39 protein-coding genes and 1 tRNA gene (2 of these 40 running past the window's edge) are annotated in these 57,671 nt (G+C 67.5%); 17 read left to right on the forward strand and 23 right to left on the reverse strand.

Annotated features, from left to right (window positions below; genetic code table 11):
* From ACTJIL_RS12040 to ACTJIL_RS12065, 6 genes are all read right to left on the reverse strand, one after another.
* On the reverse strand, positions 1–317 hold the start of the coding sequence (locus tag ACTJIL_RS12040; RefSeq protein ID WP_440755742.1) for a LytR/AlgR family response regulator transcription factor. Its footprint begins 421 nt before the window's first position; the window shows 317 of its 738 coding nt (coding positions 1–317); it begins with the start codon at positions 315–317; its stop codon lies beyond the left edge, outside the window.
* 176 nt (positions 318–493) lie between these two features.
* Complete coding sequence (locus tag ACTJIL_RS12045) at positions 494–1,162, reverse strand: alpha/beta hydrolase (RefSeq protein ID WP_440755914.1); 669 nt, start codon at positions 1,160–1,162, stop codon at positions 494–496.
* Positions 1,163–1,354: 192 nt separating this feature from the next.
* Positions 1,355–3,223 (reverse strand): glucans biosynthesis glucosyltransferase MdoH, encoded by a 1,869-nt coding sequence (gene mdoH / locus ACTJIL_RS12050; protein ID WP_440755915.1) that lies wholly within the window; start codon positions 3,221–3,223, stop codon positions 1,355–1,357.
* Between the two features lie 17 nt (positions 3,224–3,240).
* Positions 3,241–4,770, reverse strand: a complete 1,530-nt coding sequence (locus tag ACTJIL_RS12055) for a glucan biosynthesis protein (protein WP_440755743.1) — start codon at positions 4,768–4,770, stop codon at positions 3,241–3,243.
* A 119-nt stretch (positions 4,771–4,889) separates the two neighbouring features.
* Positions 4,890–6,275 (reverse strand): sensor histidine kinase, encoded by a 1,386-nt coding sequence (locus tag ACTJIL_RS12060; RefSeq protein WP_440755744.1) that lies wholly within the window; start codon positions 6,273–6,275, stop codon positions 4,890–4,892.
* Between the two features lie 45 nt (positions 6,276–6,320).
* Entirely contained in the window at positions 6,321–6,608 is a 288-nt protein-coding gene (locus tag ACTJIL_RS12065; protein WP_440755745.1) for a hypothetical protein, read from the reverse strand.
* Positions 6,609–6,771: 163 nt separating this feature from the next.
* Between ACTJIL_RS12065 and ACTJIL_RS12070 the strand changes: the two genes are divergently transcribed.
* Positions 6,772–7,704 carry a response regulator transcription factor gene (locus ACTJIL_RS12070; RefSeq protein ID WP_440755746.1) on the forward strand — a complete coding sequence of 311 codons (933 nt, stop codon included), beginning with the start codon at positions 6,772–6,774 and terminating at the stop codon, positions 7,702–7,704.
* Between the two features lie 228 nt (positions 7,705–7,932).
* Here ACTJIL_RS12070 and ACTJIL_RS12075 read toward each other — a convergent pair whose 3' ends face one another.
* On the reverse strand, positions 7,933–8,721 hold the full coding sequence (locus ACTJIL_RS12075) for a SapC family protein (protein ID WP_440755747.1): 789 nt from the start codon (positions 8,719–8,721) through the stop codon (positions 7,933–7,935).
* Positions 8,722–8,754: 33 nt separating this feature from the next.
* Positions 8,755–20,919, reverse strand: a complete 12,165-nt coding sequence (locus tag ACTJIL_RS12080; protein ID WP_440755748.1) for an autotransporter-associated beta strand repeat-containing protein — start codon at positions 20,917–20,919, stop codon at positions 8,755–8,757.
* Between the two features lie 658 nt (positions 20,920–21,577).
* On the opposite strand from ACTJIL_RS12080, the gene ACTJIL_RS12085 reads away from it, so the two are divergent.
* A complete protein-coding gene (locus ACTJIL_RS12085; RefSeq protein WP_440755749.1) occupies positions 21,578–23,182 on the forward strand; it encodes a sulfotransferase in 1,605 nt (534 codons plus the stop codon).
* Positions 23,183–23,276: 94 nt separating this feature from the next.
* On the opposite strand, the gene ACTJIL_RS12090 is transcribed toward ACTJIL_RS12085, so the two are convergent.
* The 8 genes from ACTJIL_RS12090 to ACTJIL_RS12125 form a co-directional block, all read right to left on the reverse strand.
* Positions 23,277–23,828 (reverse strand): DUF411 domain-containing protein, encoded by a 552-nt coding sequence (locus tag ACTJIL_RS12090; protein ID WP_440755750.1) that lies wholly within the window; start codon positions 23,826–23,828, stop codon positions 23,277–23,279.
* Positions 23,829–23,916: 88 nt separating this feature from the next.
* Positions 23,917–25,089, reverse strand: coding sequence for a copper resistance protein B (locus tag ACTJIL_RS12095; protein WP_440755751.1), 1,173 nt, complete (start codon positions 25,087–25,089; stop codon positions 23,917–23,919).
* A 2-nt stretch (positions 25,090–25,091) separates the two neighbouring features.
* The gene (locus ACTJIL_RS12100; protein ID WP_440755752.1) at positions 25,092–26,927 is read right to left on the reverse strand and encodes a copper resistance system multicopper oxidase; all 1,836 of its coding nucleotides are present in this window, start codon (positions 26,925–26,927) and stop codon (positions 25,092–25,094) included.
* A 128-nt stretch (positions 26,928–27,055) separates the two neighbouring features.
* Entirely contained in the window at positions 27,056–27,487 is a 432-nt protein-coding gene (locus ACTJIL_RS12105; RefSeq protein WP_440755753.1) for a CopL family metal-binding regulatory protein, read from the reverse strand.
* Positions 27,488–27,596: 109 nt separating this feature from the next.
* The gene (locus ACTJIL_RS12110; protein WP_440755754.1) at positions 27,597–29,432 is read right to left on the reverse strand and encodes an NADH:ubiquinone reductase (Na(+)-transporting) subunit F; all 1,836 of its coding nucleotides are present in this window, start codon (positions 29,430–29,432) and stop codon (positions 27,597–27,599) included.
* Complete coding sequence (locus ACTJIL_RS12115) at positions 29,429–30,121, reverse strand: PepSY domain-containing protein (protein WP_440755755.1); 693 nt, start codon at positions 30,119–30,121, stop codon at positions 29,429–29,431. The genes ACTJIL_RS12110 and ACTJIL_RS12115 overlap by 4 nt, the downstream gene beginning before the upstream one ends.
* Positions 30,122–30,197: 76 nt before the next feature.
* Positions 30,198–32,915 (reverse strand): TonB-dependent receptor, encoded by a 2,718-nt coding sequence (locus ACTJIL_RS12120; protein WP_440755756.1) that lies wholly within the window; start codon positions 32,913–32,915, stop codon positions 30,198–30,200.
* Positions 32,916–33,034: 119 nt separating this feature from the next.
* Positions 33,035–33,460, reverse strand: coding sequence for a CopL family metal-binding regulatory protein (locus tag ACTJIL_RS12125; protein ID WP_440755757.1), 426 nt, complete (start codon positions 33,458–33,460; stop codon positions 33,035–33,037).
* Between the two features lie 136 nt (positions 33,461–33,596).
* On the opposite strand from ACTJIL_RS12125, the gene hutC reads away from it, so the two are divergent.
* From hutC to hutH, 3 genes are read left to right on the forward strand one after another with little or no spacing between them, the layout of a single operon-like run.
* Positions 33,597–34,322, forward strand: coding sequence for a histidine utilization repressor (hutC, locus tag ACTJIL_RS12130; protein WP_440755758.1), 726 nt, complete (start codon positions 33,597–33,599; stop codon positions 34,320–34,322).
* Between the two features lie 10 nt (positions 34,323–34,332).
* Positions 34,333–36,024, forward strand: coding sequence for a urocanate hydratase (gene hutU / locus ACTJIL_RS12135; protein ID WP_440755759.1), 1,692 nt, complete (start codon positions 34,333–34,335; stop codon positions 36,022–36,024).
* 7 nt (positions 36,025–36,031) lie between these two features.
* Positions 36,032–37,552, forward strand: coding sequence for a histidine ammonia-lyase (gene hutH, locus ACTJIL_RS12140; protein ID WP_440755760.1), 1,521 nt, complete (start codon positions 36,032–36,034; stop codon positions 37,550–37,552).
* 10 nt (positions 37,553–37,562) lie between these two features.
* On the opposite strand, the gene ACTJIL_RS12145 is transcribed toward hutH, so the two are convergent.
* Positions 37,563–37,635 (reverse strand) — tRNA-Ile (locus ACTJIL_RS12145).
* A 61-nt stretch (positions 37,636–37,696) separates the two neighbouring features.
* Positions 37,697–40,006, reverse strand: coding sequence for a GH92 family glycosyl hydrolase (locus ACTJIL_RS12150; RefSeq protein WP_440755916.1), 2,310 nt, complete (start codon positions 40,004–40,006; stop codon positions 37,697–37,699).
* A 7-nt stretch (positions 40,007–40,013) separates the two neighbouring features.
* Here ACTJIL_RS12150 and ACTJIL_RS12155 point away from each other — a divergent pair, with 7 nt between their 5' ends.
* From ACTJIL_RS12155 to ACTJIL_RS12185, 7 genes are all read left to right on the forward strand, one after another.
* Entirely contained in the window at positions 40,014–40,175 is a 162-nt protein-coding gene (locus tag ACTJIL_RS12155) for a hypothetical protein (RefSeq protein WP_440755761.1), read from the forward strand.
* Between the two features lie 14 nt (positions 40,176–40,189).
* Entirely contained in the window at positions 40,190–41,272 is a 1,083-nt protein-coding gene (locus ACTJIL_RS12160) for a LacI family DNA-binding transcriptional regulator (protein WP_440755762.1), read from the forward strand.
* Positions 41,269–42,570 (forward strand): L-fucose:H+ symporter permease, encoded by a 1,302-nt coding sequence (fucP, locus tag ACTJIL_RS12165; RefSeq protein WP_440755763.1) that lies wholly within the window; start codon positions 41,269–41,271, stop codon positions 42,568–42,570. The genes ACTJIL_RS12160 and fucP overlap by 4 nt, the downstream gene beginning before the upstream one ends.
* On the forward strand, positions 42,570–43,559 hold the full coding sequence (locus ACTJIL_RS12170) for a carbohydrate kinase family protein (RefSeq protein ID WP_440755764.1): 990 nt from the start codon (positions 42,570–42,572) through the stop codon (positions 43,557–43,559). The genes fucP and ACTJIL_RS12170 overlap by 1 nt, the downstream gene beginning before the upstream one ends.
* Positions 43,556–44,860 carry an AGE family epimerase/isomerase gene (locus ACTJIL_RS12175; RefSeq protein ID WP_440755765.1) on the forward strand — a complete coding sequence of 435 codons (1,305 nt, stop codon included), beginning with the start codon at positions 43,556–43,558 and terminating at the stop codon, positions 44,858–44,860. Before ACTJIL_RS12170 ends, ACTJIL_RS12175 begins: the two co-directional genes overlap by 4 nt.
* The gene (locus tag ACTJIL_RS12180; protein WP_440755766.1) at positions 44,857–46,269 is read left to right on the forward strand and encodes a glycoside hydrolase family 47 protein; all 1,413 of its coding nucleotides are present in this window, start codon (positions 44,857–44,859) and stop codon (positions 46,267–46,269) included. Before ACTJIL_RS12175 ends, ACTJIL_RS12180 begins: the two co-directional genes overlap by 4 nt.
* A 137-nt stretch (positions 46,270–46,406) precedes the next feature.
* Positions 46,407–46,775 carry a SnoaL-like domain-containing protein gene (locus ACTJIL_RS12185; RefSeq protein ID WP_440755767.1) on the forward strand — a complete coding sequence of 123 codons (369 nt, stop codon included), beginning with the start codon at positions 46,407–46,409 and terminating at the stop codon, positions 46,773–46,775.
* A gap of 157 nt (positions 46,776–46,932) precedes the next feature.
* Here the strand turns inward: ACTJIL_RS12185 and rpoD are convergent, their stop codons facing one another.
* Together rpoD and dtd are read right to left on the reverse strand one after the other, a co-directional pair.
* Positions 46,933–48,807 (reverse strand): RNA polymerase sigma factor RpoD, encoded by a 1,875-nt coding sequence (rpoD, locus tag ACTJIL_RS12190; protein WP_440755768.1) that lies wholly within the window; start codon positions 48,805–48,807, stop codon positions 46,933–46,935.
* A gap of 112 nt (positions 48,808–48,919) precedes the next feature.
* Positions 48,920–49,360 carry a D-aminoacyl-tRNA deacylase gene (dtd, locus tag ACTJIL_RS12195; protein ID WP_440755769.1) on the reverse strand — a complete coding sequence of 147 codons (441 nt, stop codon included), beginning with the start codon at positions 49,358–49,360 and terminating at the stop codon, positions 48,920–48,922.
* Between the two features lie 343 nt (positions 49,361–49,703).
* On the opposite strand from dtd, the gene ACTJIL_RS12200 reads away from it, so the two are divergent.
* The 3 genes from ACTJIL_RS12200 to ACTJIL_RS12210 are packed head-to-tail and all read left to right on the forward strand — an operon-like array spanning position 49,704 to position 52,688.
* On the forward strand, positions 49,704–50,657 hold the full coding sequence (locus tag ACTJIL_RS12200; RefSeq protein WP_440755917.1) for a lauroyl acyltransferase: 954 nt from the start codon (positions 49,704–49,706) through the stop codon (positions 50,655–50,657).
* A complete protein-coding gene (locus ACTJIL_RS12205; protein WP_440755770.1) occupies positions 50,654–51,178 on the forward strand; it encodes a PH domain-containing protein in 525 nt (174 codons plus the stop codon). The genes ACTJIL_RS12200 and ACTJIL_RS12205 overlap by 4 nt, the downstream gene beginning before the upstream one ends.
* A complete protein-coding gene (locus ACTJIL_RS12210; RefSeq protein WP_440755771.1) occupies positions 51,159–52,688 on the forward strand; it encodes a PH domain-containing protein in 1,530 nt (509 codons plus the stop codon). Before ACTJIL_RS12205 ends, ACTJIL_RS12210 begins: the two co-directional genes overlap by 20 nt.
* A 50-nt stretch (positions 52,689–52,738) precedes the next feature.
* Here the strand turns inward: ACTJIL_RS12210 and ACTJIL_RS12215 are convergent, their stop codons facing one another.
* Positions 52,739–53,737, reverse strand: a complete 999-nt coding sequence (locus ACTJIL_RS12215) for a glycosyltransferase (RefSeq protein WP_440755772.1) — start codon at positions 53,735–53,737, stop codon at positions 52,739–52,741.
* Between the two features lie 146 nt (positions 53,738–53,883).
* Between ACTJIL_RS12215 and ACTJIL_RS12220 the strand changes: the two genes are divergently transcribed.
* Both ACTJIL_RS12220 and ACTJIL_RS12225 read left to right on the forward strand, forming a co-directional pair.
* Positions 53,884–54,921, forward strand: a complete 1,038-nt coding sequence (locus tag ACTJIL_RS12220) for a hypothetical protein (RefSeq protein ID WP_440755773.1) — start codon at positions 53,884–53,886, stop codon at positions 54,919–54,921.
* Positions 54,922–55,006: 85 nt separating this feature from the next.
* Positions 55,007–55,789 (forward strand): hypothetical protein, encoded by a 783-nt coding sequence (locus ACTJIL_RS12225; RefSeq protein WP_440755774.1) that lies wholly within the window; start codon positions 55,007–55,009, stop codon positions 55,787–55,789.
* Positions 55,790–55,864: 75 nt separating this feature from the next.
* On the opposite strand, the gene ACTJIL_RS12230 is transcribed toward ACTJIL_RS12225, so the two are convergent.
* Positions 55,865–57,583 (reverse strand): ArnT family glycosyltransferase, encoded by a 1,719-nt coding sequence (locus ACTJIL_RS12230; protein WP_440755775.1) that lies wholly within the window; start codon positions 57,581–57,583, stop codon positions 55,865–55,867.
* A gap of 57 nt (positions 57,584–57,640) precedes the next feature.
* Positions 57,641–57,671 carry the 3' portion of a 16S rRNA (cytosine(967)-C(5))-methyltransferase RsmB gene (gene rsmB / locus ACTJIL_RS12235; protein ID WP_440755776.1) on the reverse strand. 1,283 nt of this gene lie beyond the right edge of the window, so only the last 31 of its 1,314 coding nucleotides appear in the window; its start codon lies beyond the right edge, outside the window; its stop codon occupies positions 57,641–57,643.

The raw sequence follows: 57,671 nt of genomic DNA on the forward strand, positions 1-57,671 counted from the left end.
TCGGGGCGCACGGGCTTGACCAGGTAGTCGACCGCGGCGGCCTCGAACGCCGACAGCGCGTGCGCGTCGTACGCGGTGCAGAACACCACCGCCGGCCGCGGCTCGAACGCGGCTAGGTGCCGCGCGGCCTCGAGCCCGTCGATGCCGGGCATGGCGATGTCCAGCAGCACCACGTCGGCATCATGCTCGGCGCAGGCATGCAGCGCCTCGCGACCGTCGCCGGCCTCGGCCACCAGCACCAGGTCCGGGTGCTCGGCCAGCAGCGCGCGCAGGCGCTCGCGGGCCAGCGGTTCGTCGTCGGCGATGACCACCTTCATGGTCTTGACGTCCTCGGGGCAGCTAAGGGGCGGGTTCGCGCCGATAGTAACGGTCGCGCCGCGGCGGGGCCATGCGGGGATACTCCCCGTCCCGGACCACTGTAGGAGCGGCTTCAGCCGCGAGCTTTTGGGTCGGGGTGCATCAAAAGCTCGCGGCTGAAGCCGCTCCTACAAAATCATGCACTCGTCAGCCGGCGCGACAGCCAGTCGCCGAGGTCGCGGATCTCCTCCAGGCAGACCGAATGCGGCATCGGGTACGCATGCCAGTCCACCGCGAAGCCCAATTCGCGCAGCAGCGCCGCGCCGTGCTCGCCGGCGCGCAGCGGCACCACCGGGTCCTGGGTGCCGTGGCCCATGAACACCGGCTGCGCGTTGGCGCCATCGACCAGCACCGTCGCGGCCTTGTGCGCGGCGGGAATGTAGGTCGACAGCGCGATCAGGCCGGCCAGCGGCTCGCTGCGACGCAGGCCGGCGGCGAGCGTGATCGCGCCGCCCTGCGAGAAGCCGGCGAGGAAGATCCGCGACGCCGGCACGCCGCGCTCGACCTCGCGCGCGATCAGCGCCTCGACCTGTTGCTCCGACGCCGCCACGCCGGCTTCGTCGGCGCGGTTGGCCAGGTCGGCCTCGCGGATGTCGTACCAGGCGCGCATCGGCACGCCGTTGTTGATCGTCACCGGGCGCACCGGCGCGTGCGGGAACACGAAGCGGATCGGCGGCCACGCCGGCCGCACCAGTTCCGGCAGGATCGGCACGAAGTCGCCGCCATCGGCGCCGAGGCCGTGCAGCCAGATCACGCTGTGTTGCGGCGCCGGGCCGGTCTCGCGTTCGATGGTCTCGAGCAGCATGTGATTTCCGTCGTGGACGTCGACGGCCATTATGCCCATGCGGCACTGCCTGAGCCCTCCCCTTCAAGGGGAGGGTTGGGTGGGGATGGTGTTACGGGCGGCGATGTCTTGCTGCATACGAACGAACACCATCCCCATCCCGGCCTTCTCCTTGAAGGGGAAGGAGAAAACATGGCGTCGGGGACGCAGCCCCTACGCGCCTCGCTGCGCGCGCAATTCGCTGGCACGCACCAGCACCGCGGGCGGCGAAAGCTCCTCGGGCGTGCAGAAGATCCGCCGCCGACGCAGCCACTGCCCCGGCGCGCGCGCCGAGGTCAGCATCACGATCGGGATCGACAGCACCAGGCCGAGGATCACCGGCGACATCCACGCCGCCAGCGCCGGCGAGATGCTCCACGCCATCACCGCGGCCAGCACGCCCAGCAGGCTCAGCCCGCCATAGCTGCGTAGCAGGCTGGAGAACGGCAGGCTGCCATCATCGCGGCGCTGCGATTCCCAGCCCGAATCCTTGCCCGCGAGCACTTCTGCCACGCCGCGCGACTGCACGTACATCGTCACCGGCGCCATCAGCGCAGCCAGCACTGTTTCCAGCCCCATGCCGACGAAGGCGCGCCACGCGCCGCCGCAGCCACGGCGCATGTCGCGGTCGCTGATGGTGGCGATGAAGCCCATCAGCTTCGGCGCCAGCAGCATGCCCATGGTGAACACGAACACCCACACGAAGCGGTCCGGGTCCTGTTCGCGCCAGTAGGTGGTCGGCGAGAACCCCGACAGTTCGATGTTGCCCCACGACAACCCGGCGTGATGCAGCGGGATCGCCAGCCCGACCAGCATCAGCATCGCCCACATCGGTGCGGTGAAGTAATGGCCGATGCCGATCAACAGGTGCCAGCGGCTGACCCAGTGCAGCCCCTTCGACGGCAGCACCGCGCCGTGCTGCAGGTTGCCCTGGCACCAGCGGCGGTCGCGCACCAGCATGTCGGTCAGCGACGGCGGGCCTTCCTCGTAGCTGCCCGCCAGCGACGGCACCATGTGCAATGCCCAGCCGCCGCGGCGCAGCAGCGCCGCCTCGACGAAATCGTGGCTGAGCACGGTGCCCGCGAACGGCTTCACCCCGCGCAGTTCCGGCAATCCGGCGCACTGCGCGAACGCATGCGTGCGGATCATCGCGTTGTGGCCCCAGTAGTTGCTCTCGGCGCCGTGCCACCACGCCACGCCGTAGGCGATCACCGGCCCGTACACGCGTCCGGCGAACTGCTGCATGCGCGCGAACAGCGTGTTGCCGTTGACGATCACCGGCAGGGTCTGGATCAGCGCGACATCGTCGTGGCCTTCCATCGCGCCGGCGAGACGCACGATGGTGTCGCCGGTCATCAGGCTGTCGGCGTCGAGGATCAGGAATTGCGGATACGCGCCGCCCCAGCGCCGCACCCAGTCGGAGATGTTGCCGGCCTTGCGCTCGTGGTTGTCGTCGCGCAGGCGGTAGAACACGCGCGCATCGGTGCCGAGCCGTTCGCGCAGCGCATCGAACGCGAGCCGCTCGGCACGCTGGATGTCGGCGTTGCGGGTGTCGCTGAGCACGAAGAAATCGAAGCGGTCCTGCTGCCCGGTCGCGGCCAGCGATTCGTGGATCGCCTGCAGCCCCGCCATCAGCCGCTCGGGATCCTCGTTGTAGGTCGGCATCAGCAGCGCGGTGCGCGAGGAAACCACCGGCAGCGGGATCTTCGCCGACAGCCCGAGCCGCGCGCGCCGCTTCGACACGATCAGCACGAAGCCGGCCAGCGCGCCGACGAAGGCCTGCACGATCCACGCGAACAGGAACACGAACAGCACCAGCAGCACCGTCTCCAGCACGTCGGTGCCGTCGCCGCGCAGCAGCCACCAGATCTGGTAGGTGGCGACCAGGGTGAGCAGCATCGCGGCACCGATCACCGCCGTACGGCGCCAGAACATGCCGCCCGGCGTGGTCGGGAACCGGCGCCCCTGCATCCGGCCCTCGCGCAGCGACTGCACCGGCATGTCCAGCGGCGCCTCGGGTGGCAGCGCCGTCGCGGCGTCCATCGTCGCTTCGATGGCGCTCACGCCATCCACCGGTACAACCAGGTTTCCGACAGCGGGCCCTGCGCGTCGACCAGCCGCGCGCGCAGCTCGCTCACGCGCGCACCGCCCGGGTGCAGCTCGAAACTCATGCGCCAGGTGCCGGTGTCGGCATTGCGGTACGCCACCGGATTGCGCAACGCGCCCTGCGAGGCGGCGGCATCGACGCTCGGCTTTGCGTCGTCGGCCAGCTGCGGCAGGCGCCCGCCGGCGAGGTCTACCACCACCAGCCGCGCGCCGTCGTGCGAGGCGCCGATGCGGGTCGCGGCCACGGTGGCCAGTTCCGGCTTCCACGCATGCTCGCGGCACCAGTGCAGGCGGTAGCGCCAGCGCTGCTCCTTGCCTGCGGCGATGGGCTGCGACGGCCGCCAGAACGCGACGATGTTGTCGTGGTATTCGTCAGCGGTCGGGATCTCGACCAGGTGCACCTCGCCCTCGCCCCAGTCGCCGACCGGCTCGACCCACAGGCTCGGGCGCTTCTGGTACGCAGCCTCGGCGTCCTGGAAGTCTTCGTAACGGCGCTTGCGTTGCATCAATCCGAAGCCGCGCGGATCGACGTCCTGGAAGCCGCTGTGCTGCAGCGACGCCGGATTCTGCAGCTGTCGCCAGGTCTGTTCGCCCTGCCCGTTGAGCATCGCCAGGCCATCGGAGTCGTGCACCGCCGGGCGGTAGTCGTCGACGCCGATGCGATCGCTGGGATCGAACTCGAACATGCTGGTCAGCGGCGCGATGCCGGCGTGGGTGAGTTCAACCCGCGGATACAGCCGCATGTCGACGTCGAAGACGGTTTCGTCGCCGGGATCGATCGCGAAGCGGAACGCCCCGGCCACGCTCGGGCTGTCGAGCAACGCATGCACCACGAGCGCCTGCGCGCTGCGCGCCGGACGTTCCAGCCAGAACGTGGTGAAGCGCGGGAATTCCTCCGCCGCCGGCTCGCCGGTGCCCAGTGCCAGCCCGCGCGCCGACAGCCCGTAGTTCAGCCCCTTCGCCACTGCACGGAAGTAGCTCGCACCGAGGAACGAACAGACCTCGTCGAAATGATCGGCGCGGTTGATCGGCGCATGCAGGCGGAAGCCGGCGAAGCCGACGTCGCCGACCTTCGGTACCGGTTGCGGCGTGTAGTCGAACAGGTCGGTGGAAAACGCGAACGGCGTCGCCCGGCCGTCGCGCACGGTGTAGACGTCGACCCGGTCCTTGAACAGGAAACCGCGATGGAAGAACTGCGCCTGGAACGGCAACCCGTCATCGCGCCACAGCGCGCGCGCGGCGCGATAGCGGTAGTCGCGGTACTGGTCGTAGCCGATCTTCGCCAGCGGCGGTGGCAACGTGTTGTCGGGTTGCCGCCAGGGCCGCGCGGCGAGCGCCCGTGCGAGCCCGGCGACGGTGTCGTCGTCGAACCGGCCGGTGAACGCGGCGCCGGTCCCCGGCTCGGCTGCAAACGTTTCCAGCAGACCGCCCAGCGACAGCAAAGGCAGCGACAATCCCGACAGGACCACTTCACGACGATGCACCGTCACCTCGCGCGCGGAAGGCAGCCGCGCACTATACGGCGGCAAGGATCAGCAGAACGTAAATGCCGGCTGCGTCCCGACGCCCGGCGCACCGGATGTGCCCTGCCCCGTGCAGTCGGTCATGCCACCAGCGGCAGCTCCATCCGGACCGTCGTGCCTGCCCCACGGACGCTGTCGATCACGATGCGGCCGCCGGCATCGGCGATCAGGTCGTGGACGACGGCCAGCCCCAACCCGGTGCCCTGTCCCGGCGGCCTGGTGGTGAAGAACGCCTCGAACACGCGCGCCCGGGTCGCCTCGTCCATGCCGTGCCCGCTGTCGCGCAGGTCGAGCGCAAGCCTGCCCTCGGCCGGCGGATGCAGCTCGACTTCGAAAACGCCTCCGTCGGGCATTGCCTGGTTCGCATTGGCGGCGATGTTGAGGATCATCAGGTCGAACTGCGCGCGGTCGAAACGGACCGGTTGCGGCTGGTCGGGCACGGCGATCCTGATCGCCACCGTCGGATCGAACAGTTGCCGCAGCATCGGCTGCATGTCGCGCAGTGCCTGGCCGGTGTCGAAGATTTCGGGTGATGCGACGTCGAGCCTGCTGAAGTTCAGCAGCTTCTGGCTGATCGCACCCGCCCGCCGCGCGGCCGCCTCCACCCCGGACAGTGCCTTGTCCATCGATGCCGGATCGGCATCATTACGCCTGCCGCGCGACGCGTGGCCGACGATCAGGCCGAGCAAATGGTTGAAGTCGTGCGCGACGCCCGCGGCCAGCCGACCGACGGCCTCCACCTTCTGCGCATGGATCAGTTGTTCCTGCACGCGCTCGCGCTCGATGATCTCGGCCTGCAGGCGTTCATTGCTGCGATCGAGTTCGTCTCCGCGCAACGTGGCCGCCTGCAGGCTTTCGCGCAGCGCGGTCACCGTGCGATCGACCACGATCGCGATGAACAGGAAGATCAGCGCGGCGATGATGCAGTCCACGGCCATCACCATCGCCGGGTCGACGTTGTCCGCTGCGCGTAAATCCACGACACCGCCCGCGGCGAACGCCAGCACCATCCAGCCATACATCAGCCACAGTGCGCGCCGGCCGATCACGAGGCCGGCGATGATCAGCCACGCGGCCTGGATCGGCTGCTCGTAACGGCTGGCGCCGAATCCGCTGCCGAGATAACCCAGCAGTGTCGCAACTGCGAGCACCACCATCAGCAATCGCACCGCGCCCTGGAAGCGGCCGCGCCGCACCAGCCACAGGTCGAACAGCGCGAACGCGCTGATGGCGATGCTGATGACCAGGCTGGCGGTTTCGCCTGGCCGCCATGGGACATCGGCGCCGAAGATGCGATACAGCCACATCAGCGGCGGCGTGAACGCCAGCAACAGCAACAGGACCTGCAGCATCGGCGCATTGCGCCGGTCGACCGGATCGTCGATCGGCGCGCGCGCAAACCAGGCCGTCAGCGCACGCCACGGCGTGCTGATGTGGTGAAACGATGCGGGCAAGACAATACTCATAAACGTCCCCTTCGTCATGCGCGGATGCAAGCAAACGAGGGGACTTTACAGCAGCACGACGACCATCCCGAGCCTTTGGCATCCGCTCCCGGATTCACGATAGAGACCCAACGACATGATGCCGGATGGGGATTGCATCCTTTGCGTCTGCCGCATCATGCCGGACCAAAGGCCGCCGACTTTCGCGCGATCATCGAGTTCCGTCGGTGTCGCAGCGCGGATCCGCACGGGCTGCAACAGCCCTCCCACCGACGCGTAGTTCACCGACTTGCAAGTCATCAGGTCGATGTCGTTGTCGATGATGGTCCGGACAGGTTTTGCGGTCGCGCGCATGCGCGTGTGCGCTGCGACGTATTGCCGATCATGGTTCAGCGGTTCCTGGGGCAATGGACAACGTGACAGCCTCGTTGCCTTTGCTGATGGCAGGCCCTCGCATGGCGACATGCATCACAAAGGCGGCGGGGAGACCCGGACGCAGGTGAAATCCAGAGATACAATGCGTGAACTGAGCTTTGGCTGCAGCTACGAGACGCCCGCGGGGCGTGGTCCGATGGCGAGTTGTTCCAGTGGCGACTGGGCGATCGCAGTGGGCACAGTCTCACCTTCACGGGAAGGCGCATTGCGCGCGGGGGAGATCGCGCAGTGCCGGAAGCAAGGGGGCAACAAAGTGGCTGACGGAGACAGACAGTGGATCCTCGTGGTCGAGGATGATCCTGAGTTGCGCGATGAGATCCTGCGCCCGGGCCTGCATGATGCCGGGTTCGATACGGTCGGGGTAGGCAGCGCCATCGAGGCATACCGCAGCATGCTGTCCCGCGACTTTTCGATGTTCATCCTCGACATCGGCTTGCCGGACGAAGATGGCTTCACCCTGGCGAGAAACCTGCGCGCACTGACCAGTGCCGGTATCGTCATGCTCACCGGCCGCCGCCGCTCCAGCGCGGACACCGCGCGCGGGCTGGACGAGGGCGCGGACGCCTACATCACCAAGCCAGTCGATATCGATGTGTTGTCGGCCAACGTGCGCAGCATCCTGCGGCGCCGAAACGGGCAGGTTGCGCCATCTATCCGGTATGCCGATTCACGCTGGCGCCTGGACATGGAAGGGTGGAGCCTGGTCGCGCCGGGCGGGCGCAGTATCCGCTTGAACCACGCCGAACGCATGCTCGTCGAACTGCTCTTCGCCTCCCGGAGCGAGGCCGTTCCCCGCAAGACGATCATTGCCCACCTGACCCGCGACATCCACGATTTCGATCCACATCGCCTGGAGATGCTGGTCCACCGCCTACGCCGAAAGGCGTTCGCAGGGACGGGCGAGTCGTTGCCCCTGAACGCCGTCCGCGGCATCGGCTATGTCCTGACACCTTCCCGGGATTCCGCCGGTGCCGTGGGTACGCCGGCACCGCGCGGACGCAGATTCGCCGACTGACTGACTGCCATTGCCAGCGCAGCGGGAGACCCTCCTGTCCCCACAATGAAGTGAAGACAGGAGACCCGGCTTCCTGAAGTTGCCGGTACGGACAATGCCGTCGTAGAAGAGTGCCCGGCCGCCATCATCCAGCGTCGGCAGGACGCACGGCGCCGTACCGGCTCTTCTTTCAGGCTTCGTGGTCTTGCGCGGGAACCGATGGTGACGAACGCGCCGCCGATGGGCGAGTCAGGCGCCTGGCTTGGGAATCTGTCCGCCTTGTGCACCCCGACGGACCTGCCGTTCCATGAGCGCCGCCAGTCGTCCAAGGGAAGCCAGGTGCAGGTTGACCAGCGAAAGCCAGCCCTTGCGATGCCAGTCCACGACCGTCGCCTGGTCCAGATCCCTGAAACGATCCGGATCGACCACCTGGAAGCCGTCCAGTGCGTAGCGCCTGCCGTCGGCGAGCGTGGCGTCGGCCCGTTTGTCGATCAGGAGATCGTGTTCCCGAAGCGCGGCAACGAATGACTTCGTGCCCACGAATTCCGCCTGATAGGCCTCGCAGAACTGCAAGGCCTGGCGGGTGAGCTGGCTGGGCCCGCCCTCCTCGAACAGCGGCATGCCCTCTGCGCCCTTGCGGACGACGCGCTCGGACGCCGTATCCACGGCGAGCGCAAAGCGGTCCGAGTCCGGGATCGAGACGAAGCCGAACGGGTAGCGCCTCACATAGGCCGGAACATAGTGTTCACTGGCCCATGCGCGCTCCTCGACGAAAAGATTCTCTCCCTCGGAAAGCCCCAGGATCACGACGGGAAGGAGCTTGTCTCCCGCGAAGACCACCGGGTAGCTGCGACTGGCCTCGCCGATCTCGCCCAGCACGATCGGCACATAGGGCGTGCGGGCGGCAAAAGCCGTATCGCCGTCCTTCAGCCGCCAGTTTGCATGCGCTTCGGAGTGAAGGACCACGGGCTTGCGGTAGAAGAGCGGCAGCGCCGATGCCGCGGGAGCATCCGTGTTGTTGGCCAAACCTGTCGTCATGATGTCTCCTGGGTATTGGGTTCCGGTGCTCGGTCAGAAGTTGATCCTGAAACCGATCGTTCCCTTGAAGCCGTACGCGTCACCGAAGTCGGCCATGGGCGTGTCGGCAGACACTTCAGTGTAGAGCGTGTACGTGCCATTGCCCCACTGATAGCTGCCGCCAAGGCCCAGCTCACCCCACATCCTGCGATCGCGGCTGCCGATCGGCGTGCCGGAAACATCGACGCGGGTTCCGTCGAGCCATTCGTAGGTCAGGTTGGCCACGCCATACAGATGCATGCGGCGGACATCGCCCGACGCGCTGCTCCAGCTCGTCTGGTGGTCGAGCGAGAGGCCCCCGCGGGTCGTCAGGCTGCTGCCCTTGTCCGCCGAAACAACCGCACCCGCCGGATCGGCAAAGCTATCGAAGTCGACCTGGGCATAGACCGCCTGGAACTGCGGCGTCAGCGCAAGCGAGTCGCTCACCGGGAACCGCTTGCCAACCTCGACACTGATCGCCTCGCCCTTGCCGTTGTTGCCCTGTACCAGGGACCCGAGCACCGCGGACTTGAGGTCACTGTCGAACCAGCTGAGCTTGGCCTGCGCATCCAGGTAGAAGCCCTGCGGGCCATACCACGTGAGCGTTGCGCCAACCCCGTAGCCGCTGGTATCGATCGAACCGTTGCCGAAGATCGAAGTGACGCTGGCATCGGCCTTGCCATGGTGCGCGCTGAACCCGCCGATCAGTACCGAGCCGTCCTCGCGCTCGGACACGATCGCATCGATGCCCATCTGCATCTGCCAGCTGTCGATGTTCCGGTCGGCGGCGCTGGTCGAAGCAATCGGCTCCGGGCGCTGGTACCTGGACTCCACCCGGCCCCAGATGCCCGCTCCGGATCCGATCAGCTCGTTCCCCCAGAAGCGGTTTCCGATCCGCTGTTGCAACGTCGGCAGACCATTGAGTGCAAGCAGGGTCTGCGAATAGCTTTCGTACAGCGGGACGCCAGGCTGGTAGAGCGTATCGGTCCCCGGATCGTCGATCGATGGGGGGTTGAGCAGCGACGAACGCAGGTACCAGTCGCCGTCCCCGGGATCGGCGACCCCATTCTTGTACAGGCGATAGCCGAAGGCACCGGCGATCACCGCCTGCTCGCCGCGGAACACGTAGTCGCCATCCAGCGTGAACGTACCGTTCGAAGCACCGGCGACATCGACGATCTTGATGCCTTCGACGGTCTGCGCGCCGAGCCCGTCGCGATTGATCACGGTGACCAACGTGTCACCAGAGGTGGCGCCATTCACCACCAACCGGTCCGCGGCCGAACTGTCGTCGCCGAGCACGGCCTCGATTTCCAGCGTGCCGCCGCTGCCCACGTAGTCGCCCGCGACGGTCAGCGTGCCGATGCTGCTGCCAGGCGCTACGACACCTGCGTTGGTGATGCTGCCGACCCGACCGATTCCCTGGAGGCGTCCACTCGCACCCACGTCCACCTCGCCGCCCAGGCTTCCCTGGACATCGAGCGTGCCGGCGGTAACCGCTGCCATGCCGGCAAAGCTGTCGTTGTCACCGGTGACGAGCAGCGTGCCCGTCCCGGCCTTGGACAACGTCCCCGAACCGGAGAACAAGCCTTCGAAGGTGAAGGTGGTGCCGGTCGCGGTCGCGATCGTGCCGTCGCCGGCAAGTTCGATCCCGCGTGCACTGGTGAGGTCGGCGCTCGTCGCCAGCGTGCCGCCGCCGAGCGTGACGTTGCCCGCTTCCGCGCCGAGGTTGGCGTCGCTCGCGATCTGGAGCGTGCCGCCGCTGACCAGCGTGCCGCCCGCGTAGCCGTTGTCCGCCGTCAGCACGAGCGTGCCCGCATCGGTCTTCACGAGCCGGGCATCGCCATCGAGCACCGAATCGATGGTGGCGGTGTAGCCGGCCCCGGCCGTGGTGCCGTCGCCGACCCGGATCGTCGCTTCCAGCCCGGCAAGCACGATGGCGCCGCCCTCGATCAGGTAGCCGTCTGCCGCGAACTGCATGCCGCTCGCCGTCACGGCGCCCAAGCCGTTGTCGACTTCGACGGTGCCGCCCGCACCACCGAAGACCGCGAAAGCATCGTCGGTGTACGGTGCGTTCACCGTTCCGGTCGCATTGGTCCAGTTGTCGTTGCCGGCGCTGTTCTGCCATACGCCGTCGCCGCCATTGATGACGCCGTCGTTCTTCGGGCCGGCCGCGCCGTCCCAGAAGTTGAGCGTGAGGCCCGCGCTGTTGACCAGGTTCACCTGCCCCGTGATCGAGGTCTGCACCGCCGCGTTGCTGCCATCGGGCAGCGTGCCGAGCTCGAGGCCGTTGTTGGTCAGCGCTCCACCGTAATTGAACACCCGGTAGACGCCCGCACCGAAGTCGCCGCCGGCCGGGACAGACACGTTGATCGTGCCGTCGAGCACGAGGTCGCCGCCCACGTTGACCAGATCGTTGAGCGCGCCGCCTGCCACGTTGGCTTCGCCGAATTCAAAGGCGAGCAAGCTGCCCGAAGCGAGCGAGAGATTGCCGTCGATGGTGAGCGTGCCCGGTCCGCCTGCACCCGGAGCGAGGACCGCGCCGTCGGCAAGCGTGACATCGCCGCCGATCGTTCCGGTGCCACCCAGCGTCGCTCCCAGCGAGACGCCGGTCGGACCGGTTGCGGTCGAGTAGTCGCCGTTGAGAAGCAACGTGCCTGCATCGACGCTCATTCCGCCGCTGTTGCTGCCCATTCCCGACAGCACCAGCGTGCCGTCGCCGAGCTTGGTGAAGCCGCCCGCGCCCGACAGCGCACCGGAGAGCACGAGCGTGGTGCCTGCATCGACGTCGGTTGCGCCGGCCCCGGTGAGCACGACATCTCGGCCCGATGCCATATCGGCCGTCGTGTGGAGCGTGCCACCATCGAAGTCGAGCCCGCCCGCCGCCGCGCCGAGATTGGCGTTGCTCGAGATCTGGAGCGTGCCGCCGTCGATCAGCGTGCCGCCCGTGTAGCTGTTGGCGCCCGACAGGACCAGCGTGCCGGCGTCGCTCTTCACCAACTGTGCCGAGCCCGCGAGTTCCGCCGAGATGGTGGTGACGTAGTCGCCGCCCTGCACGGTGCCGTCGCCGACGCGGATGATCGCCTGCGGCCCGACCAGGTCGATGCGGTCGCCTTCGATCGCGTAACCGTCGGCCGCGAACTGCATTCCGGCGACGTTGATGACCCCCAGGCTGTCGTCCACGGTGACGGTACCGCCCGTCCCCTGGAAGATCGCGAACGCGCTGTCGAGGAACGGCGCGTTGACCGAGCCGTCGGCGAGCGTCCAGTTGTCGTTGCCCGCGGTGTTCTGCCAGATGCCATCGCCGCCTGTGATCGCCCCGTCGTTGCGCCCACCCGTGGCGCCGTCCCAGAAGCGCAACGCCAGGCCGCTGGTGTTGATGAGGTTGACCTCGTGGGCAACCGAGGTCTGCACGTAGAAATCGGTGCCCGAGGGCATGGTGCCCAGGGTAAGGCCCGGGCCGCTGAGCGTGCCGCCGTAGTTGAGCACCCGGTAGATGCCGGGTCCGAAGCTGCCTCCGGCACTCGTGGCGACATCGAGGGTGCCACCGAGCACCAAGTCGCCACCGACGTCGATCAGATCGTTGAACGCGCCGCCAACGACATCGGACTCGCCGAAGTCGTAGTTGAGCGTGGCGCCGTCGGCGAGCGACAGGTTGCCATCGATCGTGAGCACGCCGGGCATTGCGCTGGCAGAACCGGGGGCGATGTTCGCCCCGTCTGCGATGGCGACGTCGCCGCCGATGATGCCCGCGCCGCCCAGCGTCGTGCCGCCGTTGGCCGTGGTGGCGCCGGTCGCCGCCGACTGGTCGCCGTTGACCAGCAGCGTACCGGCGTTCAGCACGGTCGCGCCGCCATAGCGGTTGTCGGCCGTCAGCGTGACGATGCCCGAACCGTTCTGGAGCAGTCCGCCGCTGCCGGAAACGAGGCCGGCGAAGGTCGCGTCGTCTGAACGGTCGAACGCCAGCGTGCCGTCGTTGACGACATCGCCCAGGATCCAGCCGCTGGTGCCGCCGTCGCCGAGCTGCAACGTGCCGCCCGCGATCGTCGTGCCGCCGCCATAGGTGTTGTCGGCGGTCAGGGTGAGGATGTTGCCGCCCTGCTTCACCACGGCGCCGGTGCCGGATACAAGGCCGGCGAAAGTCGCGTCGTCGGCGCGGTCGAACACCAGCGAACCGTCGTTGACGACATCGCCCAGGATCCAGCCGCTGGTGCCGCCCGCGCCCAGCTGCAGCGTGCCGCCCGCGATCGTCGTGGCCCCGGTGTAGTCATTGTCCGCCGTCAGCACCAGCGTGCCCGCACCCGACTTGGTGAAGGCGCCTGCGCCCGAGACCGTGCCGCCAAGCGTGAAGGTCGTGCCCGCATCGGTCAGCACCGTGCCCGCGCCCGCCAGCGTCGCGTCGCGATCGCTGGCGAGATCCGCGGTGGTGTGCAGCGTGCCGCCGCCGAATGTCACCCCGCCCGCGGCGTCGCCCAGGTTGGCGTCGCTGGAAACCTGCAGCGTGCCGGCGTTGATCGTCGTCCCGCCGATGTAGGTGTTGGTACCCGTCAGGACCAGCGTGCCCGCCCCCACCTTGGTGAGATCGCCCGCGCCCGAGATCGTGCCGCCGAGTTCGAAGCTCGTGTCGGTGTCGGTCAGGATCGTGCCCGCGCCTGCGAGCACCGCATCGCGACCACTGGCGATGTCGGCGGTCGTGTTCAACGTGCCGCCGTCGAAGGTCAGTCCGCCGGCGGCGTCACCGAGATTGGCATCGCTCGAGATCCGGAGCGTGCCGTCCTCGATCGTCGTCCCGCCGAGGTAGCCGTTGATGGCGGTGAGGGTGAGCACGCCGCCGCCCTGCTTCACCACCATGCCGTCGCCGGAGATGGTGCCGTCGAAGCCCACGTCGTCCGAGCGGTTGAACGCCAACGTGCCGTCGTTCGCGACATCGCCCGCGATTGAGCCGGTGCTGCCGCCATTGCCGAGTTGCAGAATGCCACCCGCGGCGATCGCCGTTCCACCCGCATAGGTGTTGGTGCCGGTCAGGAGCAGCGTCCCGAGGCCCGTCTTGGACAGACCGCCCGCGCCCGAGATCGTGCCGCCGAGCTCGAAGGTCGTGCCGGCATCGGTCAACATCGTGCCCGTGCCCGCCAGCGTCACGTCGCGGCCGCTGGTGATGTCGGCGGTCGTGTTCAACGTGCCGCCGTCGAAGGCCAGTCCGCCGCTGGCATCGCCGAGATTGGCATCGCTCGAAATCCGGAGCGTGCCGCCCTCGATCGTCGTCCCGCCCAGGTAGCCGTTGGCGCCGGTGAGCGTGAGGACGCCGCCGCCCTGCTTCACCACCGCACCCGTGCCGGAGATGATGCCGTCGAAGGCGACGTCGTCGGAACGGTTGAATGCCAGCGTGCCATCGTTGGCGATGTCGCCCAGGATCGAACCGCCCGTGCCGCCGTCGCCCAGCTGCAGCGTGCCGCTGCTGATCCTGGTGCCGCCCGAATAGGTGTTCGCACCCGTCAGCACCAGCGTGCCGAAGTCGGTCTTCACGAGCCCCGCGTTGCCGGCGAGTTCGGCCGCGATTGTCGCGGTGAAGTCCGCGCCGGTCGCGGTGCCGTCGCCCACGCGGATCACCGACTCCACTTCGGTGAGCGTCAGCGCATCACCGGTGATGACATAGCCATCGCTCGCGAACTGCAGGCCCGAGGCCGTGACCGCGCCGCCACCGTTGTCCACCGTGACCGTGTCACCGGCGCCGGCGAACACCGCGAAGCTTCCGTCCGCGTAGCCGGCGTTGACGGCGCCGTCCGGATCCGTCCAGTTGTTGTCGGTGCCGCCGAGGTGCCAGGTGCCCGCACCGCCGTCGACCGTGTCGTTGAACTTGGGACCGGCGTCGCCATCCCAGAAGCTCAGCTCCAGTCCCGCGGAGTTGACCAGGTTGACCTGGCCGGTCACGGAGGTCTGGACCGTGACTTCGGCACCAGCGGGCAGCGTGCCGAGGTTGAGGCCGTTGTCGGTCAGCGTGCCGCCATAGTTGAAGACGCGGTAGATGCCGCCGCCGAAGTCGCCACCGGTGGGCACGCTGACATTGATCGTGCCGTCGAGCACGAGGTTGCCGCCGACATCGACGAGGTCGTTGAGCAGACCGCCAACGGCATTCGCTTCGCCGAATTCGAAATCCAGCACCGAACCGCCGGACAGCGACAGGTTCCCGCCGATCGTCAACGTGCCGGGGCTGTCGCCTGGCGACAGGGTGCCGCCATTGTTCACGACGACGTCGCCGCCGATGACGCCGAAGCCACCCAGCGTCGCGCCTGAATTGACCGTCGTCAGCCCGGTCGCCGCCGACTGGTCGCCGTTGACCAGCAGCGTGCCGGTGTTCAACACGGTCGCGCCGCCATAACTGTTGTCGGCCGTCAGCGTGACGATGCCGGAACCGTTCTGGATCATCCCGCCGCTGCCGGAAACCAGACCGGCGAAGGCCACGTCGTCGGCGCGCTCGAAGACCAGCGTGCCGTTGTTCGCGACGTCGCCCAGGATCCAGCCGCTGGTGCCACCATCACCCAGCTGCAGCGTGCCGCCGGCGATCGTGGTGCCACCGGCATAGTCGTTGTCCGCCGTCAGCACCAGCGTGCCCGTACCCGACTTGGTGAAGGCGCCCGCGCCCGAGACCGTGCCGCCGAGCGTGAAGACCGTGCCCGCATCGGTCAGCAGAGTGCCGTCGCCAAGCAGGGTCGCGTCGCGGCCGCTGGCAATGTCGGCGGTGGTGCGCAACGTGCCGCCGTCGAACGTCAACTCGCCCGCGGCGTCGCCGAGGTTGGCGTCATTCGAGACCTGCAGCGTGCCGGCGTTGATCGTCGTCCCGCCCGCATAGCTGTTCGTGCCGGTCAGGATCGTCGTGCCGGCGCCGTCCTGGGTGACCGTCCCGCCGCCGGAGATGACGCCGCCGAAGGTGTAGCTGTTATTGCGGTTGAAGACGAGCGCCCCGTCGTTCGTGACGTTGCCGACGATGCTGCCGGTCGTTCCGCCATTGCCGAGCTGGAGCGTTCCCGCGTCGATCGTGGTGCCGCCCGAATAGCTGTTCGTGCCGGTGAGGATGGTCGTGCCGGTCCCCGCCTGGAGCAGGGAGCCGGTGCCGACGATCGAACCACCATAGGTAATGGTATCGCTGCGGTTGAAGCCCAGCGTGCCGAAATTGTTGACCGTGGCGCTGGCGATCGAGCCCGTCGTGCCGCCATCGCCGATGAACAGGATGCCGCCGTTGACGTTGGTCGAACCCGTATAGCTGTGGTTTCCCGTCAGCACCCAGGTGCCGCTGTCGTTTTTCGCCAGCGTAGTGACGCCGGTGCCCGCATTGCCGATCGAGCCGGCAAGCGTGTTGAGGCCGGTGTTGGTGCCGCCCAGCGCGATCGTGCGTGCCTGGTTGTTGCCTTGCAGCGTCACCGGACCGGTGTCGGTGAAGACGATCGCGCCGGTACCGGAGGATTCGATGAAGGTCACGCCCGACGAGAGGGTGAACAGCCGGTTCGTGCTGTCGCCGGAGCCCGTGTAGCGCAGGGTCGAGCCGTTGCCGATGACCAGGTTCGCAGCGTCCGCGGAAGATGCGCCGATGCTGCTGGCAACGCCGCCGTCGGAAAGCTTGTCCACGCCAAGGACGCCGCCGCTGATCGTGGTGATGCCGGTGTAGTCGCTGGCGGAATTGGTCAGGATCCAGGTGCCGGCACCAGTCTTGGTCAGGCGGGTGACGCCGGTCCCGTTGTCGGTGATCCGGGCGGCGAGCATGTTGTCGCCGGTGCTGGTGCCGCCGAGCGTCAGCGTCTGCGCGGTGTTCGGGGTCGAGAACGAGATCGCCGATGTATCGGTGAAGGCGATCGCGCCGGTTCCGGATGCCTCTAGCCTGCTCGTGGCCGATGGCCCAAGGGTGAACTGCCGGTTGGTGCTCCCACCCGCGCCGATGTACTGCAGCGTGCCGCCATTGAGGACGAGGTTGCTCGCGGCAGCCGAGGACGACCCGATCGAACTGTTGGCCCCACCATCCTCCAGGCATGCCACAGCGAGCGTGCCGCCATTGATGGTGGTGACGCCGTCGTAGCTGCTGGCGCAACCCGACAGCTGCTGGATGCTTCCGCCATTCTTGACGAGGTCGCCGCTGCCCGTGATCGCGCCCGCGTAGTTGGCGTTGGCGAGGCTGTTGCCGGCATTGATGGTGAGCGTCGCGCCGCCAAGCTCGATGCCGCCGCCGGTTGCGCCGCCGCCGGCGAGAAAGCCGACGCTGTTGTCGAAACCGTCGAGGTCGAGCAGGACGCCCGCGGTATTGTCGAGGGTGAGCGCGCCGCTTCCCAGCGCGGTGGTCGACCCCGCACGCAGGATTCCGCCGGTGACCCGGGCATTGCCCGTCGAACTGTTCACGCCCGACAGGACGAGCGTACCGGGACCGTCCTTGCGCAGACCGCCCGTACCCACGATGTTGCCGGTGAAATCGAGCGTCGTCGCGGCGGCATCCACACGGACGGCGCCGGTGCCGGCCACGGTGAAGCCGCGATCCGTGGTCACCGTGCCGCCGGTGTAGTTCAGGACTCCATTGCTGAGCACCAGGCTGGACGGTGCGCTGCTGGACGCGCCGATTCCGCTCGCCGCGCCGCCATCGGCAAGGCAGTCGGTGGCGAGCGTGGTGTTGTTGGTGATCGTGGTGGTGCCGGTGTAGGTGTTGTTGCAGCCGTTCAGGCTCAGCGTGAACTGGTTGGTTCCCGCGCGCGTGAGTCCGCCGCTACCGCTGATCGCGCCGGTGAACGTGCCGCCACTGTTGACGGTCAGGGTGGCCGAGCCGAGATCGATGTCTCCGGCTCCGTTCAACGTGGTGACCGCGTTGTTGAAGTTGTCGAGGTCGAGCAATGCACCCGTGGCAACATTCATGCCGCCGCTGCCGAAGACGTTGACGGCCCCGGCGCGCAGGGTACCTTCGTTGACCGAGGTTCCGTTTGTGTAGGTATTGGCTCCGCGGAGCACGAGCGTGCCCGCACCCGTCTTGCGCAGGCTGGTTCCAGCAAGAACGCCGGAGAGCGTCAGCGTGGTGGCGGCATCCGTCACGCCGATCCCGCCGCCACCGGCTCCGAACGTCATCCCCCGGTTGCTGCCGGTCGTGGTACCGGTGTAGGCGAGCGTTCCGCCTGCCAGTACGATGTTGGCCGGATCGGCCGACGCCGCGCCGATGCTGCTGGCGACTCCACCGTCGGTGAGCGTGGTCGCGGCCAGCGTGCCGCCGATGACCGTGGTCACGCCGACGTAATCGTTGGCGGCGTTGGCGAGCGTCAGCGTCCCCGCGCCGGCCTTGGTGAGGCCGGCGTCGTCCGGGCTGGTCACCTGCCCCGTGAACGTCAGGTCCGTCGCGCCATTGGAGACTTCGATCGTCCTGGAAGGGCTGCCGTTGACGAGCGTGAATCCGCGATCGGTGGTGGTGCTTGCTCCGGTGTACTGCAGGGTCCCTCCCTCCAGCACGAGGTTGGACGACGCCGCCGTCGAGGCGCCGAGATTGCTCGCGACGCCACCGTTGCCGATGTTGTTCACCCGCAGGGTACCGGCCGACAGCGTCGTCGCGCCGGTGTAGGTGTTGGCGCCGCTCAGCACCGCCAATCCGGCGCCGCCCTTGGCGAAGGACGTGACACCCGTGTTGTCGACGATCGTCGAGCCGATCGTGAAGGTGCCCTGGCCGTTCTGCTGGAGCCCGAGCGTGCCCCCGCCCATGCCGCTGGTCAGGAAACCCCCGGTGATGGTCTGGTCGTTGTCGGCCACGCTGGGCGCGACGATGATCGTGCCGTCGACGCCGAGCGTGTTCCCGGCCCCGATCGTGACGGTGGAGTCCGCGGCGGCGGTATAGCGCAGGCCGCCCAGGGCGACATCGCCGCCGACGACACCGAAGAAAGGCGTATCGGCAAGGCCTTCCGTGTCGCTGATGATCTCGCCCGCCAGCCAGGTGCCGGCATCGTCCTTGTTGGTGTAGTCGGTCTCTTCGAACGCGACGATATTGCCGCCCACGACCTTGGCATAGTCCGTGCCGGCAATGGTCGCCCAGCCGCCAAGCACGCCGTCGGCATTGGTCGTCGAGATGGCGCCCGCGGTCGGCAATACGAAGTTGACGAGTCCGCCGGCGCGGGTGATCGCGCCTAGGCTGAGGTCCACCGACCCGCCCGTGCCCGCGATCGCGCGCACGGTGTTGCTGCCCGCGTTCACCGTCAGCCCGTTGAAGGCCTGGCTGTTGTTTTCCCCCGCCGCGCCCAGGACGTCGAGCGCGCCGCCGGACAGGACCAGGGGCGACGATGCCGAGAGGATGTCGTTGGCGGGGCCGCCGGCGCCGGTGAAGTCGAGCGCGAGCCTGCCGCCGTTGATCGTCGTGGCGCCACTGTAGGTGCTGGCGCCGGTCAGGGTCAGCGTGCCCGCACCGCTCTTGGTGAGGCCGCCGCTGCCGACGATGCTGCCCGCATAGTTCTGCGCCGTGGTCGCATTGACCGTCAGCGTGGCGCTGCCCAGGGCGATCGATCCACCGGTTCCGGCGATCGAAGGGGCGATGAGATCGAAGCTGTTGAGATCCAGCGTGCCGCCATTGACGGTGAATCCCGTCGACGCGCCGAATGCGGAGGCGTTTCCGGCACGCAGGACGCCGTCGTTGACGGTCACCGACCCGGTGAACGTATTCGCGCCGTCCAGGCTCCAGGTGCCTGCGCCATCGCTGATCAGGTGGCCGTTGCCCGAAATGATCCCGGAGAAGCTGTTGATGCCGGCAAAGCTGCCGCCGAAGGTCAGAATGTCGGTGACCGGGCTGGCGGGGTTGAAGGAAAGGTCACCGCTCAGTGCCAGCGCGCCGCTGCCATCGTTGCGGATGCTGCTCTGGTTGTTCGCAAGCCATGTCCGGTTACTGCTTCCTCCGGTTCCCGTATAGCGGAGGATGCCGTTGTTCAAGGAGATATTGGTCCCGACACCCAGCGAACTGACGCTGCCGATGTCTGCCAGCACCGATGCCTGTGTCAAGCCGGTGATACTTGCCAAACCGGAGAATGTATTCGAGCCGGCCAGCGAGATGGTGCGGCCCGGATTCGCGGTGAAGCTGTAGCTGTTCCCGCTCAGGACGCCGAGCAGCTCGATATCGGCGCTTTCCGCAATAAAAGCGCTTCCACCCGAGGCATAGACATCGCCGGTGATCGAGAGGGCTCCCGTGCCCCGATTGCGGATGATCGCGGAAGCTCCGTAGAGTTCCCAGTTGCGGTTGGAACTGTCGCCGTCACCAAGATAGATGACATTGTCGGAATACTGGCTCGACTGGGCGAATATGATCGTGCCGTCGCTGACCGTCGTGGGAGCGCCGAGTGAGCTGGCTTCGCCGAGATTGCCGATCGAGGTGAAGTAGCTATAGCCGACGCCGTTGACGCCGTTGAACGTCGTGCTACCGCTATAGGTGTTGGCATCGTTGCTCATCGTGACGCCAACGCCCACCGAGACCTGGCCATTGCCCGTGACGAGTGCGGAGCCCGCTCCGCTCCCCGACAGGTTCAGCCTGCCGCCGTCTCCGATCGTGACGGACCTCGCGGTTCCTGCGCCGTCGATCCTGAGGCCGACAACGGCGCCTGCCGCGGTCGTGATGTCGTTGCCCGCCGCACCGAGCGCACCGTCGGTGACGCCATACAGGGTGCCGCCGAGAATGGAGATGCCGCCGCTGTATGTATTTGCGCCCGACAGTTGCAGCGTCCCGGCACCGGCCTTGGTGAGACCCGATGTGCCGGCGATGATCGAATTGATCGTGGTGGCGCCGACTGTGGAGATGGTGGGTGATGCGCCGCCGAGCGTCAGCGTACCGCCGTTGAGGACGTAACCTGCCGTATTGAAGGTGAGGTTGTGAACCGCGATCGGATCACCCAGGTTCACGGTTCCGGTGACGCCGCCGAAGATCGCGTTGTCGAGCAGCGAATTGTTCCAGGGAAATTCGAATGGACCACTGACGCCGTCGTTGGTCGGACTCCAGTTGAGGTTGCTCAGGTTCCAGGTTCCGGAACCACCGGAGCCGACGGCCGTGCCGTTCGCATCCCAGTAACGGTCTTCTGCATGGGTGACCGATGGAGCACCGGCCGCCAGGACCGTCGCGAGCGCACTGCATAGCAGGCTCCTCGAAAGAGTTCTCGAGCCACGGTTGCGTTGAGTCAGCTTCGTCTTGTCGGTCATGGCTATCCCCTTGAGCGCAGTAGGCCTTCATTCCGCATGAGCGGGCATGGAGACCTGTGGTGGGCTCACTTCGCTGGTGAGATGAATTGAATCAGTGCGATTGTCGAAAGAAATGACATCGACCTTCATGAAACAAAACGCACGGTGACGATTTCCAACATTCCCCATTTCTCTGCATTGCCGTCTTCGCCGATCTCCCCGAAGGAATTCCAAGGCTTGGCCTTCCATCGTCGGCGTTCTCTATTTCAACGGATCGCCTGCGTCAGGAGTTTGCGAAGCGTCACACTCCGCAGATCCGCAAGATTTCGAGCAGCGACAGTACGACAAACGCACCGAGATGTGGCACGTTGCCGAGACAATGCCGAATGCATGGTGATGTTTTCAAAGCAAAGATGAGTCTTTGTGATTTATGGTGAGTTTTCTCCCTTGATAGGAGTCACCAAGAGTTCGGATGCACTTTTGAAGTCCCACTTCAGATCATTCGCTCGTCATCGGCACTGATGCCCTGCGCACCATCGCGATCCGTTCCAGCGCAATCACCTCAGGAGCGCCGGAACGCATATCGCTTCAAGGCCGGGAGACGGCACACTCGCGACAGCGAGCACGTGGAATCCCCAAACGCGACCACTATCGTGACGAACATCGATCCAGGCCACGCATGACCACCACACGAACGCGCCTGACCGCTGCGGTACACGCCCTGCACTCCAATGAACTGGCAAAAGCCGAGGCGCTTGTCCGTTCGCGCTTGGCCGAGGCACCCGACGACACCGAAGCCTTGCGGCTGCTCGCCATGATCGCCACCCGGACCGGACATGCCGCGGATGCCGAACGACTGCTGCGAAGCGCCATCGCCCATCGACCGGGATTCGTCCTCGGCCATGCGGACCTGTCGTCGCTGCTTTGCCGCATGGGGCGGGCCGATGAAGCACTCGTGCTGCTCGACCACGCAATCGCCAGCCATCCGACCAGCCTCTGGCCGCTGTCGCTCAAGTCCGGCGTGCTGTCGGCCGAGCGCCGGATCGAGGAATCCCTCCACGTTCATGCGGAACTGGTGGCACGGGCACCGGATTCGTCCGTGTTGTGGATGAACCATGCACATGCCCTGAAAACCATGGGCCGGACCGAACAGGCCGTGGTGGCCTATCGCAGGTCGCTGGCGCTGGATCCCGCAAACGGCGCGGCGTGGTGGGGCCTTGCCAACCTGCGCACGGTCCCGCTTGACGCGAATGACATCCGGACGATGGAACAGGCATTGCCGGCGGCCGGTGATCCGTTCCAAGAGGTCCAGATCCGGTTCACACTCGGAAGGGCGTTCGCCGACCTCGGACAGTTCCAGCAGTCCTTCGGCCACTACGAAAAAGCCAATGCCATGCGTGGAACGCTTGTGCCTTACGACCCACGGACAACACGGGAGTTGGTCGTGTCGCATGAAGAAGCGCTTGCCGCATCGTTCTTCGCCGCCCGCCACGGTAGCGGACACCCCGCCGATGACCCGATCTTCATCGTCGGCATGCCCCGCTCCGGCTCAACGCTCGTCGAACAGATTCTCGCCAGCCATCCGCTGGTGGAAGGCACTGGCGAGTTGTTCGAGCTTCAGGACACTGCGGCTGCGATATCCGGCAACCGAACGGGAATATCCCTTCCCGACGCCATGGCAGGGCTCGCTCCGAGTGAACTGGAAGCGTTGGGGCAGCGCTATCTGGACGCGACGCGCCGGCACAGAAGGAACGGCCGGCGCCATTTCACCGACAAGATGCCGGCCAACTGGCGGTTCATCGCGCTTATCCGGTTGATCCTGCCGAACGCCAGGATCGTGGACGTCAGGCGAGATCCGCTGTCGTGCTGCCTTTCCGCTTTTTCAACCTGCTTCAATCGCGAAAGCAGCTTCCCTGCCAATCTGCACGACCTGGCCCGGTACCACCGTGACTACATCCGGATGATGGATTACGGCGACGCAGTTCTTCCGGGGCACGTCCTTCGATTGCATTACGAGCGGCTGGTGGAAAATCCGGAAGCGGAGATCCGCCGCCTTCTCGACTACCTTGGGCTGGACTTCGACCCATCCTGTCTCCGTTTCCACGAAAATCCCCGGCCTGTCCACACGCCGAGCGCCCAGCAGGTCCGGCTTCCGATCAACCGGTCCGGGCTGGATCGCTGGCGCCATTACGAACCGTGGCTCTCGCCGTTGATCGAGGGCCTCGCGTCAGGTTCGCAAGGCAGGCTCCAACGCCCGCCCCTGGACTCGATCGCAGACCCCTGACGGCTCCACAGCTTGAGGGGTTCGCCGCCCGGGGCCTGCCTGAGGTCCCGCGCTCGAAGGCCTATCGGGGTGCCCATTCCCAGATTCGCAGGGATCAGTTCCCGTGATGCGCAAACGGCTCGGTAGTGCCGTCCTCGCGGACCAGTTCCACGACGTAGGGCTGTACGCGGCCATCTGGCATCTCCATGCCCGGCGATCCGGCCGGCATGCCCGGCACCACCAGGCCCTTGGCGGCGGGCTTCCCGGCGAGCAGGCGCTTGACGTCCTCCGCCGGCACATGTCCCTCGACGAAGTAACCGCCGACCTCGGCCGTATGGCACGAGCCTTTTCCGAACGGCACGCCCACCCGTTCCTTGACCGGGCTGACGTTGTCGAGATTGCGCACCTGCACCGGAAAGCCGGCCTGCTGCATGTGCTCGACCCACAGGCCGCAGCAACCGCAGCTCTCGCTTTTGTGGACGACCACCAGGGGTAGTGATGTGGCGGCAGTGGCGATCGCCGTCGCGGCAGCCGCGGATGCGGTATCGGCAGCCGCGTGGACCGGACTTTCGGAAATGCCCGGAACAGCCTCGGGTGAGCGCGCACAGGCGGTGATGCTGCTGGCGGCCAGGGTGATGGCAAGCAGTGCAATGGAACGTTGACTCATGTGGAAACTCCTCATGCCGTCGCCGGTTGCGACGGCCAATGGATGGACGCGCGGGATGACGACCCTTGATCGACATCCCGCCGCGCTGTCAGAACCAGATCCGCACGCCGGCCACGACGCGCGTGTCATCGACGCCCTCACCCGCGTCGCGGCGGAAATCCGCGGTGCGGCCGAAGGCCCGTTCATGGACGATGCCGATGTACGGCGCGAACCGACGGGTGAACTCGTAGCGCAGGCGCATGCCGGCCTCCACGGTGCCAAGCCCCGACCCGATGCCGCGACGCGCATCCTGCTTGCCATGCAGGTTCGCCTCGAGCATCGATTGCAGGATCAGGCGGTTGGTCAGCAAGGTCTCGTACTCCACCTCGACTGTGGCCGCCGTCTGTCCGGACTGGCCGATGTAGGCGGTCGCCGCGACCTCGAACTTGTACGGCGCCAGTCCGATCAGGCCGATCGCGGCGAAATCCTGCGAAGCGCCTGGCTGGAAATCATGGCGGATGCCGGCAACCACGTCCCACCAGCGGGCGATGCTGCGGCCATACAGGACTTCCAGGCTGGCAGCCTCGGTGTGCCCATCGACACGCTCGCCTTCGCTGCGCAGCCAGACGCGATCGAGGTCGGTGCCGATCCACGCCTGGCCCGCCCAGCCCAGGCCGCTGCCCTGGTCGGCATCCCAGGCTTCCAGCTGATCGAGCAACACGTAGCTGTGGATGCCGTTGTCGTGCACCAGGTGCCCCTGCACCGGCGGGAACGCCGCCGCGCGATCCGCATCCGTCGGCAGCGGGATCGGTTCGATGGGATCCGTAGGCGCCACCGCAGGCGCACCGTGATCCATGCCCGAGTGGTCCATGCCGGAATGATCCATCGGTTGCGCCGGCGTGGTCGGCGGCGTGGGCATGTCGTGGCCCATTGCGGCGTGATCGACCGGTGGTGTCGCTTCGGCCTCCGCGGGTGCGTGGGCTGCGTGATCCATGCTGGCATGATCAACTGGCGTGGCCGGCACGTCGTGGCCCATCGCCGCATGGTCGTGCTGCGACACGGTTTCGGCTTCGGGCTCTTGCGCGGTTGCGTGCTTCGCAGGCGCCCGATCGTGGACGTGCCCATCCGTCGCGGCCTGTTTCGCCGGCTCGGGCGCCTGCATGCCGGCATGGTCGTGCTGCTGCGCGAGACCTGCGCCCGGCAGCACGGCCAGTGCAATCGCGGTGGCCAGCATGCTGCTGCGAATGCGCATCGCGGGCGAAATTTTCGTGGTTGCGTGCATGCTCATTCCTCCACCCGCACTTCGCGCATCATTCCCGCTTCCATGTGGTAGAGCAGGTGGCAGTGGTAGGCCCAGCGACCCAATGCATCGGCGCGGACGCGGTAGCTGCGCCTGCTGCCCGGTGGCATGTCGATGGTGTGCTTGCGGACGTGGAAATTCCCGTGTTCGTCCTCGAGGTCACTCCACATGCCGTGCAGGTGGATCGGGTGCGTCATCATCGTGTCGTTGACCAGCACGATGCGCATCCGCTCGCCGTAAGTCAGGCGAAGGGGCTCGGCATCCGAGAACTTCTGGCCGTTGAACGACCAGGCGAACTTCTCCATGTGCCCGGTCAGGTGCAGTTCGACCTCGCGGCCGGGATCGCGGCCGTCGGGATCGGCGAACGTGCTTTTCAGGTCGGCATAGGTCAGCACCCGGCGCCCGTTGTCGCGCAGGCCGATACCCGGATCGTCCAGTTTCGGCACCGGCGCCATGGTCTGCATGTCGATCAGCGGATTGCCGGCCTCGCTGGCCGGATGGGCCTGCATCGCCTGCCCACCGTGATCCATGCCGGCCATGTCGTGCCCGCTGTGATCCATGCCCGACATCGCGCCTTGCGTGGTCGTCTCCGCCGCGTGTCCACCCGAGTGGTCCATGCCGTCGTGACCCATGCCGTCGTGACCCATGCCGCCGTGGCCCATGTCGTCCATGGTCAGCAGCGGCCGCGGGCCGAGTTCCGGCACCGGGCCGCGCAGGCCTTCGCGCACCGCCAGGCTGCCGCTGACGTAGCCGGTGCGGCCCATGTCCTGGGCGAAGATGGTGAACACATCCTGGCCGCTGGGCTCGACGATCACGTCGAAGGTTTCCGCGGTCGCGATCCGGAATTCGTCGACGCTGACCGGATGCACGTACTGGCCGTCGGCCGCCACCACCGTCATCTTCAGGCCGGGGATGCGCACGTCGAAGTGGGTCATCGACGAACCGTTGATGAAACGCAGCCGCACCTTTTCGCCGGAACGGAACAGGCCGGTCCAGTTGCCCAGCGCGGTGGTGCCGTTCATCAGGTAGGTGTAGGTGTTGGCGTTGACGTCGGACAGGTCGGTCGGCGTCATCCGCATCTCGCCCCACAGCTTGCGGTCGTCGACCGTCGCGGCCAGCCCCTTCGCCTTTGCATCGCGCAGGAAGTCGCCGACGGTGCGCTTGTAGGTGTTGTCGTAGTCCGACATCTTCTTCAGCCGCGCGAACAGTGCGGCCGGATCGAGGTCGGTCCAGTCCGACAGCAGCACGACGTAATCGCGGTCGTAGGAAAACGGTTCGGGTTCGAGCGGGTCGATGATGATCGCCCCGTACAGCCCCGCCTGTTCCTGGAAGCCGGAATGGCTGTGGTACCAGTAGGTGCCGCCCTGGCCGACGTGGAAGCGGTACTGGTAGACATCGCCGCGCGGAATGCCGCCAAAGCTCAGCCCCGGCACGCCATCCATGTTGGCCGGCAGCAGGATGCCGTGCCAATGGATGGAGGTGTCATGGCCGTGGATCGAACCATGCGGCAAGTGGTTGGCCACGCGCAGGGTGACCGTGTCGCCCTCGCGCCAGCGCAGGATCGGTGCCGGCAACGAACCATTGACGGTGACCGCCGGGCGCATGCGGCCGGTGAAGTTCATCGGCGTCTCGCCGATGGCGAGGTCGAACTGGGTTCCGGAAAGCACGACAGGCCGGCCGGACGGCGTCGCCGACCAGGAAGCCTTCGGCCACAGGCCCAGACCCGCCACGGCCCCGCCCGTGGCCAGTCCCAGCACGAAACGACGACGCGAAGGCTTGGGCAAGGCGCCGGATCCGGCGCCAAAGAAATCGGATGACATGGAAAACTCCGTAAGAACGTCAGGGTCGGTCCCGGCCAATGGGCCGGACCGCGAGCCGTGCGCATGTTGCCTCGCAGGTGCGGGCAAACGGCGGACAGGCGAGCAGGGCGCGCTGCGCGCCCGGACCGTCAACCGATGGGGGGCCGGATCACGCCCTGCAAGACCGGCGGGGGCCGGCCCAGGTCCATGGCCTGCGACATGTCGGCGCGCCCGGGCATGGCAGCCACGAAGGCAACGGCGGGTACAGCCAGGCAGACCGGGTTGGCGCAGGCGCAACCACAGGTGGTCGCCTGGCAACAGTCGGAAGGTGCGTGCGCGGAAGCTGCCGGCATCGCGTCGTGGCATGCGACCTGTGCACCATCGGCCCCGAAGGCTGGCGCCTTGTCGTGGTGATGTTCTCCGCAGGCCGGGGTTGCTGCATCCGGGCCGGCCGCAGGATGCTGCATCGCACCGGCCATGCCCATCTGGTGCATGGACACGGTCGCCGCTGCCACGCCCGACCCATTGAGGATCAAGCCCGCAGCCAGCAGCAACCGCAATACGATCGACCAGACAGCCATGTCGGAATCTTACCCGCCCTGCAGCCGGAATTCGCGTTCAAACCTGCCCGCATGTGAACCGGGGCGGCCTGCATCCGCTGCCACCCCGGAGGCCACCTGAGATCGACGGCTAGATCTTGAAATCATCGAAAGCGACCTGTGCCTGCCCGACCCCGAGCCGGTCCAGCAGGCTCCGTGTCGCCGACAGCATCGCCGGTGGCCCGCAAAGATAGAACTCGCACGCCTGCAGATCGGGATGGCCCTGCAGCAGGCCTTCGTGGGTGGCCTCGTGCACCAGCCCCTGGATCAGCCCCGCGCCATGCTCGGCGGCATCCGACAGCACCAGGTGCCAGCTGAAGTTGGGATGGTTGTTCGCCAGTTCGGCCATCTCCCCGGCATAGGGCACTTCGCGCAGGTTCCGGGCGCCATACCAGAAATGGATGCGCTCGCTTGCATTCCGGTCGAGCAGCGAATGGATCATCGCCCGCAGCGGGGCCATGCCGGCGCCGCCACCGATGAACACCTTCTCCTTCGCCCCCGGCTTGAGCGCGAAGTCGCCGAACGGCCCGCTGAAATGCACGCGATCCCCGGGCTTGAGCGAATACAGGTACGTCGAACCCTTGCCCGCGGGTTGCCGCTTCTTTCCCCGGCCGCCGGGGCTGAAACGCGCAAGCAAGGTGACTTTCCCACCGGCTTTCTCCACCGGCAGCGAGAGCGAGTACGACCTGCGCACCGGCTCCCTGCAGGTCAACGTGGGCGGCAAGTCGAGCGCGGCCCAGTCCGGGCGGTGGTCGTCGGGATGGTCGATCTCGTGTCGCTGCAGCGAGTAACCGGGCACGTGCACCTGCAGATAGGCGCCGGGCTGGAACTCCGACGGCGCCAATGCGGCGTCCGGTTCAAGGACGATCTCGCGCAGGAACGGCGTCACCGCCACCACGTTGGCCACGGTGGCCGTGCGTTCGGTCCACAGCGCAGCGCCACCCGCGACTTCCACCTGGAGATCGGCCCTCACCGGCACGTTGCATGCGAGGCGATAACCCAACCCCAGCCGGCTCTTGTCGAGGTGCTCGCGGTCCGCACTGGTCGGCGTGGGCGCATCGCCGCGCACGCGTACTTCGCACAGGCCGCAGCTCTGTCCCCCGCCGCAGTTGGACGGCAGCTGCAGGCCATTCCTGCCCAGCGCCAGGTAGACCGTGTCGCCCGAATGCGATTCCACCGAACGCAGCCTGGCGCCACCGGCCGCAAACACGGTCAGCTCATGGCGCGGCCGCCAGCGCGACGGAATGAACTCGCCCAGGCGGAAACTGGTCACCAGCAACCAGATGCCCGACAGCGCGATCCACAGCCCGCCCGCGCCCGCCATCACGATCAGCGGATTGTTGAAGTCCTGCTGCCGGGTGTAGTCCATGAAGTGCAGCATCATGGCGAAGTCGAAGATCCGCCACATGCTGCTGCGCCGTTCGAGGATGCTGCCATCCTGCCCGGACAGGTACAGCGTCGTGCCGTCGCCGTCGGAGAACGCCACGCGCCACAGCGGGCCGGCATGGCCGCGCGCCTCCCAGATCGCCTCGTCCATGAACTCCGGCGGCAACGCCCGTGCCTCGCCCACGTAATCCGCCGCCGCGATCGCCGCGACCACGTCCGCGGTTACCGGCACGGGCTGTCCGTCGTCGACGCTTGCCAGCCAGCTGCCGTCCTTGTCGCTGAGCCGGTACACCGGCCGGTCGCCCAGCCAGTGGGTTTCGATCACCTGCACCGGGCGCGTGGCGGCGGCAAGGACAACCGCGGGGGACACGGCACTGCCGGGCCAGTCGCGCTTGTCGCCGGCCGGCGCGCGGTGATGCACGTTCTCGACGGCGTCCTTGTCGAGCAGGCTCATGGTCAACCCGCTGCCCAGCCAGACCGTGAATTGCAGGGCAACCGCCAGGCCGATCCACTTGTGCAGCTTCCGGATCCAGGGCGTCATGCGTCCGCCCTCTTGCTGAAGCTGTAGAACAGCAGCCACACGCCGCTGAGCGCGAACAGGAAACCCACCGATGCTGCAACCCGGAACAAGGTGTTGTGGACGTTCGTCCTGTCCTCGTAATCCATGATGTGGAGCATCCACAGGAAGTCGAACAACCGCCAGAAATCATGCCGCGTGGCCAGCAGCTCGCCGGTCTGCGGGGAGAAATACAGCGCGGTATTGATGCGGTCGCCGAACGTGGCCTGCCACATCGGAACCGCGCGGCTCGCAACCTCCCGTGGCGCCTTGTGGATCAGCTGCAGCGACTGCAACGACGCTTCGCCCTGGTACGTGGACAGGGCTAGCTGCCGCGCCGCGGACTCGTCGACCGGCCCGATACGCGCACCAGTGCGCGCATCGATCAGTTCGATGCCGGCGCCATGGTGCACCTCGTAGATTTCACGTCCCAGCAACTGCCTGAGGCGAAAGCCGTCCATGTCTGGATAGCGCTTGCCGAGCACGTCCGGATCGATCAACGCGGTGTCCCGTGCGAGCGCGGGTGCCTTCGAATGCGCCAGGTGATCGCCATGGATGTAGTCGATCGACATGGTGGTCATGTAGAGCCCACTCACGGTCCAGACCAAGGCCTGTGCGCCGATGAACAAGGCAATCCATTTGTGGGCACGACGTGCCCAGAATGCGGGTTTCATAAGGAATTCCTGCCGGTACAGGCAATAGGGGAAACCTGCTTCTCCCCGGCGCGAACGCCGGGGAGAAACAAGCCGGTTACCAGCGGTAGGTCAGCTTCGCGTTCCAGCGGCGGCCGAGCAGGTCGTAGGTCATGGTGTCGGTGTTGGCATCGGTGTAGCTCTGGATGAATGGCGCCTGCTTGTCCCAGAGGTTGTCGATCCCGAACGTCACGTCCATTGCCTGGCTGACGGCGTATTTCGCCTGCACATTGTGGTAGGTCAGGCTCGACACGTGGTCGCCGATGTCGCCCTTGGCGGCGTTGATGTCATCCGCGGACCCGATGTACTGGATGCTGTACGACCCGGACCACGGGCCTTGCACCAGGGTCAGTGCACCGAACGAACGCCAGTGCGTGAAGCTGCCGCGGCCGCCGGTGATGTTGCCGGCATAGTGGATTTCCTCGGCCTGCGGGAACGGCCGCACGTCGTAGTTCTTGAGGTAGGACACATCCCAGTTGAGCGTGGCGTCGATCCCGCCGATGTTGAACTGGTACAGCGCGCCCAGGTCAATGCCGGAAACCCGCTCGCTGGCCGCGTTGACCGGTTGTGCGGACAGGTAGTTGATCTCCCCGGTCAGCGGGTTGCGGGTGAAACTCGACGGCGAACAGAACTGGTGTGCCAGCCCCGGCGTGTTGTAGCAGACCGCCAGCTTGGTCGATCCATCGATGCGCTGGATGGCGTTGTCGATCTTGATGTTGAAGTAGTCGAAGGTCAGCGTGAGGCCCTCGGCGAACATCGGCGTCCACACCGCGCCCACCGTCAATGTCTCGGCGTCTTCCGGTTCGAGGTCGCGGTTTCCGCCCACCGTCGTCTGGATGGCCTTCCCAAGCTGGGTATAGCCGGCGGGCACGCCGGACGCCTGGCAGTTCTGATAGACGACGGAAGAGCTCGGCAGGCTGGCCCAGCCGCTGCACGGATCCGTCGTGGTCAGGCCGCCCTCGGAAACGCCACCGAACAGTTCCGGCACGTTCGGGATACGGAACGCGGTGGAGTAGTTTGCGCGCAGCTTCAGCGATGGCACGACTTGCCAGTCCAGGCCCACCTTGTAGTTCGTGTCGCCGCCGAACAGATCGTAGCTGGAGTAGCGCACTGCCGCGTTCAGCGCCAGCGACTCGGCGAGGAACGTGTCCTGCAGCAACGGGATGGCGACCTCGGCGAAGACTTCCTTCGCCGTGTATTCGCCCGCGATCGAGTCCTGCTGGTTGGTGTTGGCAAAACCCAGCACCGTGAGCGGATCCGGATTGCGCCAGCCTCGCTCCTTGCGCACCTCGACACCGGTCGCCACGCCCACCCAGCCTGCCGGCAGTTCGAACAGCTGCCCGCTCAGGTTGGCGGTGAAGCTCCGCTGCTCGTTCCCGCCGACGTCCCGGCTCGTATAGAGGATGTAGTCGAGAACCTCCTGGGTCACGTCGCCGTAACCGAGGTAGTCGCCGCAGGGGATGGCGGCGCCCACCGCATTGCTGCAGATCGCGGTGTTGAGGGTGTTGTCGACGCGGTCGAGGTTGGCGACCTTGGTCGAGCCATCCTGCCCGGTGTTGCGGCCCCAGTTGAGCGCGGCCGACCAGTTCCAGTAATCGCCGAACATGCCTTCGACGCCGACCACCGTGCGGAAGGTATTGACGTCCTGGTAGAACTCGCGCGGGCCAGCTTCCTTCAGGCTCCTGCGCTGGAGCAGCAGGTCCTGTCCGGTCGGGTTGGTCGGGTGATCAGCCGCAATGTTGATCGGACGATAGATGCCCAGCGTGCCAGGCGTCGCCAGCTGATCCGACTGGCGGTTGGTGTACATCAACTCGGTGAACGCGGTGACGTTCTCGGTCAGGGAGAAGTTGCCGAACGCACTGAAGCTCAGGCGCTTGATCGGATTGACCGCGTTGAGCATCGCGTACGAGTTCTGGTTGTGCTTGTCCGGCGAATAGGGCTCGTAGAAGTCGCCATCGCCGCCGAGTTCCTGGTTGAAGTTGATGCGGCTTCCATCGGGCAGCAGGGCGCGGCCGCCGATCGTGCTTGAACTGCCAACGCACTGGAGCTTGCCGTCAACCTCTGCCAGGCCACACGCCGCACGGTCGGCCATGTTCACGGTACCGCCCTGCGAGTAGTTGATGGCGGTCATCAATGATCCGCGATCGTTGGACACGCCCCACGCAAGGTCGACGGCGCCATCTTCCCCGTCCTGCTGGAATGTCTGGCCATACCGCACCGAGGCTTCGGCGCCGTCGAACTTCTTCTTGGTGATGATGTTGACCACGCCCGCCACTGCATCCGCACCGTAGATGGCGGAGGCACCGTCCTTGAGCACTTCGATGCGCGAGATCAATGCGACCGGAATGATGTTGAGATCGACCGAACTGTTCGCGCCGGTACCGCCATTGACGATGCGACGACCGTTGAGCAGGACCAGCGTGCGGCTGATGCCAAGGCCACGCAGGTTGACCTGGGTCGTGCCATAGCCGTTGTCGGCCCAGTAGGCATTGGTCTGGTTGCCTGCAAACCCGGCCGAGGCCGGCAGCCGCTGCAGCAACGTGTCGACGGAAGTCGCGCCCGATCGCTCGATCATCTCTTCATCGATGACGGACACGGGGCCGACGCCTGAAATGGCCGCGCCCTTGATGTGGCTGCCCGTGACGGTAACGGCGTCGAGGGTGGTTGCCTGGGCCGTTGCCGCTTCGTCCGGAGACTGGGCAAAAGCGTTGGTCACGATGCCGGCAGACAGCAGCGTGCCGATCGCCAACGCGAGTTGGCTGCGATTACAGAACATGGAGAGCTCCTCAAACGGTTGTCATTCGAACTTGTCGAAGAATGCCCAAGCAGCGCGGTACGCATGCGTACGACGAGCGCTCACGGCAATGGAGGCCGCCTTTCCGGCAGCCGGACAAGTCAACCGATGGGAGGTCGAAAGAGGGAGGAAAGGGAGCTTTTCCCGACCGTTGTTGAGTCGGGCAGCACGGGGACGTAGGCAAGCCAGCCCGAGCCGGCCGGCGGGACCTTGTGGGCAACCGCTACCTTGAGGAAATCGCAGGCGCAGCCACACGCGGCGTCCGCGCAATCGCAGCCTCCATGCTCGTCGCCATCCTGCCCGGGGATCCCGGCATCCGGGCAATCGATGGTTGCCGATGCCGTCGTCGTCGTGGAGGCGCCATGGTGCAGGTCGCCCGCATCGCGATCACTGGTTTGCCCATGCTGTACAGCGCTCGTGGCCATCGCGCTGGCCTTCCACAGCGTCACGCTGCCGTCGAGGCAGAACGCCAGGACCAGCAGGTAGCGAAGCATGGACGGAAAACTGAACATGGGGCGCAGCGGCACTTCCAGGTTGTCTATACCACCAGATAGCACGGCCCAAAACGCAATGTCAACAGCGAGCGTCGCTGCCCGACCCTGAATTTCGAAACCGGGCAGCCGTTGTCTTTCGCGACTTGTATAGACATGTCATGCTGTGACGATGGAGAAGCCAAAGCCGCAGTACGCCAAGCTCAAGCACTACATCCTTCGCCAGATCACCAGCGGGAAATGGCCGCCCCACAGCCAGATTCCCAGCGAGAACGACCTGGTGGCGCAGTTCGACGTTTCACGGATGACCGTGAACCGCGCGCTGCGCGAGTTGAGCGATTCCGGCGCGGTGACCCGCGTGCAAGGCGTCGGCTCGTTCGTCGCGGTACCGAAAGTCGACTCGCCGATGTTCGAGGTGCGCAGCATCCGCGACGAGATCCACGCGCGCGGCCAGGTCCACGTGGTGGACGTTCTCACCTGTGAGCGGGTCGCGGCGCGCGCGCTCGTTACGCGCAGATTCGATCTGCCCGCCGGCAGCGCCCTATTCCATTCGCGCCTCCTGCACCTGGCCGACGGCATGCCCCTGCAGTTGGAGGAGCGCTTCGTCAATCCCGCGTCCGCGCCCGACTATCTCGATGTCGACTTCACCGTCGAAACGCCCCACGAGTACCTGACCCGGATCGCACCGCTCGAACGCACCGAACACGAGATCGAGGCCGACGTGGCCAACACGAAAGTCGCGAGGACGCTGCGCATCGAGGTGGGTGATCCGCTGCTCATCCTGAGCCGGCGCACATGGTCGCGCAACCGTGTCGCCAGCCTTGTCCGCCTGACCCATCCTGCCGCCATCTACCGCTTCGTTGGCGCGTTCCAGGTCGGCAACGGCCCATCCCCCTGACGGAGTTCCCATGGATACCGGAATCAATCCCGCGTCCTTCGGCCCACGCGTCGTCCGCGCTCCCCGCGGCACCACGCTTTCGTGCAAGTCGTGGCTGGTGGAAGCGGCCTATCGCATGCTCCAGAACAACCTCGACCCCGAGGTGGCGGAGCGCCCCGACGACCTGGTGGTCTACGGCGGCATCGGCAAGGCGGCCCGCGACTGGGCGAGCTTCGAGCGCATCCTGTCGTCGCTGCGCTCGCTGGAAGCCGACGAGACCTTGCTGATCCAGTCGGGCAAGCCGGTCGGCGTCTTCCGCACGCACGCCGATGCGCCTCGCGTGCTGTTGGCCAACTCCAACCTCGTGCCGCACTGGGCCACCTGGGACCACTTCAACGAGCTCGATCGCAAGGGCCTGATGATGTACGGCCAGATGACCGCGGGGTCCTGGATCTACATCGGCTCGCAGGGCATCGTGCAGGGCACCTACGAAACCTTCGTCGAGCTTGGCCGCCAGCACCACGAAAGCGACTGGTCGGGCAAATGGATCCTCACCGCGGGCTTGGGCGGCATGGGCGGCGCACAACCCCTCGCGGCCACGCTTGCCGGCGCCAGCTGCATCGTCATCGAATGCCAGGAGTCGCGGATCGATTTCCGGTTGCGCACGCGCTACCTCGACCAGAAGGCGCATTCGATCGAAGAAGCGCTGGCGATGGTGGAGAACGCGAAATCCCCCGTGTCGGTCGGCCTGCTTGGCAATGCGGCGGAGCTGATGCCCCGCTTCGTCGAACTGGCACGGCAAGGCCGCGCCAGGCCGGCGGCAGTGACCGACCAGACCTCCGCGCACGACCTCGTCAACGGCTACCTGCCGGCCGGGTGGAGCATCGAACGCTGGGAGGCCGCACGCACCGATGCCTCGCAGCACGCCATACTGCAATCCGCGGCCGCCGCTTCATGCGCCGACCATGTGCGCGCCATGCTCGATTTCCACGGCATGGGCGTGCCCACCATCGATTACGGCAACAACATCCGCCAGGTGGCGCTCGACCAGGGCGTCGCCAATGCCTTCGCTTTCCCCGGTTTCGTGCCGGCATGCATCCGCCCGCTGTTCTGCCAGGGCAAGGGGCCGTTTCGCTGGGTTGCGCTGTCCGGCGACCCCGAAGACATCTACCGCACCGACGCCAGGATCAAGCAACTGTTTCCCGATGACGCGCCGCTCCACCACTGGCTCGACCAGGCGCGCGAGCACATCGCGTTCCAGGGCCTGCCTGCGCGCATCTGCTGGCTGGGCCTGGGCGAGCGCCATCGTGCCGCGATGGCGTTCAACGAGATGGTGCGCTCGGGCGAGCTGAAGGCGCCGGTGGTCGTCGGTCGCGACCACCTCGACTGCGGTTCCGTGGCCAGCCCGAACCGGGAAACCGAAGCGATGCAGGACGGCTCCGATGCCGTTTCGGACTGGCCCCTGCTCAACGCGATGCTCGCGGTCTCCGGCGGCGCCACCTGGGTCAGCCTGCATCACGGCGGCGGCGTGGGGATGGGGTTCTCCCAGCATTCGGGGGTGGTGATCGTGTGCGATGGCACGGACGAGGCCGCCAGGCGGATCGAGCGCGTGTTGTGGAACGACCCCGCGACAGGCGTCATGCGCCACGCCGATGCCGGCTACGACCTGGCACTGCGATGTGCCAGGGACCATGGCCTCAACCTGCCTTCAATCACCGGATGACACCTTGATGCTGACACTGACGCCCGGTCAGCTCTCGCTGTCCCAATTGCGGTCGATCGCAACCCGGTTCACCCCAATCGGGTTGCCTCCCGCCAGCAAGCTTGCAGTGGATGCGGCGGCGCGCACGGTCGCATCGATCGTCGCCGCGGGAAAGCCGGCCTACGGGATCAATACCGGCTTCGGGCTGCTTGCCAGGATCCATATCCCGGAAGAACAGCTCGAGCAGCTCCAGACCAACCTCGTGCGGTCGCACGCCGCGGGCACGGGTCCCTTGCTGGACGATGCCACGGTTCGCCTGATCCTCGCGCTGAAGATCGCATCCCTCGCGCGCGGCCATTCCGGCGTGCGCTGGGAACTGCTGGAAAGCCTGGTCGCTCTCTACAACGCGCAGGTATGGCCGTGCATTCCTTCGCAAGGCTCGGTGGGCGCCTCTGGCGACCTCGCCCCCCTGGCCCATCTAGCCCTGGCCGCGATGGGCGAGGGATCGGTCCGGGTCGGAGGCGAGGTGATGCCGGCAAGCGAAGGCTTGCGGCGTTCGGGGCTGCGCCCAATACAACTTGGCGCGAAGGAGGGTCTGGCACTCCTCAATGGCACCCAGGTCTCGGCCGGCATTGCGCTGATGTCGCTGTTCGCCGCCGAGCAGGCGTTCGCTGCCGCCGTGCTCGCCGGCGCCCTCACCGTCGATGCAGCCTGCGGCTCCGACACGCCCTTCGACGAGCGCATCCACACGCTGCGCGGCCAGCCCGGCCAGATCTACGTCGCGAAGCTGTATCGCGACCTGCTCGCTGGCAGCGCCATCCGCGAGTCGCACCGCTTCGACGATGCCCGCGTCCAGGACCCCTACAGCCTGCGTTGCCAGCCACAGGTCATGGGCGCGTGCTGGGACGTGCTGGGCCAGTCGGCCCGGACGCTGCTGATCGAGGCCAATGCGGTTTCCGATAATCCGCTGCTGTTCCCGGATACCGGCGAGGTGTTGTCCGGTGGCAACTTCCATGCCGAACCGGTTGCGTTTGCCGCCGACCAGATCGCCATTGCGGTCTCGGAGATCGGCGCACTGTCCGAGCGGCGCATTGCCTTGCTTGTGGACGCCCACCTCTCCGGCCTGCCTGCATTCCTGGTCAGCAACCCCGGCATCAACTCGGGCTTCATGATCGCGCACGTGACCGCGGCGGCGCTGGCCAGCGAGAACAAGACGCTCGCCCATCCGGCCAGCGTCGACTCGATGCCGACGTCGGCCAACCAGGAAGACCACGTCAGCATGGCCACATTCGCAGCCCGCAAGGCGGGCGATATCGTGACCAACGTGCGCCGGATCGTCGCCATCGAGCTGCTGGCCGCGTGCCAGGGCATCGACTTCCGTCGTCCCCTGCGCTCGTCAAGGCAACTTGAACAGGCATTCGAGCAGGTCCGCATGCGGGTCCCACGCTATGACGTGGACCGCTACTTCGCGCCGGAAATCGCCGCCGCGGACGCCTGGATCGCGGGCGGTGGCGTCGCCGCCCTGGTCCGCACGGAGTTTGTGGACTGACGAAAGGAAATGGGCCCACCAGGACTCGAACCTGGAACCGAGGGATTATGAGTCCCGCGCTCTAACCATTGAGCTATAGGCCCGTACAGCGCGCAGTCTAGAGGAGCGCCGGGTTCGCAGCCATGCTGCCGGATTGGTGCCCGCTCAACGCGCCGACATCGAATACGGCTGTCGCCCCGGATGCGTGGCCCATTCCCGGTTGGGCTCGGCCTGCATGGTGAAGCGCAGTTCGCCGCCGGCCAGGATCTCCTCGTGGCGCAGGAAGGCGCGATCGAGCGGCTGGCCGTTCAATGTCGCCGCGCCGATGTAGGGATGCGCGTCGTCCAGGCCGTCGGCGACGATGGTGAAGCGCTTGCCGTTGGGCAGGTTGAGCGTGGCGCGCGGCAGGAACGGGCGGCCGATGATGTATTCGTTGCTGCCCGGCGCGACCGGATAGAAGCCCAGCGCGGTGAACACGTACCACGCCGACATCTGGCCGAGGTCATCGTTGCCGGCCAGGCCGTCGGGCGTTGGTTTGTACTGCGTGTCCATGATCTGCTTCAGCCGTGCCTGCGTGCGCCACGGTTGTCCGGCGTAGGCATAGAGGTAGGCGACGTGGTGGCTGGGTTCGTTGCCGTGCGCGTACCAGCCGATCAGGCCGGTGATGTCTTCCATGTGCTCGAACACCGACGGGTCGACCTTGGCATCGAACACGGCGTCGAGGCGGGCCAGCAGCTTATCCCCGCCGCCGTGCGCCTTGGCAAGGCCGGCGACATCCTGTGGCACGTACCACGAGTACTGCCAGGCATTGCCTTCGGTGTAGTCGGTGCCATAGCCGCTGGCATCCGGATCGAACGGCTCGCGGAAGCTGCCATCGCGTTTCCGTGCACGCATGAAGCCGGTCTTCGGGTCGAAGGCATGCTTCCAGTTGGTGGCGCGTTTCTCGAACGTTGCCGCGATGTCCTTGCGGCCCATGGCGTCGGCCATGCGGTAAATGGTCCAGTCGTCGAACGCGTATTCCAGCGTCTTCGACGCGGCTTCGCCCTCCTCGTCGATCGGCACGTAGCCGAGCTCCATGTACTGGCGGATGCCGTCGTAGGGACCGTAGCTCGCGCTCGCCACCATCGCATCGAGCGCGGCATCGGTGTCGTAGCCGCGGATGCCCTTCATGTAGGCGTCGGCGATCACCGGCACGGCGTGGTAGCCGATCATGCACCACGTCTCCAGGCCGTGGAACGCCCATACCGGCAGGATGCCGTAGGGACTTTCGCGGCGCGAGGCGAGCAACGAGTTGACGATGTCGTTGGTGCGTTCTTCGGGCTGCACGAGGGTCAGCAGCGGATGCAGTGCGCGATACGTGTCCCACAGCGAGAACGTCGAGTAGTTCGTGAAGTTTTCGGCCTGATGCACCGCGTTGTCGGGTCCGCGGTAGCGGCCATCGCTGTCCATGAACAGGCTCGGCCCCATGAACGCGTGATACAGCGCGGTGTAGAAACTCTTGCGCATCGGTTCCGGTGCGTCGATGTCGACCGCAGCCAGCGCCTTCGCCCATTGCGCCTTCGCATCGGCATGCACGCCGTCGAAATCCCAGCCGGGCACTTCGGCATCGAGGTTGGCGATCGCCCCGGCCTCGCTGACCGGCGAGATCGACACCTTGACCAGCAGCGGTTCGCCCGATGCATCACCGAAATCGAACGTGCCGACCAGCTGGCGGCCCTCGATCTGCGCGCGTTCGGCGGGCGTGTTCTCTCCCGGCGGCGGGAAGCCCTTGTACGGAATGTCCTGCTCGGTGTTGTGGAACGCATGGCCCCTGGGCGGGCGCGAGAAGCGCATCGCGAAGTACAGTTGGCGGCCCGGCGCCCAGCCGCGGGTCTCGCGGAAGCCGGTCACGGTGCCGTCGGGTTGCAGCCGCAGTCGCGACCAGGAAATCTTGCCCGGGTAGTCGTACATGCTGGTGCGCAGGTCGACCAGCACGTGTGCCGGCTTGCCTTTCGGGAACGTGTAGCGGTGCATGCCGACGCGCGCGCTGGCGGTGAGCTCGGCGCGCACATGGTAGTCGTCGAGGGTGACCGCGTAGTACCCCGGCTCGGCGCGTTCGTCGTCGTGGCTGAAACGCGAGGTGTAGCCGCTGCCGGGTTTGCCGACATCACCGCGCTCGAGGCGCACGTCGCCTGCGATCGGCATCACCAGCACGTCGCCGAGATCGGAATGGCCGGTGCCGGAGAAATGCGTGTGCGAGAAGCCGACGATGGTGTGGTCGTCATGACGGTAGCCGGCGGCCCAGCCGTAGGCATCCTTGCGCGGCTTGATCTGCGTGTCGGGGCTCAGCTGGACCATGCCGAACGGCACCACCGCGCCGGGAAAGGTATGGCCTTCGCCGCCGGTGCCGATGAACGGATCGACCGAGGCGACGGCGCGCGCGCCGGCATCTTCCGAAGATGTTCCGGCGGCGGTCGCGGCGAACGCGCCCGCCATCAGCAACATGCCCATCGTCATCACTGCCCTGCCCCTGGCGCTTCTCATGCCGTTCTTCCGCCGTTTTGGATCGTTCCAAAACGGCACCCTATCATCCGGCCGCATGACCGGCATGCTGCGTCGCAAAATGCCTTGTGGGGCGTTTGCCGGCACGATGCCGGTGATTTAGACCGATCCAAACTCATGCCAAGAAATTCCGCACCGGCCAAGCGCGTCACCGTCTCCGACATCGCTGCCGGCTGCGGCGTGTCGCGTGCCACGGTGTCGCTGGTCCTGCGCGGCAGCCCGCTGGTGCACGTGGACACCCGCGCCCGCGTGCAGGCCGAGATCGTCCGCCAGGGCTACGTCTATCACCGCGGCGCGGCGAGTCTTCGGCGACGCGCTTCCAATGCGGTAGCGCTGGTGCTCAACGACCTGTCGAATCCGTTCTTCGCCGAGTTCGCCGGCGGCGTCGACGCCGCGCTGGCCGAAGCCGGTTACGTGATGCTGGTCGGCAGCACCGGTGAATCGCCGGAACGCCAGCAGGCGGTGCTCGCCTCGCTGATCGAACACGACCCCGCCGCGGTGATCCTGTCGCCGGCCGAGCACAGCGATCCCGCACGCCTGCATCGGGTACTGGGCGCACACATGCCGGTGCTGGTGTTCAACCGCGCACTGGGTGGCAGCGGCGACACGGACGACGCACCGGGCAACGGCTGGGACTTCCTTGCGCTCGACAACCGTCGCGGTGCGCGCATCGCCACCGAGCACCTGCTGGCACAGGGACACCGCGCGATCGCGTTCTTCGGCGGCCATCGCGATTCCAGCTCGTGTGGCGAGCGCCGCGCCGGTTATCGCGACGCACTCGATGCGGCCGGCATCGCGCCGGATCCGCAATGGCTGGTGGAGTGCGCACCGACCCGGCTCGAAGCCGCGCACCAGGCCGGCGCTTTGTTCGTGCGCGATCCCGCGCCGACTGCGGCGGTCTGCTACAACGACGCGGTCGCGCTGGGCCTGATGAGCGGGCTCGCCGCACGCGGCCGCCAGGCCGGACGCGATTTCGCGGTGGTCGGCTTCGACGACATCCCCGAGGCCGCGGTCGCCACCCCGCCGCTGTCGACCATTGCCGTCGCCCCGCGCGAACGCGGCATGCAGGCCGCGCGCCTGGTGCTCGCACGCCTGCGCGGCGACGACGACATTCCCCGTACCACCGTCGCACCCGCGGAACTGCGCGTACGTGCCAGCAGCCTCGTCGCGCCGCCGACCGCCAACGGAGTCCACGCATGACACGTCGCCACCTGTCGAACACCGCGGCGATCGCGGTCGTCAGCCTGATCTTCTTCACCTGGGGCGGCCTGACCAGCCTCAACGACGTGCTGATCCCGCACCTGAAAGCCGTGTTCGCGATGAACTACGCGCAGACGATGCTGATCCAGTCGACGTTCTTCGGCGCCTACTTCCTGATGTCGCTGCCGGCGGGCGCCGTGGTCGCGCGCGTCGGCTACAAGCCCAGCATCATCATCGGCCTGGTAGTGGCGGCGGTCGGCGCGGCGATGTTCTATCCGGCGGCGCTGCTGCCGTCGTATCCGCTGTTCCTGAGCGCACTGTTCGTACTGGCCAGCGGTATCACCCTGCTGCAGGTCGCGGCCAATCCCTACATCAGCCTGCTCGGCGATCCGGCCGGCGCGCCGAGCCGGTTGAACCTGGCGCAGGCGCTGAATTCGCTCGGCACAACGCTGTTTCCCTGGGTCATCGGTCCGCTGATCCTCTCGGCTGCGGTGCTTGGTGCGGATCAACTCGCAGCGATGTCGATCACCGAGCAGGCCGCCTATCGGGCGACGCAGGCGCAGTCGGTGCAGGTGCCCTACCTGCTGCTGGCCGGTGGCCTGCTGGCGCTGGCGGTGTTCGTGCTGGCGATGCGCATCCCCGCGTTGCGCGAGGCCACCGAGCGCGCCGACCACGCGCGCCACACGTTCCGCGAGGTGCTGCAGCATCGCCACCTGCGCTGGGGCGTGGTCGCGATCTTCGTCTATGTCGGCGCCGAGGTCTCGATCGGCAGCTTCCTGATCAACTACATCTCCGGCACCGACACCGGCGGCCTCACCGAGGCCACCGCCAGCCGCTACCTCGCCTTCTACTGGGGCGGCGCGATGGTCGGCCGCTTCATCGGCGCGGCGCTGTTGAAGACGGTCGATGCGCGCAGGCTGCTGACGCTGTTCGCCGGCATCGCTTCGGCATTGCTGCTGACCACGATGCTGACCGGCGGGCACGTCGCGATGTGGAGCGTGATCGCGATCGGGCTGTTCAACTCGATCATGTTCCCGACCATCTTCACCATCGCCATCGAGCGTCTCGGGCCGCTGACCAGCAAGGCGTCGAGCCTGCTGATCATGGCCATCGTCGGCGGCGCGGTGGTGCCGTGGCTGCAAGGCAAGCTCGCCGACCACGTCGGCATCCAGCCCGCGTTCGTGATTCCGCTGGCCTGCTACGCCTTCATTGTCTGGTACGGGCTGCGCGGATCGCGGCTCGGCGGCGACTTGCCGCCGCTCGTTGTCGTCGAACGCGTCGCGGGGCCCGCGCACTGATGGCGACGACGCGCACCGCGATCGCCTGCTTCGGCGAGGCGCTGATCGACTTCCTCGCCAGTCCCTCGACGGTCCCCGGTGCGGCGCGGCAGTTCACCGAACACGCCGGTGGCGCGCCGGCCAACGTCGCCGTGGGCGTGGCACGGCTCGGCGGTGACGCGCGCTTCGTAGGCATGCTCAGCACGGACATGTTCGGCGACTTCCTGCTGGCGCAGTTCCACCGTTACGGCGTCGATGTCGCGCAAGTCCGGCGCACCGACGCGGCGCGCACTGCGCTCGCCTTCGTGTCGTTGGCTGCCGATGGCGAACGCAGTTTCAATTTCTATCGTCCGCCGGCGGCCGACCTGCTGTTCCGCCCGGGCGACTTCGACGGCGCCGCGTTCGACGATCTCGCGATCCTCCACGCCTGTTCCAACAGCCTCACCGCGCCCGACATCGCCGATACCACGCTGCACGGCATGCGGCTCGCCACCACCGCCGGCGCACTGGTCAGTTTCGACCTCAACCTGCGGCCGGCGCTGTGGCCACGCGACGCCAATCCGTTGCCGGCCCTGTGGCGCGCGCTGGAATGTGCGCACCTGGTGAAACTCAGCCGCGAGGAACTGGCTTTCCTGGCGCGCGAAGGCGGCGAAGGCCAGGTCGCCGAGCGCCTGTTCGCGCATGCCGCGCAGGCCGTGGTAATCACCGACGGCGCGGCGCCGGTCCGTTGGTGGACCCGCGATGCCCGCGGCACCGCGGCCACGTTCGGCGTCGATCCGATCGATACCACCGCAGCCGGTGACGCGTTCGTCGCCGGACTGCTGCATCGCATCGCCGGCCATGGCCTGCACGCCGACGCGCTCGCCGGCGCATTCGCGGATGCCGACGTGCGCGACGACCTGCTGCGCCACGCTGCCGCAACCGGCGCGCTGGCCACCACGCGCTTCGGCGCTTTCGCGGCAATGCCCGACCGCGCCGACGTGCAAGCCCTGCTGGAGAACGCCCCTTGAACCTGCCCGCCACGCCGCTGCCCGACTTCACCGCTCCCGCGACGCTGCGCGCGCACATCGCCGACACGATGGCGTTCTACCATCCGCGCGCGATCGATCCGACCGGTGGTTTCTTCCACTATTTCCATGACGACGGCAGCGTCTACGATGCCTCGCATCGCCACCTCGTCAGCAGCACGCGATTCGTCTTCGACTACGCGATGGCAGCGCGCGAGTTCGCCGACGATCCGCTTGCGCGCGAATACCTCGATGCCGCCGCGCACGGCTTGCGCTACCTGCGCGACGCGCACCGCGATGCCGCGGGCGGCGGATACGCATGGACGCTGCGCGACGGCCGGCCCGAGGACCGCACCCACCACGCCTATGGCGTCGCCTTCGTGATGCTGGCGTACGCCAGCGCGCGCAAGGCCGGGCTCGACACCGCGGCGTGGGTGGACGAGACATGGGACTTGCTCGAGGCGCGATTCTGGGATGCCGATGCCGGGCTGTATCGCGACGAGGCCGATGCCAACTGGAATTTCTCCGACTACCGCGGCCAGAACGCCAACATGCACATGTGCGAGGCGCTGATCGCCGCATTCGAGGCCGGCGGTGAAGCACGCTACCTGGATCGCGCGCTGCTGCTGGCAGACCACATGACACGCCGCCAGACCGCACTCGCGGGCGGACTGGTGTGGGAGCACTACGACCGCGACTGGAACGTCGACTGGGATTACCACCGCGACGATCCGAAGCACCTGTTCCGGCCGTGGGGATTCCAGCCGGGCCATCAAGTGGAGTGGGCGAAGCTGCTGGTGCTGCTGCATGGTCATCTCGGCGCACGCAGCGACGCACCGGACTGGCTGCTGCCGACAGCGCGCCACCTGTTCGATATCGCGCTCGCGCACGGTTGGGACCGGGAGTTCGGCGGTGTCGTCTACGGGTTCGCGCCCGAATCGCTTCGCCAGGCATCGCCGGCACGCGGCGCGCCGGTTGCCGATGTCGCCGACGCTGCGACCTGGTTCTGCGACGACGACAAGTATTTCTGGGTGCAGGCCGAGGCAATCGCCGCCGCGGCACGCCTGTTCGCCGCGACCGGCGATACGCGCTACCGCGACTGGTACGAGCGCACGTGGCGCTACGCCTGGCAGCATCTCGTCGACCATCAGCATGGCGCCTGGTACCGCATTCTCGACCGTCGCAATGCGAAGTACGACGACGAGAAGAGTCCCGCCGGCAAGACCGACTACCACACCATGGGCGCCTGCCACGACGTGCTGGCGGTCATGCGTGCCACCACCGATTTCGGAGCACGTGCATGAAAACGATGCTGCGCACCTTCTTCGCCGGACTGGCGTTCTCGTTGCTGGCTGCCTGCGCTTCACGACCGCCGTCGACCGATGAAGCAGCGACCGCCGACGCCGCCGTCGCCGCTGCACTCGCCCGCCAGGGTGCTGACGCGCAGATGGCGGAACGCGTGAAGACGGAATTCCTGCATGCGTGGACCGGCTACAAGCAATATGCGTGGGGCCACGACGCGCTGCTGCCGATCAGCAAGGGTGCGCACGACTGGTACGGCGAATCCCTGCTGATGACACCCGTCGATGCGCTCGACACCCTGCTGGTGATGGGCCTGGACAAGGAGGCCGACGAGGCACGCGAACTGATCGCGACCAGGCTGTCGTTCAACCGCGACCTCGACGTGAAGCATTTCGAGATCGTGATCCGCCTGCTCGGCGGCCTGCTGTCGTCCTACCAGATGACCGGCGACGCGCGCCTGCTCGCACTGGCGGACGACCTCGGTACGCGCCTGTTGCCGGCCTTCGATTCACCGACCGGCCTGCCGTATGTTTACGTCAACCTGCGCACGGGCAAGGCGCACGGCAACGAAAGCAATCCCGCCGAAGCCGGCACCCTGCTGCTCGAGTACGGAACCCTGAGCCGGTTGACCGGCAAGCCGGTCTACTACGAGAAGGCGAAGCGCGCCCTGGTGGAAACGTACAAGCGGCGTTCGCCGATCGGCTTGGTCGGCGAACGCTTCGATGTGGCCAGCGGCAAGTGGACGCGCACCGAAACCCACATCGGCGCGCGCATCGATTCGTATTACGAGTACTTGTGGAAGTGCTGGAAGCTGTTCGGCGACCGCGACTGCCTGGCGATGTGGAACGACAGCATCGCCGCGGCGAACCGCCATCTGCCCGAGGAAGTCGACGGCATGCTCTGGTACGGCCATGTCGACATGGCGACCGGGGCGCGCGTGTCGAGCGAGTACGGCGCGCTCGATGCATTCATGCCGGGACTGCTGGCGTATTCCGGCGACCTGGACCGCGCCAAGCGGCTGCAGGCATCGTCGTTCGCGATGTGGCAGGTGCACGGCATCGAGCCGGAAATCTACGACTACCGCAGGCGCGTGGTGACCGAGCCCGCGTATCCGCTGCGGCCGGAAATCGTGGAATCGACCTGGTACCTGTACCGGACGACTGCCGATCCCGCGTACCGCGACATGGGCCGAACGCTGTTCGACGACTTCGTGAAGTACACCCGCACCGATGCCGGCTTCGCGTCGCTCAAGAGCGTGGTAACCAAGCAGAAGGCCGACGACATGGAGAGCTTCGTGCTGGCCGAGACCTTCAAGTATTTCTACCTGTTGTATGCGGCGCCGGAGACGCTCGATCCGGCACAGGTGGTCTTGAACACGGAAGCGCATCCGCTGCAACCGGTGACGCCATAACGGCGGGCCGAGGCCCCGGCCTTTGCAGGAGCGGCTCCAGCCGCTCCGGTTCCCGGCCGTGACCGGGCCGGGCTGCTGACAACAGGCTGTCAGCAGCGCGGGAGTACGCTGCCCGTTCCCCCGAGAGGAGCCATGCCATGAACACCCAGCAAGTCGCCGACCGCCTCGTCGCGCTGTGCCGCGAAGGCAAGTACGAACAGGCCCAGGACGAGCTCTATGCCGACGACGCGGCCAGTGTCGAGATGGAGGGCTCGCCGGGCGGCACGCTCGGCAACGTCAAGGGACTGGACGCGATCCGCGAGAAAGGCCGCAAGTGGGCCGAGGATCTCGAGACCATCCACGGTGGCACGATGAGCGATCCGGTCATCGCCGGCGACTGGTTCAGCGTCGCATCGAGCCTCGATGCCACCTACAAGTCGATGGGACGCATGCCGATGCAGGAGATCTGCGTCTACAGGGTGCGCGACGGCAAGATCGTGCACGAGCAGTTCTTCTACAACACCTGATCTGGAACCGGAATCCCTGTAGGAGCGGCTTCAGCCGCGAGCTATTTCGTGGGCACGAGGCTGCACGAAATCCGGGAACTCGCGGCTGAAGCCGCTCCTACAGAAAAGGAAGCCCCGCGATGCGGGGCTTCTTTCTTGTTTCGCAATCCCGCCAATGTCACTCGATGTCGAGGAAGCTCCGCAGCTGCTCCGACCGGCTCGGATGACGCAGCTTGCGCAGCGCCTTGGCCTCTATCTGGCGGATCCGCTCGCGGGTGACGTCGAACTGCTTGCCGACTTCCTCGAGGGTGTGGTCGGTGTTCATGTCGATGCCGAAGCGCATGCGCAGCACCTTGGCCTCGCGCGGGGTCAGGCCGGCGAGCACGTCGCGCACGGTTTCCGACAGGTTGATGTTGGTGGTGTTGTCGATCGGGGACTCGACGTTGGTGTCCTCGATGAAATCGCCCAGGTGCGAATCCTCGTCGTCGCCGATCGGCGTCTCCATCGAGATCGGTTCCTTGGCGATCTTCATGACCTTGCGGATCTTGTCCTCGGGCATGTCCATCTCTTTCGCCAGCTCTTCCGGCGTGGCCTCGCGGCCGAACTGCTGGAGCATCTGGCGGGAGATGCGGTTGAGCTTGTTGATCGTCTCGATCATGTGCACCGGGATGCGGATGGTGCGCGCCTGGTCGGCGATCGAGCGGGTGATCGCCTGGCGGATCCACCAGGTCGCGTAGGTCGAGAACTTGAAGCCGCGGCGGTGCTCGAACTTGTCCACGGCCTTCATCAGGCCGATGTTGCCTTCCTGGATCAGGTCGAGGAACTGCAGGCCGCGGTTGGTGTACTTCTTGGCAATCGAGATCACCAGGCGCAGGTTGGCCTCGACCATTTCCTTCTTGGCCTTGCGCGCCTTGGCTTCGCCATAGGCCATCGTGCGGCTGATGTCCTTGATGTCGGCCAGGTCCACGCGCATCACCTTCTCGATGGCGATGGTGGCTTCCTGGTGGGCGATGATCTGATCCTTCACCTCGCGCAGGCCGCTCGACCATTTCTGCTTGCGCTTGAGCACGTCATCGACCCACTCGAGGTTGATCTGGTTGCCTTCCCACGAACGGATGAAGTCCTTGCGCGGCATCTTGGCCACGCGCGTGGCGAGCTCGAGGATGCGGCGCTCGTGGTCCTTGATCTCGCCCAGCACCTCGCGCAGCTTGCGCACCAGCACGTCGACCAGCGGCAGCGGCAGCTTGAAGGTGACGAACAGGTTCGCCATCTCCTCGCGCAGCTTGGCGGCCTGCTTGCTGCCGGCGCCGCTCTTGGCATAGACCTTCTGGAACTTGGCGTACAGCGCGGCCAGTTCGTCCATGCGGCGCGCGACTTCGACCGGATCGGGACCGGTCGGGCCGGCTTCCTCGGCCTCTTCTTCCTCGGTGTCGTCCTCGCTCTCGCTGTCGTCGTCCTTGTCCTTGTCCTTGCCATTGGCGGCCGGAGGGGGCGTCGGTGCCGGCGGCTCGGGCTCTTCGTCGAGCTGGTCGTTGAAGCCGACCACGATCTCGGCCAGGCGCTTCTTGCCCGCCTTGTGCAGCTCCCAGTCCTCCAGCAGCAACTGCACCGACCACGGGAAGCTGGCCAGCGACAGCAGCATCTGGTTGAGGCCTTCCTCGATGCGCTTGGCGATCGCGATCTCGCCCTCGCGGGTGAGCAGTTCGACCGTGCCCATCTCGCGCATGTACATGCGCACCGGGTCGGTGGTGCGGCCGCCCTCGGCGTCGAGCGCGGTCAGCGTGGCAGCCGCTTCCTCGGCCGCGGTGTCGTCGACCTCGCGGTTGCCGGTGTTGCTGTCGCCGAGCAGCAGCGTGTCGGCATCGGGCGCAACTTCGTGCACCTCGATACCCATGCCGTTGATCATGCCGATGATGTCTTCGATCTGCTCCGGATCGACCATGTCGTCGGGGAGGTGATCGTTGACTTCGGCGTAGGTCAGGTAGCCCTGTTCCAGGCCCTTGCTGATCAGCTGCTTGATGTCGGACTGCGGGGCCTGACGTTCGTTGGCCATGTGGGGAGCCACCGGGGAAATTTAGTGAAGAGAACCCTGCATTATACCGGCTGGCCGGGTTTCCGGCGGTGCGAACGGCCGGGAATCACCTTGCGGCGGGCCGAAGCCCGCTTTACGCCTTGAGCAGGAAGGTTACCGGGCCGTCATTGACCAGGCTGACCACCATATGGGCACCGAAACGCCCGGTTTCCACCCCTGAGGGGTGATTTTCCCGGCAACTTACCAGCAACCGGTCGAAGATCCGTTCAGCCTCGTCCGGCGCGGCGGCGGTGCTGAAGCCCGGCCGCATGCCGGAGCGGGTGTCGGCCGCCAGGGTGAACTGGCTGACCAGCAGCAGGCCGCCGCCGCTGTCGGCGAGCGAGCGGTTCATGCGCCCCTGCTCGTCGCCGAACACCCGGTAGCCGAGCAGGCGCGTCGTCATCCGCGCCACCTGCGCGTCGCCATCGCCAGGCTCGACGCCGACCAGCGCCAGCAGCCCGGGGCCGATGGCGCCGAGGGTGGCGCCGTCGACGACGACGCTGGCGGAGGTGACGCGCTGGATGAGGGCGAGCATTGGGAAGGGCCGGGAATGCGGGATGGGGAATGGGGAGCAGCGTAGCGTTTGCTCGTCATTCCCGCGAAGGCGGGAACCCGGCGTCTTGCTTGCAGCATCGGAACTGGCGGCGGGAAAGTCACTGGATTCCCGCTTTCGCGGGAATGACGGCAAAAGGGACACTGCGCGGTTTCTGCATTCCGCCGTTTGCCATCCCGAACGCAGCGAGGTTCTTGCCGATGTCCCGGAACAGCCAGATCTCTCGCTGCGTCCGGGATCACGAGTGCGGGGCCGGACACGTCGTTGCCGGGCCTTCGCAGACGCTCGCCGGGATCGCGCTTCGTTGTACCGCCCCTCATGGCCTCTGGCATCTGCCCCGCTCGCTACACTCCCCCGCATGACCCGATTCGCCGCCTGGCTGCTGTACGTCCTCGTCGCCGCGCTCGGCCGCCTGCCCTGGCGGTGGCTGCGCGGACTGGGCAACGTGCTGGCCTGGGGCTGGCAACGCTCCGGCGCCCGCGAAAGCGGGGTCGCCGCGCGCAACCTCGAGCTTGCCTATCCGGACCTGCTGCCGCAGCAGCGCGCCGAACTGCATCGCGCAGTGCTGCGCACCACCGCGCGCCAGACCCTGGAGACGCTGCGGTTCTGGACCCGGCCGCATGCGCACAACCTTACCCTGCTGCGCACGCGCGACGGGGTGGAGCTGTTCGACGCGGCGATCGCGTCCGGGCGCGGGGTAATCGTCGCCGCGCCGCACTACGGCAACTGGGAACTGCTCAACCAGTGGCTGGCCGCGCGCACGCCGCTGGCGATCCTGTACCGCGCGCCGGAATCGGCCGTGGGCGAGGCGTTCCTGCGCCGCGTGCGCGCCGACACCGGCGACCGTGTCACCCAGGTGCGCGCCGAGGGCCCGGGCATCCGCCAGCTGTTCAAGCTGCTCAAGGCCGGCGGCATCACCGGGATCCTGCCCGACCAGCAGCCCAAGGCCGGCGACGGCGTGTTCGCTCCGTTCTTCGGCGTGCAAGCGCTGACCATGACCCTGCTCGGCCGCCTTGCCGAGCGCAGCGGCGCCACGGTGCTGTTCGGCTATTGCGAACGCATCGGCGCGGGGCCGGAGTTCGCGCTGCGCTTCGAGCCGGCGCCGGCGGCGATCGCCAGCCAGGATCCGGCCGAGGCCGCGGCCGCGCTCAACGCCGCGGTCGAGCGGATCGCGCGCCGCGACCCGGCCCAGTACCAGTGGACCTACAAGCGCTACAAGCAGCGCCCGCCGGGAAGCGGCGAGGTCAATCCGTACCTCGACATGGAGCGGCGGCGATGAGCGAATCGCAACCTGCCACGAGCAACGCGCAAACAGAGCCACCCGCGCCGGCCGACTGGCAGAAGCTGCCGCCGCGGGCGCGCGCGCTGTTCGTGGGCACCACCGCGCTCGGCTTCGCGCTCTCGGCGACGGTGGCGGGGATCGTGTTCTGCCTGACTGCCCGGCCGTCGTGGTTGTGGTGGCTGCCGCCGGCGTGCGCGCTGGCGGCGGCGGTCCTCGGTGCGTGGCTCGGCTGGCGCCGTTACCGCCATACCCGCTGGCTGCTCGACGCCGACGGCTTCGGCCTGCGTCGCGGGCGCCTGTGGCAGTCGGACACGCGCGTGCCCGGTTCGCGCGTGCAGCACCTGGACATCCGCCGCGGGCCGCTGGAGCGGCATTTCCGGCTGACGACGCTGGTCATCCACACCGCCGGCACGCGCAACAGCGAGGTGTCGGTGTCCGGGCTCGACGCCCTGGATGCCGAACGCCTGCGCGACCATCTCGCGCGCCAGACCGATGACGATGACGACACCAGCGACTGAGCCCGATCCGTCGCAGCCACCGGCGGACGCGCTGGGCGGCGAGGTCCGCCGGCTACATCCGATGTCCTGGCTGTTCGTGCTGTTGCAGCAACTCAAGCAGTTCGTCGTGCCGCTGCTGGTGCTGGTGTTCCTCGGCCGCGGCGACCGCAACCAGCTGTGGTCGCTGATCGCCGTGGGCGGCTTCGTGGTGGTGGCGCTGTGGCGCTACCTGACGTTCCGCTACCGCATCACCGCCGACAGCGTGGTCATCGACAGCGGCCTGCTGCAGCGCAGCCGGCGGCAGGTACCGTTCTCGCGCATCCACAACGTGGCCATCCACCAGTCGCTGTTGCACCGGCTGTTCGGCGTCGCCGAGGTGCGGCTGGAATCGGCCGGCGGCGACAAGCCCGAGGCGCAGATGCGGGTGCTGCAGCTGGGCGATGCGATCGCGCTGGAGGCGCTGGTGCGCCGGCGCGGGGCAGAGGCGCCCGCGCCCGCCGCCGCGGAGGCCACGGCGCCCGCGGACCAGGTCGACGGCCGCGTGCTGCTCGCGCTGCCGCCCGCGGAAGTGCTGCGCCTGGGGCTGATTTCCAATCGCGGCATGATCGTGGTTGGCGGCGCGGCGGTGGCGGTCTCGCAGCTCAACCCGCGGCTGCCCGACGACGTGTCCGACCGCTGGAGCCACGGCCTGGAGGCGTTCATCGGCAGCCACCACTTCAGCTACGGCGAGTACGCGCTGGCGATCCTCGCAGCGTTGCTCGGCTTTGCGGTGCTGCTGCGCGTGTTCTCGGTGGCGCTGGCGCTGCTGCAGTACTGGGGCTTCCGGCTGGAGGAACACGGCCGCCGCCTGACCGTCGAACGCGGATTGCTGACCCGCCTGCGCACCAGCGCGCCGCGGCGGCGGATCCAGTCGTGGACGCTGCGCGAGAGCGTGCTGCATCGCTGGTTCGGCCGCCGCACGCTGGAGATCGATTCGGCCGTGGCCGAAGACAGCAGCCAGCGCCGCGGCCTGCGCGAACTGGCGCCGATCGCCACCGCCGCGGCCTGCGATGCGCTGGTCCGCCACCTGCTCCCCGGCACGACGTGGCCGCCAGATCGCTGGCAGCCGCTGCATCCGCGCGCGTGGTGGCGGCTGTCGCTGCCGGGCGTCGTGCTCGCGCTGCTGCTGGCCGCGGCGCTGTGCTGGCGGGCCGGACCGTGGGGGTTGGCCGCGCTGCTGTGGCTGCCGTGGGTGGTGTTCGTCGCGCGCCAGCACGCGCGCCGCGCGGGCTACGCGATCGATGAGCGGCTGGTTGGCACACGGACAGGCTGGTGGTCGCGGCGCTGGCGCTTCGCCGAACTCGACAAGCTGCAGGCGCTGGAGTTGCGGCAGTCGCCGCTCGACCGGTCGCTGGGCATGGCCACGCTGTGGCTGGATACCGCCGGCGCCGCATCCGGGCCGCTGCGCCTGCGCTACCTGCCGCTGGCGCAGGCCCAGGCGCTGCGCGCGAGGCTGGGTCGGGAGATCGCGCGCCGGCCGTTGCGCTGGTGATGCGGGCGCGCGGTCCGGAGGATCATTCCGCCCGGATCACACTGCCCGGATCACGCCGCGCCATGCAGCACCCGGCGCAGTCGCGCACGGGCATCGCGGGCGCTGCGCTTCCAGAACGGGAGCGGCTGCAGTGCCTGCGCCTGCGCCCGTGGCACCAACTCGTCTTCGATCAGCCGCTGCCAGCGTGACACGGTCGCCGCGGTGCTGAAGGCCTGCCCCCGCGCCAGGCCGTTGTCGACCATGGCCCGATACAGCGCCGGTTGCCCGAGCAGGCGGTCGATGGCGGCCATCGCCTGCTCCGGGGTTTCGATTTCCAGGTAGTCGAGCGGACCCTGGCGCAGCTCGCGATACCCCGACTCCGGCCCCAGCAGCGCCGGCACGCCGGCCAGCCAGGCGTTGAACAGCTTCCATGCCGGCTTGTTGCCCACCGGTGCCGTCGCGGCGGGGCGCACGGCCAGCATCAGGTCGACGTCGCGGAAGTCCTGGTAGGCCGGCGGCGATGCGGCCTGGAAATGGCAGCGGAAGGCCAGGCCGCGGTCCTGCACGAATGCAGCCCAGTCCGCTCCGAGGAAGCCGGGGTGCAGGTTCCGCGGCGTTCCGGGATAGAGCACGGTGCGGAGCGTGGTGCCCCGCGCCAGGTCGCGCGGCACCAGGCCCGGCTGCGGCCAGTGCGGGATGTGCAGCGACCGGCGGCCGTCGGCGGACGCGGCGTTCTGCACGATCTCGACATCGGCCAGGCCGACCGGGCTGCGGTCGCTGCGCACCGCGACCAGCAGGGCGCGGCTGCGGCCTTCGCGCTGCCGGCGCCAGACCGCGCGCTTGTCGCCGGCATAGAACACCACCACGCCGGCATCCGGGAGCCGGTTGTCCAGTTGCACCGCCATGCCCGCCGCGCGCAGCCGCGCGCAGGTCAGCACGATCCAGTAATGCTCGCCGAGCACCAGGCGCTGCGGCTCCTGATCGGGACGCAGCGCGCGCCAGGCCTCCAGCTCCGACGCCGGGGCGTCCAGGAAAAAAGTGACCGGTACAGCGGGTGAGGAAGGATGCATGCAGGCGGCGAAGTCGGAACCATGGATGAAGTTGGAACCACGGATGCCACGCGTCCGAGCGGCAGGAAGGCCCGGATGGCTTCCAGCCGCGCGCGCCCCCCGACGCGACACGCCGGCATACTACTGCCACTCACGGGGAACCCGTTATGCAGCGTCGGCTTCTGTTCATTCCGGTCAGCGGCGGGCGCGGCGGCGGCGAGCTGCAGCGCAGCCTGATCCTGGCGCGCACCCTGCGTGCGCAGGCCGGCGACGCCGTCGACATCCGCTTCGTGGTGCACCGACAGGCGCCGTTCCCGCACGAGGAATTCCAGGCGACGCCGCTGCCAGGTTCGCCCACGCGCAGTGAGGCGGAAGTGGCGGCCGCAATCACTGGCTTCGCTCCCCACCTGTGCCTGTTCGACAGCAGCCTGCGGATGACCGCGCTGCACGCCGCGCGCGACGCCGGCAGCCGCACCGCCTACCTGAGCGCGCGCCCCAACTCCCGGTGGCGCGGGCTGGATCCACGCAAGCGCCATCTGCTCGATGCGCACTGGCTGCTCGCGCCCGACCGCCTTGGCGCGCCGCCGCCCTGGCCCGAACGCCTCGGGCGCCTGCTGCTGCGCGACACCCGGTTCCGCTATTTCGACGCCGTGTTCGAACCGCCCGACGACGCTGAAGCCGGCCGCCTGCTGGCGACGCACGGATTGGCAGCCGGCGGTTACGACCTGGTCTGCCCCGGCGGCCCCGGCTACGTGGTCGACGGCATGGCGCCGATGGCGCTGATGGCCGCGGCCGGCGGCGCGCGCGACCTGCCGGTGCTGGCCGTGGATCCGGGCGAACACGCGCTGCCTCCCGGCTGGACCGCGCTGCCACGCATGCCCAACCGGGTGTTGATGGGGCTGGTGCGCGGCGCGCGCCTGAACGTGATCAACGGCGGCGGCCTGCTGGTGCAGGCGCTGAGCCTGGGCGCGCCCTGCCTCGCAGTGCCGATGCAGGAGGAACAGGCCCAGCGCATCGCCGCCTTCGCCGCGCGCAACGCGGTGCTGACCTGCGCCGCGCAGCGCGACGCGGTCGCTGCCGCCTGGCAGGACGCATCGAACGATCCCGTCGCCCTCGACGCGCTGCGAGAACGCGCCCGGGCACTGGGCCTGCGCAACGACCTGCAGGCCATGATCGACGAACTGCGCACCCTGCTCGACGCCTGAGCGATCGGCCCGCCGCGGGCCCGCGGGCTATGCTTGTCGCCCTGCCCGCCGCCGGACTCCACCCCGCCATGCCGCGTCCTTCCGCATGACCGCCCCCGTCAACATCATCTGCATGAAGTGGGGCGTGATGTACGGCCCCGAGTACGTCAACCGGCTCCACGCCGGCGTGCGCCGGCACCTGCAGCGGCCGCATCGCTTCGTCTGCTTCACCGACACCGGCGAAGGCCTCGATCCCGGCATCGAAGTCATGCCGCTGCCGCCGCTGGGATTGCCCGAAGGCCACAACGACCGCCGCTGGCAGAAACTGGCGGTGTTCGGCCACACCCTCGGCGACCTGCAGGGCAGCACCCTGTTCCTGGACCTGGACCTGGTGGTGGTCGACAGCCTGGAGCCGTTCTTCGACCGCCCCGGCAAGTTCCTGATCATCCGCGACGCCGACCTGTTCAAGCCCAAGTGGCGGCGCAAGCTGGTCAATCCCGAACGCGACCGGTTCCTGCGCGTGATCGGCAACTCCTCGGTGTTCCGCTTCGAGATCGGGCAGCAGGCCTACATCCTCGACAACTTCGTCGCCGACCCGGACGCGGCCACCCGGCAGTACCCGATGTCGCAGCAGTACCAGAGCGCGCAGCTGGCCGCGCATGGCGAACTCGAATACTGGCCGCGCGGCTGGTGCGTGAGTTTCAAGAACGACTGCGTGCCGCGGTTCCCGCGCAACTGGTTCGCCGACCCCACGCTGCCGGACGGGGCGAAGATCGTGGTCTTCGCCGGGCGGCTGAAGATGTCCGAGGTCATCGCCGGCGGCGGCCAGCGCCTGCACCGGCACATCGGCGACGTCGACTGGCTGCGCAAGGCCTGGATGGCACCCTAGGGAAGGGCCGATCGATTCGCTGCGGCTCGTCGTTACCGCGGGCTTTCAAAAGACCGGCGCGAAGCGCCCGCCGGATCACGCGTCAGGATCGGGCTCCACGGCGGCGTCGGCGGCCTCCGGCAGCGCGCGGCAGTCGGCCGGGATGTCCGGCGCTGACACCAGCCGCCAGGTCCGCCGGTTGGCGACGCCCACCGGTTGCGCCCGCGCGCGCTGCAGGCAGTTGGCCAGTGCCGGTACCTCGCGCACGAACAATCGCCGCGCACCCGGCGCCGCCGAGGCCCAGGCCACCGCCGCGTTCCACTGCTGCACCGGCGTGCGCTTGAAGCCGAACTCCACCGTAGGCCCCCGTGCCTGCAGCAGGTTCTGTTCGCGCCACGCCACCAGCCCGACTTCCGCCTGCGGCCCGACAAGTTCGCGCACCTCGCGCATGAGGTCCCTGGCCGAACTCTCTCCGTCGAGCTGCGGCGCGATCGCCAGCCCCCAGCCGCACCACAGCACCGCGCTCATCGTCGCGGTCAGCGTCACCGCGCGCTGCGGCTGCAGCCACAGCGCCGCGGCGGTGATCGCGCTGCCCATCGCCGCCAGCGCCCACCACAGGCCGTCCTGGCCGTCGGCCATGCCGCGCCCGGCCTCCAGCTTCAGCTCGAACCCCGGCTCCGCCACCAGCGCCGCCACGCCGGCGGCCAGCAAGCCCAGCCCGAGCAGCAGCGACAGCGCGAACAGCGCCCGGCGCACGCCGCGGCGTTCAAGCAGGTCCGGCAGGAACGGCGCGGCCGCCAGCGCCAGCATCGGCAGCGCCGGCAGGATGTACATGTCGCGCTTGCCGCTGCTCAGGCTGAAGAACAGCAGCACCAGCACGCAGCTCGCCAGCGGCCACCACACTCGCGCGTCGCGCGCGCGCCACGCCTCGCGCCACGGCTTGAACAGCCACGGCAGCAGCAGCGAGAACGGCAGCCACGACACCGCCACCACCCGGGCGAAGTACCAGAACGGCTGGTTGTGGTGCCACGACTCGGCGTAGCGGGTGGCGGTCTGCCGGACCAACAGGTCGTCGACGTAGGCGCGATGCGCGGGATCACCGTCGGACAGCGCCATCCACAGCATCGGCCCCAGCCACAGCCCGATCGCGACCAGGAACGCCACGCCACCCAGCGCCCAGCGCCCGGCGCCGCGCGGGGCCGGCACGCTCAGGCCCTGCCAGCCGCGCCAGCGCATCCACGCATAAGGCAGCAGGGCGAACAGCGCCAGGAAACCCACGCCCTTGCTGATCACCCCCAGCCCGGCCGCGAAACATCCGGCCCAGAACCAGCGCCAGTGCGGGCCCAGCAGCAGGTGCCGGGCGAGGCCATAGAAGCCCAGGGTGATGAAGAACACCACCGTCGGATCGATCTGCGCGCGCTTGGCCTGGTAGACGAACTGGAACGTGCACAGCACCGCGGCTGCCGCCCACAACCCGGCGCGGTGCCCCCACAGCCGCCGCGCAAGGTCGAAGGTCAGCCATAGCGTCCCCAGCGCGGCCAGCAGCGACGGCAGCAGGAAGGCCACCGTCCAGTCGCGCACCAGCGCGTAGCTCATGCCGAGCAGCCAGAAGTACAGCGGCGGCTTGTCCGAATACAGTTCCTGCCCGCGATGCGGAAACCACCAGTCGCCCGACTCCCACATCTGCTTCGCCACCAGCACGAAACGCGGTTCGTCGGCCGGCCACGGCGCGCGCAGGCCGAGGCCGGTACCGATCACCAGCAGGGCCACGCATGCCAGCAACCAGAATTCACGCGATTGCGGAGTCTTCAGCATGGCGCGAATGATAAGCACGCGCCGCGTCGGATTTCCGTCAGCCGCGGTGGTCGCCCGTCAGTGCTTGCGCAGGCGGGCGTAGAAGAAG

It is taken from the genome of Luteimonas sp. 22616 (assembly GCF_052044325.1).
GTDB lineage: Bacteria > Pseudomonadota > Gammaproteobacteria > Xanthomonadales > Xanthomonadaceae > Luteimonas.

Coding starts and splice junctions, on each gene's coding strand:
- ACTJIL_RS12045 (WP_440755914.1), bottom strand. CDS start 1,162: ATGCTGCTCGAGACCATCGAACGCGAGACCGGCCCGGCGCCGCAACAC.
- ACTJIL_RS12115 (WP_440755755.1), bottom strand. CDS start 30,121: ATGAAACCCGCATTCTGGGCACGTCGTGCCCACAAATGGATTGCCTTG.
- ACTJIL_RS12205 (WP_440755770.1), top strand. CDS start 50,654: ATGAGCGAATCGCAACCTGCCACGAGCAACGCGCAAACAGAGCCACCC.
- ACTJIL_RS12225 (WP_440755774.1), top strand. CDS start 55,007: ATGACCGCCCCCGTCAACATCATCTGCATGAAGTGGGGCGTGATGTAC.
- hutH (WP_440755760.1), top strand. CDS start 36,032: ATGCTGACACTGACGCCCGGTCAGCTCTCGCTGTCCCAATTGCGGTCG.
- ACTJIL_RS12230 (WP_440755775.1), bottom strand. CDS start 57,583: ATGCTGAAGACTCCGCAATCGCGTGAATTCTGGTTGCTGGCATGCGTG.
- ACTJIL_RS12110 (WP_440755754.1), bottom strand. CDS start 29,432: ATGACGCCCTGGATCCGGAAGCTGCACAAGTGGATCGGCCTGGCGGTT.
- ACTJIL_RS12080 (WP_440755748.1), bottom strand. CDS start 20,919: ATGACCGACAAGACGAAGCTGACTCAACGCAACCGTGGCTCGAGAACT.
- ACTJIL_RS12160 (WP_440755762.1), top strand. CDS start 40,190: ATGCCAAGAAATTCCGCACCGGCCAAGCGCGTCACCGTCTCCGACATC.
- ACTJIL_RS12185 (WP_440755767.1), top strand. CDS start 46,407: ATGAACACCCAGCAAGTCGCCGACCGCCTCGTCGCGCTGTGCCGCGAA.
- ACTJIL_RS12180 (WP_440755766.1), top strand. CDS start 44,857: ATGAAAACGATGCTGCGCACCTTCTTCGCCGGACTGGCGTTCTCGTTG.
- ACTJIL_RS12095 (WP_440755751.1), bottom strand. CDS start 25,089: ATGCACGCAACCACGAAAATTTCGCCCGCGATGCGCATTCGCAGCAGC.
- fucP (WP_440755763.1), top strand. CDS start 41,269: ATGACACGTCGCCACCTGTCGAACACCGCGGCGATCGCGGTCGTCAGC.
- ACTJIL_RS12070 (WP_440755746.1), top strand. CDS start 6,772: ATGCGTGAACTGAGCTTTGGCTGCAGCTACGAGACGCCCGCGGGGCGT.
- ACTJIL_RS12060 (WP_440755744.1), bottom strand. CDS start 6,275: ATGAGTATTGTCTTGCCCGCATCGTTTCACCACATCAGCACGCCGTGG.
- ACTJIL_RS12100 (WP_440755752.1), bottom strand. CDS start 26,927: ATGTCATCCGATTTCTTTGGCGCCGGATCCGGCGCCTTGCCCAAGCCT.
- ACTJIL_RS12085 (WP_440755749.1), top strand. CDS start 21,578: ATGACCACCACACGAACGCGCCTGACCGCTGCGGTACACGCCCTGCAC.
- ACTJIL_RS12210 (WP_440755771.1), top strand. CDS start 51,159: ATGACGACACCAGCGACTGAGCCCGATCCGTCGCAGCCACCGGCGGAC.
- mdoH (WP_440755915.1), bottom strand. CDS start 3,223: ATGGACGCCGCGACGGCGCTGCCACCCGAGGCGCCGCTGGACATGCCG.
- rpoD (WP_440755768.1), bottom strand. CDS start 48,807: ATGGCCAACGAACGTCAGGCCCCGCAGTCCGACATCAAGCAGCTGATC.
- ACTJIL_RS12155 (WP_440755761.1), top strand. CDS start 40,014: ATGCCCATCGTCATCACTGCCCTGCCCCTGGCGCTTCTCATGCCGTTC.
- ACTJIL_RS12150 (WP_440755916.1), bottom strand. CDS start 40,006: ATGGCGGGCGCGTTCGCCGCGACCGCCGCCGGAACATCTTCGGAAGAT.
- ACTJIL_RS12065 (WP_440755745.1), bottom strand. CDS start 6,608: ATGCGCGCGACCGCAAAACCTGTCCGGACCATCATCGACAACGACATC.
- ACTJIL_RS12215 (WP_440755772.1), bottom strand. CDS start 53,737: ATGCATCCTTCCTCACCCGCTGTACCGGTCACTTTTTTCCTGGACGCC.
- hutU (WP_440755759.1), top strand. CDS start 34,333: ATGGATACCGGAATCAATCCCGCGTCCTTCGGCCCACGCGTCGTCCGC.
- ACTJIL_RS12120 (WP_440755756.1), bottom strand. CDS start 32,915: ATGTTCTGTAATCGCAGCCAACTCGCGTTGGCGATCGGCACGCTGCTG.
- ACTJIL_RS12090 (WP_440755750.1), bottom strand. CDS start 23,828: ATGAGTCAACGTTCCATTGCACTGCTTGCCATCACCCTGGCCGCCAGC.
- ACTJIL_RS12075 (WP_440755747.1), bottom strand. CDS start 8,721: ATGACGACAGGTTTGGCCAACAACACGGATGCTCCCGCGGCATCGGCG.
- ACTJIL_RS12220 (WP_440755773.1), top strand. CDS start 53,884: ATGCAGCGTCGGCTTCTGTTCATTCCGGTCAGCGGCGGGCGCGGCGGC.
- dtd (WP_440755769.1), bottom strand. CDS start 49,360: ATGCTCGCCCTCATCCAGCGCGTCACCTCCGCCAGCGTCGTCGTCGAC.
- hutC (WP_440755758.1), top strand. CDS start 33,597: ATGGAGAAGCCAAAGCCGCAGTACGCCAAGCTCAAGCACTACATCCTT.
- ACTJIL_RS12170 (WP_440755764.1), top strand. CDS start 42,570: ATGGCGACGACGCGCACCGCGATCGCCTGCTTCGGCGAGGCGCTGATC.
- ACTJIL_RS12105 (WP_440755753.1), bottom strand. CDS start 27,487: ATGGCTGTCTGGTCGATCGTATTGCGGTTGCTGCTGGCTGCGGGCTTG.